The 56,671-nt window shown below is 63.6% G+C and carries 48 protein-coding genes (1 of these 48 cut by a window edge); 18 read left to right on the top strand and 30 right to left on the bottom strand.

What is annotated here, in order from left to right; genetic code table 11:
• The 5 genes from PARACOCCUSGL_RS0100240 to PARACOCCUSGL_RS0100220 all read right to left on the bottom strand — a co-directional run.
• Positions 1–741, bottom strand: the 5' portion of a protein-coding gene (locus tag PARACOCCUSGL_RS0100240; RefSeq protein WP_050804141.1) for a flagellar basal body P-ring protein FlgI. Its footprint begins 303 nt before the window's first position; 741 of the gene's 1,044 nt are visible here — the first part of the coding sequence; its start codon is at positions 739–741; its stop codon lies off the left edge, out of view.
• Between the two features lie 53 nt (positions 742–794).
• Entirely contained in the window at positions 795–1,814 is a 1,020-nt protein-coding gene (locus tag PARACOCCUSGL_RS0100235; protein ID WP_010391868.1) for a flagellin, read from the bottom strand.
• Positions 1,811–3,268, bottom strand: a complete 1,458-nt coding sequence (gene flgK, locus PARACOCCUSGL_RS0100230; protein ID WP_010391864.1) for a flagellar hook-associated protein FlgK — start codon at positions 3,266–3,268, stop codon at positions 1,811–1,813. Before flgK ends, PARACOCCUSGL_RS0100235 begins: the two co-directional genes overlap by 4 nt.
• Positions 3,269–3,324: 56 nt before the next feature.
• Positions 3,325–4,668, bottom strand: coding sequence for a flagellar hook protein FlgE (locus PARACOCCUSGL_RS0100225; protein WP_010391862.1), 1,344 nt, complete (start codon positions 4,666–4,668; stop codon positions 3,325–3,327).
• Positions 4,669–4,755: 87 nt separating this feature from the next.
• The gene (locus PARACOCCUSGL_RS0100220) at positions 4,756–5,556 is read right to left on the bottom strand and encodes a flagellar motor protein MotB (RefSeq protein ID WP_010391860.1); all 801 of its coding nucleotides are present in this window, start codon (positions 5,554–5,556) and stop codon (positions 4,756–4,758) included.
• A gap of 271 nt (positions 5,557–5,827) precedes the next feature.
• Here PARACOCCUSGL_RS0100220 and PARACOCCUSGL_RS0100215 point away from each other — a divergent pair, with 271 nt between their 5' ends.
• The 5 genes from PARACOCCUSGL_RS0100215 to PARACOCCUSGL_RS20130 all read left to right on the top strand — a co-directional run bounded on the left by PARACOCCUSGL_RS0100215 (position 5,828) and on the right by PARACOCCUSGL_RS20130 (position 10,447).
• Entirely contained in the window at positions 5,828–6,508 is a 681-nt protein-coding gene (locus tag PARACOCCUSGL_RS0100215) for a paraquat-inducible protein A (RefSeq protein ID WP_010391859.1), read from the top strand.
• On the top strand, positions 6,505–7,152 hold the full coding sequence (locus tag PARACOCCUSGL_RS0100210) for a paraquat-inducible protein A (RefSeq protein ID WP_010391857.1): 648 nt from the start codon (positions 6,505–6,507) through the stop codon (positions 7,150–7,152). Before PARACOCCUSGL_RS0100215 ends, PARACOCCUSGL_RS0100210 begins: the two co-directional genes overlap by 4 nt.
• 2 nt (positions 7,153–7,154) lie before the next feature.
• Positions 7,155–9,227 carry an intermembrane transport protein PqiB gene (locus tag PARACOCCUSGL_RS0100205; RefSeq protein ID WP_010391854.1) on the top strand — a complete coding sequence of 691 codons (2,073 nt, stop codon included), beginning with the start codon at positions 7,155–7,157 and terminating at the stop codon, positions 9,225–9,227.
• A gap of 1 nt (position 9,228) precedes the next feature.
• Positions 9,229–9,879, top strand: coding sequence for a membrane integrity-associated transporter subunit PqiC (locus PARACOCCUSGL_RS0100200; protein WP_010391852.1), 651 nt, complete (start codon positions 9,229–9,231; stop codon positions 9,877–9,879).
• Between the two features lie 232 nt (positions 9,880–10,111).
• Positions 10,112–10,447, top strand: coding sequence for a DUF2867 domain-containing protein (locus PARACOCCUSGL_RS20130; RefSeq protein ID WP_083825799.1), 336 nt, complete (start codon positions 10,112–10,114; stop codon positions 10,445–10,447).
• Here PARACOCCUSGL_RS20130 and PARACOCCUSGL_RS0100190 read toward each other — a convergent pair.
• The 4 genes from PARACOCCUSGL_RS0100190 to PARACOCCUSGL_RS0100175 form a co-directional block, all read right to left on the bottom strand.
• On the bottom strand, positions 10,444–10,989 hold the full coding sequence (locus PARACOCCUSGL_RS0100190; RefSeq protein WP_010391848.1) for a flavin reductase family protein: 546 nt from the start codon (positions 10,987–10,989) through the stop codon (positions 10,444–10,446). The genes PARACOCCUSGL_RS20130 and PARACOCCUSGL_RS0100190 overlap by 4 nt on opposite strands.
• A 57-nt stretch (positions 10,990–11,046) precedes the next feature.
• Positions 11,047–11,868, bottom strand: a complete 822-nt coding sequence (locus PARACOCCUSGL_RS0100185) for a 3'(2'),5'-bisphosphate nucleotidase CysQ (RefSeq protein WP_010391846.1) — start codon at positions 11,866–11,868, stop codon at positions 11,047–11,049.
• Positions 11,855–13,207, bottom strand: a complete 1,353-nt coding sequence (locus tag PARACOCCUSGL_RS0100180; protein WP_010391844.1) for a TldD/PmbA family protein — start codon at positions 13,205–13,207, stop codon at positions 11,855–11,857. The genes PARACOCCUSGL_RS0100185 and PARACOCCUSGL_RS0100180 overlap by 14 nt, the downstream gene beginning before the upstream one ends.
• A gap of 95 nt (positions 13,208–13,302) precedes the next feature.
• Positions 13,303–14,841, bottom strand: coding sequence for a DUF2125 domain-containing protein (locus PARACOCCUSGL_RS0100175; RefSeq protein WP_010391842.1), 1,539 nt, complete (start codon positions 14,839–14,841; stop codon positions 13,303–13,305).
• 82 nt (positions 14,842–14,923) lie between these two features.
• Between PARACOCCUSGL_RS0100175 and PARACOCCUSGL_RS0100170 the strand changes: the two genes are divergently transcribed.
• Positions 14,924–15,544: an enoyl-CoA hydratase/isomerase family protein gene (locus PARACOCCUSGL_RS0100170; protein WP_010391839.1), complete on the top strand. Its 621-nt coding sequence runs from the start codon at positions 14,924–14,926 to the stop codon at positions 15,542–15,544.
• 84 nt (positions 15,545–15,628) lie between these two features.
• Here PARACOCCUSGL_RS0100170 and PARACOCCUSGL_RS0100165 read toward each other — a convergent pair whose 3' ends face one another.
• The 3 genes from PARACOCCUSGL_RS0100165 to ahcY form a co-directional block, all read right to left on the bottom strand.
• Positions 15,629–15,970 (bottom strand): DUF2853 family protein, encoded by a 342-nt coding sequence (locus PARACOCCUSGL_RS0100165; protein ID WP_010391836.1) that lies wholly within the window; start codon positions 15,968–15,970, stop codon positions 15,629–15,631.
• Between the two features lie 87 nt (positions 15,971–16,057).
• Complete coding sequence (locus PARACOCCUSGL_RS0100160) at positions 16,058–16,492, bottom strand: HIT family protein (protein WP_010391835.1); 435 nt, start codon at positions 16,490–16,492, stop codon at positions 16,058–16,060.
• A gap of 70 nt (positions 16,493–16,562) precedes the next feature.
• Positions 16,563–17,954 (bottom strand): adenosylhomocysteinase, encoded by a 1,392-nt coding sequence (gene ahcY / locus PARACOCCUSGL_RS0100155; protein ID WP_010391833.1) that lies wholly within the window; start codon positions 17,952–17,954, stop codon positions 16,563–16,565.
• Positions 17,955–18,132: 178 nt separating this feature from the next.
• On the opposite strand from ahcY, the gene PARACOCCUSGL_RS0100150 reads away from it, so the two are divergent.
• The 7 genes from PARACOCCUSGL_RS0100150 (at position 18,133) to PARACOCCUSGL_RS0100120 (ending at position 29,808) form a co-directional block, all read left to right on the top strand.
• Positions 18,133–19,056, top strand: coding sequence for a glucokinase (locus tag PARACOCCUSGL_RS0100150; protein WP_040601608.1), 924 nt, complete (start codon positions 18,133–18,135; stop codon positions 19,054–19,056).
• A gap of 89 nt (positions 19,057–19,145) precedes the next feature.
• Complete coding sequence (locus PARACOCCUSGL_RS0100145) at positions 19,146–21,026, top strand: autotransporter assembly complex family protein (protein WP_010391830.1); 1,881 nt, start codon at positions 19,146–19,148, stop codon at positions 21,024–21,026.
• Positions 21,026–25,531 (top strand): translocation/assembly module TamB domain-containing protein, encoded by a 4,506-nt coding sequence (locus PARACOCCUSGL_RS0100140; protein WP_010391827.1) that lies wholly within the window; start codon positions 21,026–21,028, stop codon positions 25,529–25,531. Before PARACOCCUSGL_RS0100145 ends, PARACOCCUSGL_RS0100140 begins: the two co-directional genes overlap by 1 nt.
• Positions 25,532–25,628: 97 nt before the next feature.
• Entirely contained in the window at positions 25,629–26,060 is a 432-nt protein-coding gene (locus tag PARACOCCUSGL_RS0100135; RefSeq protein ID WP_010391826.1) for a MarR family winged helix-turn-helix transcriptional regulator, read from the top strand.
• A complete protein-coding gene (locus PARACOCCUSGL_RS0100130) occupies positions 26,057–27,730 on the top strand; it encodes an MFS transporter (RefSeq protein ID WP_010391824.1) in 1,674 nt (557 codons plus the stop codon). Before PARACOCCUSGL_RS0100135 ends, PARACOCCUSGL_RS0100130 begins: the two co-directional genes overlap by 4 nt.
• A complete protein-coding gene (locus PARACOCCUSGL_RS0100125; protein WP_010391822.1) occupies positions 27,727–28,815 on the top strand; it encodes an HlyD family secretion protein in 1,089 nt (362 codons plus the stop codon). The genes PARACOCCUSGL_RS0100130 and PARACOCCUSGL_RS0100125 overlap by 4 nt, the downstream gene beginning before the upstream one ends.
• A 90-nt stretch (positions 28,816–28,905) precedes the next feature.
• Positions 28,906–29,808 carry an alpha/beta hydrolase gene (locus PARACOCCUSGL_RS0100120; RefSeq protein WP_010391819.1) on the top strand — a complete coding sequence of 301 codons (903 nt, stop codon included), beginning with the start codon at positions 28,906–28,908 and terminating at the stop codon, positions 29,806–29,808.
• A gap of 51 nt (positions 29,809–29,859) precedes the next feature.
• On the opposite strand, the gene PARACOCCUSGL_RS0100115 is transcribed toward PARACOCCUSGL_RS0100120, so the two are convergent.
• The 3 genes from PARACOCCUSGL_RS0100115 to PARACOCCUSGL_RS0100105 form a co-directional block, all read right to left on the bottom strand.
• The gene (locus PARACOCCUSGL_RS0100115) at positions 29,860–32,517 is read right to left on the bottom strand and encodes a DNA translocase FtsK (RefSeq protein WP_010391817.1); all 2,658 of its coding nucleotides are present in this window, start codon (positions 32,515–32,517) and stop codon (positions 29,860–29,862) included.
• A gap of 3 nt (positions 32,518–32,520) precedes the next feature.
• The gene (locus PARACOCCUSGL_RS0100110; protein WP_010391815.1) at positions 32,521–33,714 is read right to left on the bottom strand and encodes an aminotransferase class I/II-fold pyridoxal phosphate-dependent enzyme; all 1,194 of its coding nucleotides are present in this window, start codon (positions 33,712–33,714) and stop codon (positions 32,521–32,523) included.
• Positions 33,715–33,842: 128 nt separating this feature from the next.
• Positions 33,843–35,168 carry an amidase gene (locus tag PARACOCCUSGL_RS0100105; protein WP_010391813.1) on the bottom strand — a complete coding sequence of 442 codons (1,326 nt, stop codon included), beginning with the start codon at positions 35,166–35,168 and terminating at the stop codon, positions 33,843–33,845.
• Between the two features lie 129 nt (positions 35,169–35,297).
• Between PARACOCCUSGL_RS0100105 and PARACOCCUSGL_RS0100100 the strand changes: the two genes are divergently transcribed.
• Positions 35,298–36,521 carry a UbiH/UbiF/VisC/COQ6 family ubiquinone biosynthesis hydroxylase gene (locus PARACOCCUSGL_RS0100100; RefSeq protein WP_029371191.1) on the top strand — a complete coding sequence of 408 codons (1,224 nt, stop codon included), beginning with the start codon at positions 35,298–35,300 and terminating at the stop codon, positions 36,519–36,521.
• 89 nt (positions 36,522–36,610) lie between these two features.
• Positions 36,611–37,207 carry an outer membrane lipoprotein carrier protein LolA gene (locus PARACOCCUSGL_RS0100095; protein WP_010391809.1) on the top strand — a complete coding sequence of 199 codons (597 nt, stop codon included), beginning with the start codon at positions 36,611–36,613 and terminating at the stop codon, positions 37,205–37,207.
• Positions 37,208–37,224: 17 nt separating this feature from the next.
• On the opposite strand, the gene PARACOCCUSGL_RS0100090 is transcribed toward PARACOCCUSGL_RS0100095, so the two are convergent.
• The 5 genes from PARACOCCUSGL_RS0100090 to PARACOCCUSGL_RS0100070 all read right to left on the bottom strand — a co-directional run bounded on the left by PARACOCCUSGL_RS0100090 (position 37,225) and on the right by PARACOCCUSGL_RS0100070 (position 40,776).
• Positions 37,225–37,803 (bottom strand): lytic transglycosylase, encoded by a 579-nt coding sequence (locus PARACOCCUSGL_RS0100090; protein ID WP_010391807.1) that lies wholly within the window; start codon positions 37,801–37,803, stop codon positions 37,225–37,227.
• 78 nt (positions 37,804–37,881) lie between these two features.
• A complete protein-coding gene (gene modC, locus PARACOCCUSGL_RS0100085) occupies positions 37,882–38,925 on the bottom strand; it encodes a molybdenum ABC transporter ATP-binding protein (RefSeq protein ID WP_010391806.1) in 1,044 nt (347 codons plus the stop codon).
• Positions 38,925–39,617, bottom strand: a complete 693-nt coding sequence (modB, locus tag PARACOCCUSGL_RS0100080) for a molybdate ABC transporter permease subunit (RefSeq protein WP_010391805.1) — start codon at positions 39,615–39,617, stop codon at positions 38,925–38,927. The genes modC and modB overlap by 1 nt, the downstream gene beginning before the upstream one ends.
• Positions 39,614–40,354 carry a molybdate ABC transporter substrate-binding protein gene (modA, locus tag PARACOCCUSGL_RS0100075; protein ID WP_010391804.1) on the bottom strand — a complete coding sequence of 247 codons (741 nt, stop codon included), beginning with the start codon at positions 40,352–40,354 and terminating at the stop codon, positions 39,614–39,616. Before modA ends, modB begins: the two co-directional genes overlap by 4 nt.
• 65 nt (positions 40,355–40,419) lie before the next feature.
• Entirely contained in the window at positions 40,420–40,776 is a 357-nt protein-coding gene (locus PARACOCCUSGL_RS0100070) for a winged helix-turn-helix domain-containing protein (RefSeq protein WP_010391803.1), read from the bottom strand.
• A 106-nt stretch (positions 40,777–40,882) separates the two neighbouring features.
• Between PARACOCCUSGL_RS0100070 and PARACOCCUSGL_RS0100065 the strand changes: the two genes are divergently transcribed.
• A complete protein-coding gene (locus tag PARACOCCUSGL_RS0100065; protein WP_010391802.1) occupies positions 40,883–42,064 on the top strand; it encodes an acetyl-CoA C-acyltransferase family protein in 1,182 nt (393 codons plus the stop codon).
• A 339-nt stretch (positions 42,065–42,403) separates the two neighbouring features.
• Here PARACOCCUSGL_RS0100065 and PARACOCCUSGL_RS0100060 read toward each other — a convergent pair whose 3' ends face one another.
• The 6 genes from PARACOCCUSGL_RS0100060 to PARACOCCUSGL_RS0100035 form a co-directional block, all read right to left on the bottom strand.
• On the bottom strand, positions 42,404–43,018 hold the full coding sequence (locus PARACOCCUSGL_RS0100060; protein ID WP_010391800.1) for a VUT family protein: 615 nt from the start codon (positions 43,016–43,018) through the stop codon (positions 42,404–42,406).
• Positions 43,019–43,117: 99 nt separating this feature from the next.
• Complete coding sequence (locus PARACOCCUSGL_RS0100055; RefSeq protein ID WP_010391797.1) at positions 43,118–44,251, bottom strand: serine hydrolase; 1,134 nt, start codon at positions 44,249–44,251, stop codon at positions 43,118–43,120.
• Positions 44,248–45,213 carry an esterase-like activity of phytase family protein gene (locus PARACOCCUSGL_RS0100050; protein WP_010391795.1) on the bottom strand — a complete coding sequence of 322 codons (966 nt, stop codon included), beginning with the start codon at positions 45,211–45,213 and terminating at the stop codon, positions 44,248–44,250. The genes PARACOCCUSGL_RS0100055 and PARACOCCUSGL_RS0100050 overlap by 4 nt, the downstream gene beginning before the upstream one ends.
• On the bottom strand, positions 45,186–46,058 hold the full coding sequence (gene mepA, locus PARACOCCUSGL_RS0100045) for a penicillin-insensitive murein endopeptidase (protein WP_010391793.1): 873 nt from the start codon (positions 46,056–46,058) through the stop codon (positions 45,186–45,188). Before mepA ends, PARACOCCUSGL_RS0100050 begins: the two co-directional genes overlap by 28 nt.
• Positions 46,055–47,413, bottom strand: coding sequence for an MFS transporter (locus PARACOCCUSGL_RS0100040; RefSeq protein WP_010391791.1), 1,359 nt, complete (start codon positions 47,411–47,413; stop codon positions 46,055–46,057). Before PARACOCCUSGL_RS0100040 ends, mepA begins: the two co-directional genes overlap by 4 nt.
• 64 nt (positions 47,414–47,477) lie before the next feature.
• Positions 47,478–48,050 carry an acyl-CoA thioesterase gene (locus PARACOCCUSGL_RS0100035; RefSeq protein ID WP_010391790.1) on the bottom strand — a complete coding sequence of 191 codons (573 nt, stop codon included), beginning with the start codon at positions 48,048–48,050 and terminating at the stop codon, positions 47,478–47,480.
• A 141-nt stretch (positions 48,051–48,191) separates the two neighbouring features.
• Here PARACOCCUSGL_RS0100035 and PARACOCCUSGL_RS0100030 point away from each other — a divergent pair, with 141 nt between their 5' ends.
• Positions 48,192–48,485 carry a YggT family protein gene (locus PARACOCCUSGL_RS0100030; RefSeq protein ID WP_010391789.1) on the top strand — a complete coding sequence of 98 codons (294 nt, stop codon included), beginning with the start codon at positions 48,192–48,194 and terminating at the stop codon, positions 48,483–48,485.
• A gap of 3 nt (positions 48,486–48,488) precedes the next feature.
• On the top strand, positions 48,489–50,525 hold the full coding sequence (gene recQ / locus PARACOCCUSGL_RS0100025) for a DNA helicase RecQ (protein WP_010391787.1): 2,037 nt from the start codon (positions 48,489–48,491) through the stop codon (positions 50,523–50,525).
• Between the two features lie 69 nt (positions 50,526–50,594).
• Here recQ and PARACOCCUSGL_RS0100020 read toward each other — a convergent pair whose 3' ends face one another.
• The 4 genes from PARACOCCUSGL_RS0100020 to fliP all read right to left on the bottom strand — a co-directional run.
• Positions 50,595–53,690 (bottom strand): efflux RND transporter permease subunit, encoded by a 3,096-nt coding sequence (locus PARACOCCUSGL_RS0100020; protein ID WP_010391785.1) that lies wholly within the window; start codon positions 53,688–53,690, stop codon positions 50,595–50,597.
• Positions 53,687–54,793, bottom strand: a complete 1,107-nt coding sequence (locus tag PARACOCCUSGL_RS0100015; RefSeq protein ID WP_010391784.1) for an efflux RND transporter periplasmic adaptor subunit — start codon at positions 54,791–54,793, stop codon at positions 53,687–53,689. The genes PARACOCCUSGL_RS0100020 and PARACOCCUSGL_RS0100015 overlap by 4 nt, the downstream gene beginning before the upstream one ends.
• The gene (locus PARACOCCUSGL_RS0100010) at positions 54,790–55,854 is read right to left on the bottom strand and encodes an efflux RND transporter periplasmic adaptor subunit (RefSeq protein ID WP_010391783.1); all 1,065 of its coding nucleotides are present in this window, start codon (positions 55,852–55,854) and stop codon (positions 54,790–54,792) included. Before PARACOCCUSGL_RS0100010 ends, PARACOCCUSGL_RS0100015 begins: the two co-directional genes overlap by 4 nt.
• A gap of 165 nt (positions 55,855–56,019) precedes the next feature.
• A partial coding sequence (gene fliP, locus PARACOCCUSGL_RS0100005) for a flagellar type III secretion system pore protein FliP (RefSeq protein WP_010391782.1) occupies positions 56,020–56,671 on the bottom strand: 652 nt, incomplete at its 5' end.

Below are 56,671 nucleotides of genomic sequence, written 5' to 3'. Positions count from 1 at the left end.
CCCCATGACGATGGTGCCGGACTTGTGATCTATGACCACCCGGGCAGCGGTTTCTGGTTCGACGACGATATTCTCGATCTGGCCCATCATGCGCGCCGGATTCAGACGGCCTTGGGATGTAAGGTCGATGGCAATAGTCCCTGAATCGATCATTTCAGCCAGGCCCCGGCCGAGCTTTTGGTTGATCGCCGCCTCCACCCTCGCTGCAGTGGTAAAATCGGGATTTCTTAGTGCCAGACGCAGATTGGTCATCTGTGAAAAGTCAAAGGCGACCTCTCTTTCGATTCTGGCGCCAGACGGGATCATGCCTGTCGTTGGCACGCCCTGCACGACGGAAGCGGCAGCACCCGAGGCCTCGACCCCGCCGGCTAGTACTGCGCCTTGTGCGACGGCATAGATTTCACCATCGGCGGCGTTCAGCGGTGTCATCACCAGAGTCCCGCCCAAAAGGCTTTTCGCGTCGCCGATCGCGGCCACATTCACATCAATCTGTGATCCGGTTCGGGCAAAAGGAGGCAGTGTGGCTGTCACGATCACTGCTGCAACGTTCTTTGGCCGAAATGCTTCGTCAGTTACGTTCACGCCGAGCCGTTCCAGAAGACCAGCCATGATTTCTTCGGTAAAGGGAGCGTTGCGCAGACTGTCGCCGGAGCCGTTGAGGCCGACGACGAGGCCATAGCCGACCAGATCATTGCCTCTGACGCCATCGACATTGGTCAGATCCTTGATGCGGACCGGCATGGCAAAGCTGGGATGGATGATGCCAAGCAGCAATAGAAGAAGGCAAAGAAACCTCACGACAGGTGCTCCGTCAGACTAAGGCGGGAAAGCCGGTTCGTGAGGATGTAGAGGCTTTCAATGCTTGCTTCGGTTTCTTTTAACGCTGTTGCGGCCTCAAAAGGATCTGCTCCGATCAGAGCGTTGCGCGCGATTGAGAATGCTGTCACTTCGGCAGCATTCCGGGCTTGCGCTTGTGTCACCCGCGCTTGCTGCTGACCTAATTCAGCTCGGGCACTGGTTAACCCGGTAGTTGCTTTGATGAGCAGGCCGCCGGCCTCGGTGAAGAGTTCTCGAAGGTTGGTCGCGTCAATGGTTTGGCCGGCCGAGGCAATGTAGGCCATGATCGCCATACCTTTTAATGCGTCCCGCAGTTCTGGAGAATTTGCAGTCAAACGGCTGCCGGTATGGTGTTCTGATGAGATAGGAACCTGCTGACCTTTAGCATCTGCACCTTGGTAGATCAGGTCGGTGAAGCCGCCCTCTCCGGCTGGGGCGTCGAACCAGGCGTCAATTTTTTTGGTGATATCAGCCGCAGTTGTCGCCCCCGCGACAGCAGTTTTCAGTTCGGACAGCATGGTTTCAAAGCCGCCGAGCGGTGCGCGATCATTTCGCGTACCCGAGAAAACATAGTGACCGCCTACATTACCGTTCAGTGCGTTGAACACCTGACGGAGGCTTTGTTCGACATCCTGAGCCCGCAAGATCAGGTCGCTGGGCTCAAGATTTTCTGCCTCGACAAGGAGCTTGGGACCAAGGTCGTCCGTCAGGGACTGGACTTGACCCAATGCCAACTGCATGGCCTCCAGCCGGATCCCGGCCTCTGAGGCATTCTGCTGAAGCGTGGTCAGTATTTTCAGGCGCGAATCAATATGCGAGATTTCCGATAGATCACCGCCGACGGCCTTGGCAATATCCGACTTGATGCCTGTGGTGACCTCCTGAGTCAGGCGGTTGAGCTTGGCCTTTAACGTATATTGACCCAGCCGGAGTTGATGCGGGCGGGTGAGATCGCCGATGGAGGAGAAAGAGCTCATGTCAACCTCAGGATAGCGTCAAGCATGTCATTAGCGGTCTGAAAGACCTTGGCATTAGCCGAATAGGCGCGCTCCAGGGCCAGCAGGCTTTCCATTTCCTTGTCGCTGTCTACGCCGTCAGCGAGAAGTGCTTCCTTGAGGCCGGACTGGCGCGAACGGTCTTGCAGCGCGGTTGCTTCCGAAGTCAGCCGGCTCGTCGCCGCTTTCGAGGAAAGCTCAGCGGAAAGCGTCTGCAAGCTGCGTTGTGTGTCAGAGAGGTTGGACGAAGCCGGGCTTTGGGTATCTGTTATTGCTTTCGCCAGACGGCTCAGAAGTTCGCTTTCCCCGGCGTCGCCCGGCCCATCGGCATTGATCCCAGCCCGAAGCCGCCACAATTGCCCACCTTGATCGGGGACAACCAAAGAGTTGAGGGCGATACGACTGGCGAAACCGGGCTCATTGTCGGGATCAAGCGCGTGTTGAGCATCTGTGAACAGCCCCGGATCATTTTCAGTCAGCGACGAAGCGAGGGCGGGATCGGAAAAGCGCGCATAAATCTCACGCGCGAAGGCGTCGATTTGCTGTTGGTAGGCGGGAGCGATTTGATCACGGATGGCAAAATTTGCGCTAAGGCTGCCCTTGCCCAACATTGCCTGCTGCGCGGCGGTGAGGGGGGTGCCGTCAAAGGTCAGAGCGGAAAGGTCGCCATTCTCGACCGACATCCCGGCACTGATGCCCGGGGCGGCGCTGAAACCAATTCGCACCGGCTTGGTGCCATCCAACAGCGCCATTCCACCTGGTGTGAACAGCGAGACCTGACCATTTTCACGCGGAACTTCGCGAAGCGGCAAGATGCCCGAAATTTCGTCAATCGCGGCCTGACGTGCGTCGACCAAGGAAGCGGTGTCCTTGCCTTGGGCGGCAAGGACGACGATCTGGCTGTTCAGCTTTGCCACCTGTTCGAGCGCATCGTTTACCCGTGTTACGTCCTGGCTGATGGTTTTGTCTGCCTTTGCGCGTTCCTTTTGGATCGACGCCGAAATGTCGTTGATCTTTTTAACCAGTGCTCCGGCTGCATCGACCACGCCCGACAGGCGCGCCTCGCTGTCCGGACGCGATGCGGCGCTGGTCAGCGCGGTTTCAAAATCGGTCAGGGCCTGAACCAGCGAGGTGCGCTCAGTTCCGGCCCCGAAGGTCTTTTCCATAGCGGCGTGAAAGGCGGCAGTGGTTTCCGAGGCACCCAAACTTGCCTTAGCCAACCGGTTATCGGCAAGCAGTCCTTTGTTGATCAGCCTGCTGACACCGCCGATGTGCACGCCGCCGCCCATTTGGGGGGAGCGGGTAGAAAGGTTCAGCTCCCGGCGTGCATAGCCGGGAGTCAATGCATTGGCGATGTTGGCAGAGACGACCTCGGTGCCCCGCGAAGCCGCGGTCAGGCCCGATACGGCGTTTGAGATAGCCGATGAAATACTCATAAACAAATCCTTGCTTTTCTATAATGCGGGATGGTCCGAGATCGTCCCGATCAGCGTCAGCGCTTGAGGTTTGTTGTTTCCTGCAACATCTCATCGACCGTCTGAATGATCTTGGCGTTGGAGGTATAGGCGCGCTGGGTTTGAATCAGATCGGTCATCTCTGCTGCGACATCGGTCGTTGATGTTTCGCGTGCATAGCCCACGACCGATCCGGTCGGGCCATCGCCTGCGTCCCAAAGGTAGAAGGCCCCTGATTCAGGTGAGATCTTGTAGGTCTGGTTGTCCATTGCGATCAGACCGTTTGGATTCGGAACGTCCACCAGCGGAACCTGATACAAGGTACGGGTGAAGCCGGTGTCATAGGTTGCCTGCAGAGAGCCATTCTCGTCGATTTCAAGCGCGGTCAGGCTGCCGACGGGCGAACCATTCTTGGTCACATTGGCGGATGTGAAATCCGTGCTGAGCTGGGTCAGGCCCTGACTGTCGCCATAGCGCCCAAGGTTGATGGTTATAGGGCCGTTCGCACCAGGAACCGTCAGTGTACCTTTTTCAGGATCATAGGCGCCTCCGGCGTCGGTAGTAACCTTCGACAAGGTGCCGCCGCCGCTTTGGCTATTGTCGAACTCCAGAGTGTAGACGCCGATCAGCGACTCATCATCCGGGGTGGACGGATCGTCGGTAATCGCCTTATCACGGATCTCCATTGTCCAGCGGTTCGTTCGTGCCCCCGCCGTGCCGGAGACATCCGGCTTGAAGGTGATCTCCATTTTTTCCGAATTGCCGAGGTTGCCGAAATATTCGACCTCGACCTTGCGTGCGGTGCCGGCCGCATCACCCACCGCCTCATCCGCGGGCAGGTTGACGCCCAGGTTGATTCGTGTGGTTGGCGCGGCGGCGGTCTGGCTTGCGTTGATCATGATTGGCTGCAACCCGCCAGCCGAATTGCGCGACTGCGCAGGGATGGTGCCGTCGCTATTTGCTGGCCAGCCGGTCAGGACCAGACCTGAATCGGTGCGCAGGTAGCCCTGTTCATCAATCCGGAATGCCCCGGTCGAGGTCATGAGCAGGTTGGATGATGTTGCACTTTCGCCTGCGCGTACCGACGACGCATCAAGTACCGGCAGCATGCCACGGCCCGCAATGGCGATGTCAAGCGGATGCGAGGTTGACACGAGGTTGCCGCGCTGATCAATCGCGCGGCTGCTGCTGGCGCGCACCCCGCCAGCGGTATAAAATCCGTCGCCCCGGGCCTGGTTGATCACCATGCTTTCAAAGCTGGTATTGACGCGCTTGTAGCCATAGGTGCCTGAGTTCGAGATGTTATCTGAAATATTCGCCAGGCGGGTAGAGTTTGCGGCCAGCCCCGAAACCCCGGCGCTGAGGGCAGATGAAATCGACATTCTGTTGTCACCCTGTATGAGTCGTTCTTGTAGGAAGTCTGCCCGTCTCGGGTTAACATGCTCCTAACGGCACCCGATCTGGCCGGGTCATCTTAATAAAATCACCTCTATCCGGTTGTTGTTCGGGTCCATTGGATTGACAGAGCGGTTGCGCCGATCAGCAAAAGCCGTGACGCGCTGAATACGCTTTTCGTCAAAGCCGGCCACTTCCAGCAGGTTGCGCAGCGTATGGGCGCGCGCGTCCGACAGTGCCCAGACCGGAGAGTGGATCAGCATTTCGGGATAGGCGCGCACATGGCCGTTGACCGCAACCTGATTTCGGACCCGGCCAAGAATGTCCGACAAAATCCGGGACAGCTCGATCATCGTTGGGGTGGGCTGGGCGCTGTCGCCGACAAAAAGAGGCTCGTCCACCAGGTCGGTCAGCTCGATCACCAACCCTTCGTCTGTCATGCGGGTTATGACATGGCGCAGCAGATTGACCTTTTGCAGGGATTCTGCCCCGCTGCCGGTCAGCTGGTTCTGGATATGGCGGGCTATCTTTTCGAACTCGGCCTCTTGCTCTTCAAGTGCGCGGGCAAGAAAGGTGTCGCGCGATGCGCCCGCACCCTGTCCCGAATTCGTTTCGGCATCCTGAATCTCACCGCCGAAGGGGCCGTCACGACCGCTTTGCACCGATTGGACGATGGTCGGGTTGAAATAATCCGCCAGCCCCTTGCGCTGCTTTTCAGTCGTGGCGTTCAGCAGCCACATAAGCAGAAAGAACGCCATCATGGCGGTCACGAAGTCCGCATAGGCAACTTTCCAGGCGCCGCCATGATGGCCGCCCGAATCTCCGCCTTTGACCCTTTTGATGATGATTGGCGCGCCGCCGCCGTTGCCGGCCATGAACTTTCCCTTTCTCTGCTCGCCGGGGAAGGTCTTTCGCAACGCGGTGAAAATCCAGTTAACGCTTCAAATACCATGTATTTCCTGCATGTGGGGTGATGAGGGCGCGTTCAAGTACATGATTTCTTTTAAATATCATGTCTGCCATGCCGTGTGATGTTATTGGGCCCTGCGCGGGTGGCCTGGTGCGCCAATGTCACCGGTGCCGAATCGCTTCTGTCACGCTTCTGTCGCGTCTTGCGCAGCGGCGGCGGCCCGATATTCTGACGGAATGCAGAGCGAAGGCACATATGATCTGACCACCGGCGCGGGGCTGATTGCCTGCCCGCGCTGCGACGCGCTGCATATCGAGCGCGAGCTTGAGCCGGGCGAAACTGCGCGCTGCATACGCTGCAATACCGTGCTGGCCAGTCCGCGCGCAGGTGCCTTTACCCGCATCATTGCGCTGTCCTTTACCTCGCTGGTGCTGATGGTCGGGGCGGTGTTCTTTCCGTTCCTGGAAATCTCGCGCATGGGGTTTGGCAACCAGACCTCGCTTTTCGGGGTGGCGCTGGCCTTTTCCCACGGCTGGCTGATGCCGCTGACGGTGGCGCTGCTTGGCTCGATCATCGGGCTTCCGGTGCTGCGGGCGGTGCTTTTGGTCTATACGCTTTGGCCCCTGTCACGCAGACGCCCGCCCTATGCCCATGCCGTCCCGGCCTTTCGCCTGTCCGAGGCGCTGAGGCCGTGGTCCATGGCCGAGATCTTTGTCATCGGCACGGCGCTTGCGCTGGTCAAGGTGGGCGGGCTGGCAAATATCAGTTTCGGCCCGGCCTTCTGGGCCTTTTGCGGGCTGATCGTGGTCAATGCGGCCAGCAACGCCTTTACCAGTGCTGCGACCATCTGGGACGCCATCGAGGACGCCGGTGTTGCCACGGACGGGCGCGAAATGACGCCCGAGATCCGCGCATGAGCACGCATGACGGGCCGATCCTGACCGCCCATCGCGCCGGGCTGGTTGGCTGCCGCAGCTGCGGCCGGGTCTGGCCGGAAGGCGAGGCGATCTGCCAGCGTTGCGGCGCAGAGCTGCTGCCGCCTGACCGGCGCTGTCTGAACGCGGTCTGGGCCTGGCTGGTGGCCGGGTTCATCTTTTACATTCCGGCGAACATGTTCCCGATGCTCAAGACCTCAACCTTGGGCGGGATCAAGGGCAGCAGCGAATCCACCATTCTGGGTGGGGTGGTCGATCTGATGCATTATGGCAACTATGGTGTTGCGGCGATTGTCTTTATCGCCTCGATCATCGTGCCGATCGCCAAATTTGTCTCCATCAGCTGGCTGGCGCTGGTCGCGGGGCGGCCGGCAACGGTAAGCGCGGCGCATAAGCGGTTGCATCTTTATGAGGTGGTCGAATTCATTGGCCGCTGGTCGATGATCGACGTCTTTGTCGTCGCGATCCTGTCGGCACTGGTGCAGCTTGGCTTTGTTGCCTCGATCCATCCGGGACCGGCAGCTGTCTCATTCGCGCTGTCAGTTGCCTTCACCATGCTTTCCGCGCAAAGTTTTGATCCAAGACTGATCTGGCGCGGCTTACCGCTGCGCAGCCGCAAGGACTAGGAATGACGGACAGGCCTTCGCCCACGCAAAGCGACAATACCCCGCTGAAACCTGCTGATCCTGCCCGCAAGCCCGCCGCTCGTCCGGTGCGACCCGGCCTGCCGCTGATCTGGCTGGTGCCCATTCTGGCGCTGATTGTCACGCTGGGCGTTGGCTGGAACATGATTGCCAGCCGCGGCACGTTGATCTCGGTCGCGTTCAAGGATGCAACCGGCATCACTCCTGGTGAGACGGCGCTGAAGTTCCGCGAGATCACCGTCGGCAAGGTCGAATCGGTGCGCTTTACCGACGATCTTCAGCAGGTTCTGGTCAATATGCGCGTGGACAAGGACCTTGCCCCTTTCATCGACAAAGAGGCACAGTTCTGGATCGTGCGGCCGCAGGTCTCGGCGCAGGGGATTTCGCGACTGGATACAGTGCTGACCGGTGCCTTTATCGAAGGGTTCTGGGATGACAAACCGGACGACCCGCAGACCCGGTTCCAGGGGCTCGACAAGCCGCCGCTGACCAGCTTTGGCGAGAAAGGCACCTGGATCGTGCTGTCGGCGGAACGTTCGCGCGGTATGACCGAGGGCGCGCCGGTGATGTTCCGTGGCCTGCCGGTCGGGCAGATGCAGAACCTGCGCCTGTCCGAAACTGATGAATCCGTTTTGGCCGATGTCTTTATCGCCGCACCCCATGACAAGCGGCTGACCACCAATACGGTGTTCTGGGATACCTCGGGCTTTTCCGTTTCGCTTGGGGCGCAGGGTCTGTCGCTGAATGTGAACTCGCTGGCGTCGGTGCTGCAAGGCGGGGCCGAGTTCGCCACCCTGACTTCGGGCGGGCGACCGGTCGAGGACGGGCATGTCTTTACCCTGCAAACCGATCAGGCCACCGCGCAGGCGAACAAGCTGGCCGAGGACGACTCAACCGCGCTGCGCGTTCTCATGCGTGTTGGTGAATCGGTCAAAGGGCTGGATAAGGGCGCGAATGTACAGTTCATGGGCCTGACGGTCGGCCATGTCAGCAATCTGGCGGCGCGGATCATTACCGACGATCAGGGCCGCGAACATGTCGAGCAAGAGGTGACGCTGGTCATCAACCCCACCCGTCTGGGCCTGTCCGAGGACGCGCCACATGAAGACGCGCTGGACTTCCTTGCCCGTCAGGTTCAGGCGGGGCTGCGTGCGCGGGTCGCCAGCGCCGGATTCTTTGGTACCTCGCTGCAGGTGGAACTGGTCTCGCTGTCCGAGGCCGCCCCGGCCGAGCTTGACCGCTCGGGCGAGCCCTATCCGATCATCCCTTCGGTGCCGGGCGATATTTCGGATTTCAGCGAGACTGCACAGGGCTTCCTTGCCCGGGTTGGCGATCTGCCGATCGAAGAGGCGCTGAAGTCCGCCACCGACATGATGAACAGCATCACCGCCATCGCCAGCAGCGAAGACACCCGCGCCATTCCTGCTGCTTTGCGCGGAACACTTGAGGATGCGCAGGCCGCTGCGGGCGAGATCCGTCAGGTCACCACCGAGTTGCGCGAATCCGGCGCGGTCGGTCAGGTGCGCCGCATGGTGGACGAAGCTGCCGCCGCCGCCGAGGCGGTCAAGCTGGCCGCTGCCGATGTGCCAGCGATGGTCGATCAGATAGACGCCGCCGCCGCCAAGATCGAGGCGGTGGACTTTGCCGCCATCGGCAACGAAGCCGAGGGTATTCTGCGCGATGTCCGTGCCCTGCTGGGGACCGAGGACGCCGAGCAACTGCCCAAGAACCTGTCCGAGACGCTGCAGGCGGCTTCGGGTCTGCTGAACGATCTGCGCGACGGCAATGCCGCGGGCAGTCTGAACACGGCGCTGGCCTCGGCCAGTACGGCAGCGCAGGATGTTTCGGACGCTGCCAAGCGCCTGCCGCAGCTTTCGGCCCGGCTTGAGGCCCTGGCCGCGCGGGCCGATGCCGTGATGGCCGCCTATGGCGAACGGTCAAGCTTCAATAACGAAACCATCAACCTGATGCGCGAGATGCGCCGCGCCGCCAATGCCTTTGGCAGTCTGGCGCGCACCATCGAACGCAATCCGCAAGCTTTCATCCTGGGACGATAAGATGCGCCTCATCCTTGCTTCTGCCGCCTGCCTCGCCCTGCTTGGTGCCTGCTCGAACGGTGAAAAGACAGCGCGCTACCTGATCGATCCGCCAAGCAGCGGCGCGCGCGTTCCTGACCGTCTGGGCACGGCCGAGCTTAAGGACGTGTCCCTGCCGCAATATGCCTCGGGCGATGAGGTTAGCTGGCAGACCGAAGACGGGGCGGTGCGTTCGAACACCAAACAGCTTTGGGCTGACACCCCGCAGCGCGCCTTTACGCAGACGCTGGCACGCAGCATCTCGGACCTGTCCGGCGCCACGGTGATCGCCGAGCCGTGGCCTTTGGCCGAGCCGCCCAAGCGCCGGCTTGAGGTGCGGGTCGAAAAGGCGCTGGCGCAGGCCGACGGCAACTATCGGCTCAGCGGGCGCTATTTCGTCTCGAACGAAGGGGCGGGCGGCGCGAACCATGCGCGCAGCTTTGACATATCGGTGCCGCTGACGAATGACGGGCCCGCCGCCATAGCTCGCGCCCAGTCGCAGGCCATTGCCCAGCTGGCCCGCCAGATCGCCACCTTGTCGGGGCCGGGCCGGGCGATTGCCACCTCATCGGCACCGGTGCCACGCATTGACGACATCTTTTCGCAGCCGCTGCCCCCGCTTGAGGGCAGCTAAGGCCCGGCTGCGGGGTTTGTCCGTTTTATGTGTCGACGGCGTCACCTGGGCTGGTGTCCGCAGCACAGTGACGGAGACGCGAGACATGGTGCAAGGCAGATCAGATCCACAACGTGCCGCTGGTGGCTGCACGCGAGCAGTTGAATTGCCGTAACCAGTAAAAGATGGGCGGCTTCAGCCACCGATCACGCTTGAAGCATGAAATTACATCTGCGGCCATCCTTTGCCGCTGATGAGGCTGACCTTTCGCATCCGCGATGCGGTCTCGGTGCGGTTCGGGGTCCGGCGTATCGGCGGGTCGGGCCGAGAGCCTGGCGACAACGCGCGTGTGGCTGAAAAGCTGGGTTCTTTTCTGGTCGAACAGTCCACACCCGACCTTTTGGTGCTGAACGAGCGGGACCGGCATCTGGATGTGATGACCTGCATTTCGACCCAAGGGGCAGAGCTGGCGATCACTTCATCTGTGGTGACGCATAACCGCTGTGGCCGGGCCTATATGGTGGTTGCAGGACCGGCGCATCGGCTGATCGTACGCACCCTCCTGCTGCGGCGGTTAAAGCGCGATTAGCCTGCGTCGGGCTGGAACTGGCCAAAACGTCCGGCGGCAAAGACCAGCGGGTGGTCGCCCGGTCCGGCCACGGTCACCCGCAGCACCCTGCCGATCAGCACCGAATGATCGCCAGCCTCATGCACGGCATGTGCGGCGCAGTCGAAACGCGCGGCAACACCGGGGATAACCGGGACGCCCTCGGCGGTTTCGGCGGTCTCCAGCCCTTCGAACTGGCGACCGCCGCGGGTAAAGCGCAGGCAGGTTTCCAGCTGTTCCGAGCCCAGAATATGGACCGACCATGCCTTGGCCCCGGCAAACGCGTCGTGCCGGGTCGAAGAGCGGGCCGGGCACCACAGGACCAGCGGCGGCTCAAGCGAGACACTGGAAAAACTGTTCACCGTCATCCCGATCCGGCCCTGCGGGTCGGCGGTGGTAACGACGGTGACGCCGGTGGCAAAGCGCCCCAGCGCCTCGCGCAGCAAGCGTGCTTCGGCCGTGGCCGGATGAAATGTGATCGCGTCGGCCAGCCGGTCGCGGGTCGCGGGGGGAAGACGGCTCATATTCGCGCCCTGTCGTCTGCGGGACTAGACCAGAGCGGCTCCGGCCTTTGGTCCTTTTTAGCTGCCGTGCGGCGGGGCATCAAGCTGGCTGCCTGAACGTCCTTTGCGTGGTGTCATGGCGGCCAGCAACTGATCGTGCAGCGCGGGTGCTGCCACAACCAGCCCGTCGGTCAGCGGGCGCGCAGCGTTGAAATGCATCGGGGTGCCGGACAATTCGCTGACCGTACAGCCGGCACGGGCGGCGACAAGGCTGCCCGCCGCCACATCCCACTCCCAGGCCGGGCGGGTCGACAGCGCCGCGTCGAACTGTCCTTCCGCCACCAGGCACAGCCGCCAGGCCAGCGATGGTCGGAAACCACGCTTGAGCGGGGGCGTTACGCCGCGCCAATGCACCGGGTCCAGGCTGGGCTTGCCGGTCAGGACATGCGCGCCCTCGAAGCTGTGGGCCGAGGGCGCGATAGGCTGGCCGTTGCGCAGGGCCGGTCCCTCGGCCAAGGCGGTATAGGTGATGCCCATGGCTGGCAAATGGACCACGCCCGCCACCACCTGGTCGCCGCGTGCAAGTGCCAGCGCATTGGAAAACCCGGTCTGCCCGTCGATAAAGGCGCGGGTCCCGTCGATCGGGTCGATGATGAAACAGTACTCGGCCTCAAGCCTGGCCGGGTCGTCGGTGCTTTCTTCGCTAAGCCAACCGTAATCGGGGCGTGCGCTGCGCAGCAGTCGCTCAAGATGTTCATTGACGGCCAGATCGGCCTCGGTCACCGGACCTGCACCGCCGTCCTTGTCCCAAAAGCGCGGTTCGCGCCGCCAGTAGCGCAGCGCGATTTCGCCAGCTTCATGCGCGGCTTGCTCTAATAGTGCAAGGTCACTCGCCGGCAACGGTCATCCCTTCGACCAGCAGGCTGGGCACGCGCATCGACCGCCAGTCATGCAGGTCATTTGCCGCAATCAGGCGCAGCAGCATGTCGCGCAGGTTGCCGGCAATAGTGCATTCATTGACCGGATAGGCGATTTCGCCATTCTCGACCCAGAAACCGCCGGCCCCGCGCGAGTAATCGCCGGTGGTGCCGTTGATCGAGGCGCCAAGCATTGAGGTGACGATCAGGCCGCGCCCCATCTCGCGGATCAGCTCTTGCGCAGAGCGGTCACCGGGGGTCAGTTCCAGATTGGTCACGCCGGGCGAGGGCGGGCTACCCGCCCCGCGCATGGCGCTGGCGGTCGACTCCATTTCCAGTTTGCGGGCCGTTGCCAGATCCAGCGTCCACCCCTGCAGGACACCATCCGCAACGATCAGCCGGGGCGCGGTCGCCAGCCCTTCGGCGTCAAAGATGCGGGATGAGCCATAGCGCGGCCGGTGGGGATCTTCGCGCAGGTCAAAGCCCTTGGGCAGCACCTGTTCGCCAAGCGCATCGCGCAACCAGCTTGCCCCACGTGCTACCGCAGCGCCATTCACCGCCGAGACCAGATGCCCGATCAGCCCCGACGCCACCCGTTCATCATACAGGATAGGAAAGGCTCCGGTCGGCGGTTTCTTTGCGCCGCGCCGGGCGACGGTGCGTTCAGCGGCCAGCCGGCCGATTTCCTCGGGCGAGGGCATGTCGGCGGCATGAACACGGCTTTCCCCGGCCCAGTCCCGCTCCATCGCCAGCCCTTCGCCGGTGATTGCAACTGTGGACAGGCTGTGGCCGCTGCGCCCATAGCCAGCCGAGAAACCGTTGGTCGCGGCCAGCCACATCCGGCGCTGCGAGTGGCTGGCGCCAGAGGATTCGATCTTGGAGATACCATCAACGGCAAGTGCTGCTGCCTCGGCGCGCAGCGCCAGTTCTTGCAGCTCTTCTGGTGTCGGCTCGCGGCCGTGATCAAAGAGGTCCAGCCCGCTGTTGTCGGTGTCGCGCGCCAGTTGCCCGGGTTCGGCAAGGCCCAGCGTATCGTCAACCGGAGCTTCGCGCGCCATGGCAACCGCCCGCGCGGCCATCTCTTCAATGGTGCGCTGTGAGCGGTCCGAGGCCGAAACGCAGGCCTGTCGCCCACCGATCAGCACGCGCAGGCCGATTTCGACCCCCTCAGCGCGTTCGGCATGTTCCAGATGCCCCCCCCGCACATCGACCGAGACGGCGGCAGCTTCAAGCGCCACGGCATCCGCCTGCTCGGCGCCCGCCTTGCGCGCCGCAGCCAGCAGCTGCTGCGTCAAAGTCTCGAGTCGGTCGAATTCTGACATGCGGTTCACCTTGTAAAATGAATGCGGGGGCGCGGACAATGCCCGACCCCCGCGAAAGCATCCCTCAGGGCGCGTCGGTGCCGCGCCGCGCGGGATTACTTGATTTGTTGGCCGTTGGCAAAGATCGAGCCGTCTTCCTTGAACTCAAGCTTGGTTTCCAGCTTGTCGTCGCCGACCGGCTTGGCAAACATGGCCATCATCATCCGCACGCTCATGGCCTGATCTTCGGGGATCAGCCCGATGGTGCTCAGCTTGTCGATCAGGCCGTTGACGCCTTCGTAGCTGGCGTTCAGTTCACCCACCGGGGTGGTCATGTCGCCGCTTTCGGGGGCTTTCAGCGCACCTTCGGCGTGGATCTTGGCGCCAAGCGCGTTCAGCGCGACCTGGTTGATGGTCAGGTCGATCGGTTCGAAGGGCGGCTCGTCCGAGGCCATATCGCCGGCACCCTCGTCGGAAGAGGTGTCTGCGTCAGCCATCGTGGCCGGATCGAACAGATCCTTGATGACCTTCATCGTGCCGGTCACGTCGATATCCAGCGTGGCCGGATCGCGCGGCAGTTGACCCTGGGCGTCGAACAGGTTCCAGATCGCATCGCCAAGCGTCAGCCCGGTCAGCGAATAGGTGAACTTGAAGGGCTGCGCCTCGTCCGACTTCATTGCGGGCAGCTGAACGTCGAAACTGCTGCTTTCAATGGCGTAGTTGATCGGGAAGGGCAGGTTGCTGCTGGCCAGCTCGAAGGTGTTCGCATCGGTGCCGGCCTGATAGCTGACGCCTTCCGAGGACAGCGAAAAGCTGAAATCAAGGCCCTTGCCGTCGTATTTGCCCGAACCGCTGGTGGGCTGGTCGTATTCATCGGTGCCCGAGAATTCAAAGCTGACCGCCAGCGCACCGGCTTTGGCCAGACCGTTCATGGCAAGACCGGCTTTCAGCGCGGCATTCATGTCTTTGCTGATGTCGGCGATGCCGTCGGCGGGGACGACCATGTCGCCCGAGGTTGCGACGCCTTCGATGCTGCCGTCGAATTTGACATTCACGTCATCTTCGGACGTGATGTCGCCCGTAAAGGTGACCTTGCCGGTCTTGACGTCATAGTCATACTTTGCGGGGGTACCTGCGACAAAGTGCATGGTGCCGACCGAATCCGCCAGGCCGATCTTAACGGGCAGTTTGGTTTCTTTATCTTCCGTCGTGATCGAGCTCAGGGTGATATCGATGGTCGGATAGTTGAGCTCATGCGTCATATCCTCGATCGCACCCGAGGTAACGGCGGTGTTGCCGGGCAGGTCGATGGTAAAGGGCAGAGCGTATTCCGTGCCCTCGGGGTTAACGCCATGCACCTGGCCGGTCATCTGATCGGCATAGACGGTGCGGACCTTGCCATCGCCGATATCGCTCAGCACGATCTGGGGAATGGTGAGGTCAACCCGTCCTTCCGGAGTGCCACCTTTGACGGTGATTTCGGATACGGTCAGCGTATCGCCAGCCGCCTCGCGCTTGCCTTCGGACACGCTATAGCCAACCGACTGATAATACTCGACCCAAGACTGCCAGACCTGTTCCGGGGTTACATCAGCAAAAGCCGGAGCAGTCATGGCGGCCAGTGCCAGGGCGGAGCTTGTCAGTCGCAGGTTCATTTCTTAACACCTTTCAGGGCGAGAACAGATAAATAACGCCACCCGGCTTCTGCCACAACCAGCGCCCGGGGCCAAGGAGGGAATGATGGTTATCAGTGAATTCATTGACGGAATTGGTCGCATCATCATTTCGCGCCCAGCTAAAGCCAACTCTTTGACCGGCACGATGCTGGCCGAGCTGACGGCTTCATTCGATGCGCTTGCTGCCCGGCCCGACCTGCGCGCGGTGATCCTGACCGGCGAAGGCAAGGTCTTTTCCGCCGGTGCCGATCTGGATGAGGCGCGCACAGGCCTTGCCCTTTCCCCCGAGTGGGAGCGCCTGTCGTCCCGTGTCGCCTCGATGCCATGTCTGACCATCGCGGCGCTGAATGGAACGGCGGCGGGCGGTTCGCTGGGCATGGTGCTGGCCTGCGATCTGCGGCTGGCGGTGCCTGAGGCAAAGTTCTTTTACCCCGTGATGCGTCTGGGCTTTTTGCCGCAGCCAAGCGATCCGCAGCGGTTGCGGGCGCTGGTCGGGCCGTCCCGGGCCAGGATGATCCTGATGGCCGGGCAAAAGATCCCCGCCCCGGAGGCCCTGGCCTGGGGGCTGGTGGATCGGCTGGTCCCGCCCGAGTCTTTGCTGGACGAGGCCGCGGCGCTTGCAGCCGATGTTCGCGCCGCCAGTGCCGAGCAGGTGGTCGCGATCAAGCGTATGCTTGATTAAGGTGCCAGGTCGGCGCCCTTTGGGTCGCGCAAGGGCGGGCGGCCCTGCCCTTGCGGTTGCCGGCTTCTGACCCGTCAGGCGGGTTCAGGCATAGACCGACTGTTTGCCGAAATGCGTGCAGAGCATGTAATAGACGACCGCACGATATTTGTTGCGGTTCGAGCTGCCGTATTTCGCGATGACCTCGTCGATGGCTGAGGAAAGCTCGGGGCCATCGGGCAAGCCCAGCTTGTTGATCAGGTAGTTGTTCCTGATCCGCTCAAGCTCGGTCTTGTCCGAAGCAGCCACGGTTTCCGCATCCGCGTTATAGATCGACGGCCCGCAGCCGATGACCACCTTGGTCAACAGATCCATGTCGGGCGTAATGCCCAGCTTGTCCTTGAGATCGGCGGCATATTTGGCGATCAGATCGTCGCGCTTGCTCATGATTGTCCCCCTGGGGTTTGGTCCGTCCCAAGAGAAAGCCTAGCGCCGGTCCGACGAATATCAACAGAAACCGCGCGTTCGCGGCGATTAGCCGCCAAAGGCTGCCGCCAGCGCATCCGAAATTGCCGCGCCCTCATCGGCGGCAAGCTGCGGAACGATCGCAAAATCCAGCACTCCGTCGCGCAGATAGGCCTGTGATGAGACGTCGTGTTCGTGGTGCATCGGCACGACATGGGCATGTGCATGGGCGACATGGATGCCGGTATAGAACAGCGCCACGCGCCTGACCGGGTAAAGCACCTTCATATGCCTGGCAAGGCGTTGCGCGCAGGTGGTGATGCGGGTGGCAAGCGCCTCGGGCAGATCCTCGAAGAAGGGGTGATGCTCTTTCGGGATGATCAGGCAATGGCCGGGGCGGATCGGGTGCAGGTCCAGAAAGGCAAGGATCTGGTCGTCCTCATACACGCGATGGGCGGGCAGATCGCCGCGTGCGATGCGGCAGAACAGGCAAGCGTCGGACATGCGGGCGGCCCCTCCTCATCCTCCCCGGCATTTGCGGGGCACGGCCCCTTTCAGGGCCGTGCCGGCAGTATCAGTAGCGGTAGTGATCCGATTTGAACGGACCTTCGGGCGTCACGCCGATGTAATCGGCCTGTTCCTTGCTAAGCTTGGTCAGCTTGACGCCGATCTTGTCCAGATGCAGGCGGGCAACCTTTTCGTCCAGCGCCTTGGGCAGGATATAGACGCCCGGAGCATATTCGCCGTGCTTGGTCCACAGTTCGATCTGTGCCAGTACCTGATTGGTAAAGCTGGCCGACATCACAAAGCTGGGGTGGCCGGTGGCATTGCCGAGGTTGAGCAGCCGCCCCTCGGACAGCAGGATGATGCGATTGCCCGAGGGCATCTCGATCATGTCCACCTGATCCTTGATGTTGGTCCATTTGTGGTTGCGCAGTGCCGCGACCTGAATCTCATTGTCGAAATGGCCGATGTTGCCGACGATGGCCATATCCTTCATCCCGCGCATGTGCTCGATGCGGATGACGTCGCGGTTGCCGGTCGTGGTAATGAAGATATCAGCGGTCGAGACGACATCCTCAAGCAACACCACCTCGAACCCGTCCATCGCGGCCTGCAGGGCGCAGATCGGATCGACCTCGGTCACCTTCACCCGTGCGCCTGCGCCACGCAGCGAGGCGGCCGAGCCTTTGCCCACGTCGCCATAGCCGCAGACCACCGCGACCTTGCCCGCCATCATCACATCGGTGGCGCGGCGGATGCCGTCGACAAGGCTTTCTTTGCAGCCGTATTTATTGTCGAATTTCGACTTGGTGACGCTGTCGTTCACATTGATGGCAGGGAAGGGCAGCAGTCCTTTCTTGTGCAGGTCATAAAGACGATGCACGCCGGTCGTGGTTTCTTCGCTGACGCCGCGAATGGCCTCGCGCTGGCTGGTAAACCAGCCGGGAGAGGCGGCCAGCCGCTTGCGGATCTGGGCAAAAAGCGCCTCTTCTTCTTCGCTGGTCGGCGTGGCGATCAGGTCAGTCTCGCCCGCCTCGACCCGTGCGCCCAGCAGCACATACATGGTCGCATCGCCGCCATCGTCGAGGATCATGTTGGCGGTGCCTTCGGCGAACTGAAAGATCTGGTCGGTATAGGACCAGTATTCCGGCAGCGTCTCGCCCTTGACGGCAAAGACCGGGACGCCAGCCTTGGCGATTGCCGCTGCAGCGTGGTCCTGGGTCGAAAAGATGTTGCACGACGCCCAACGCACCTCGGCACCCAGCGCCACCAGCGTTTCGATCAGCACGGCGGTTTGTATGGTCATATGCAGGCTGCCCGCGATCCGGGCGCCTTTCAGCGGCTTTGCTTCGCCGTATTCGGCGCGCAGGGCCATCAGGCCCGGCATCTCGGTTTCTGCGATATCCAACTCTTTGCGACCGAAATCGGCCAGGGCGATGTCTCGGATGATGTAATCGGTCATGGTGGCCTCGCGCATCTGCTGTTGGCGCGCCATAACATTCCCGGGCTTTGCCTGCAAACCGAAGCCGCGCGGCAGGGGATGAAAGCAGGTCGCCCGATAGAGGTGTGAGCGCTAGCAGCCTGGCGCGGAATAGCCTAGAAGGCCCGCAGCAGACTGCGGCTAATGTATGGGGGCAGGCATGGCGATCCTGTTGGCGGATGTGGGTGGCACCAATGCGCGTATGGCGCTGGCGCGGGATGGGGCGCTGGATACGGGCGCGATCACGCGGTTTCGCGGCGATGACCATGCGACCTTTGACGACGTAGTTGTGAAATATCTTGCCCAGCAGGGCAGTCCCCGGATCGAGGCAGTCTGCGTTGCCGTCGCCGGGCCGGTCTGGGGCGATGAGGCGCGGCTGACCAACCGCGACTGGACCTTTTCCGAGGCGCGGCTGCGGGCTTTGTCGGGCGCACCGCGTGCCCGGCTGATCAACGACCTGATCGCGCTGGGCTATGCCACTCCGGCACTGGATGGCGAGGCGGCGGGCTTTCTGCGCGCCGCGCCAAAGGGTGCACTGTCGAACGGTCAGCGGCTGGTGGTGAACGCGGGCACCGGGTTCAATGTCTGCGCGGTCAAGGTACTGCCCGAAGGCGGCATCGCCTGCCTTGAATCCGAAGAGGGCCACACCCGACTGCCGCAATCGGTGGCTGAGCCGCTGATCGCCGCCTTGGGCGAGGCGGGCCGCGCCATTGATTCGGTCGAGGAGCTGTTCGCGGGCCGCGGTCTTGCCCGGCTGCACAGTATGCGCGTGGGCCAGCCTCAGGGCCGGGCCGAGGCGGTGGTTGAGGCCGCCGCCCGGGGCGATGACATGGCCGAGGCGACGCTTGCCCTTTATGCGCGGCTGTTTGGCCTGTTCTGCCGCGAACTTGCCTTGCGGTTCATGCCGATGGACGGGCTGTTTCTGGCTGGCAGCGTGGCGCGTTCCTGCACAGACAGGTTCGGGATATTCGAGTGTGCTTTCCTGTCCGATCCGCTGATGGCGCGCATTCCGCAGGCCGTGCCCGTCGGGGTAATACGTGACGACATGGCCGCATTGCATGGCTGTCTGGCCGCAATCCGCTGAAATTTACCCTGAACGGGGCTGCTGCGCTGGATTTTGCCTCCACTCCCTGCGATGCTCTGGCAAAACGCCAGAAACAGGGCAGTCAGGCAATGAAAAGCTGGATCAGGGCAGGTGCAGTTGCCGCGGTCGCATTGAGCGCCGGCGCGGGGGTGGTCTGGGCGCAGTCCTCGGCCTCATCCTCGCCGTTTTCGGGCTGGTTCGGGCGCGGCGACAGGAACGCTTCCTCTCCGGTTCAGCTGGATATCAAGGTTAGTGGCGGCGACGACGATCTGCTTGCGGCGATCAGGCAGACCTCATTGCTGGTCAGCGCCCAGGACGAAGGCCGGGTGGCCGGACAGGATATGCTGGCGGCGGCGCGGGGGGATTATGCCCGCATCCTGGGGGTGCTTTACGATCAGGGCTATTACTCGGGCGTCATCGACATCAGGCTGGACGGGGTAGAGGCGGCAAGTATTGCACCGCTCGATGCGCCCAAGGCGGTGCGGCAGGTGGTTGTCTCGGTCCAGCCGGGGCCGCGTTTCCGCTATAGCCGGGCCGAGATTGCGCCGGTAGCACCCGGGACGGATCTGCCACGCGACTATCGCCGGGGTGAGATCGCCCGCACCGGCGATATGAAGAATGCCGCGCTGGCCGGGGTCGAGGGCTGGCGCAATGTCGGCCACGCCAAGGCGGCCGTCGCCGAGACCGAGATCATCGCCGATCACGTCGCCAATCAGGTGGACAGCCGCATCCATCTGGCGCCCGGCCCGCAACTGCGCTTTGGCAAGCTGACGATCCGGGGCGAGAAACGTATGGACCCCCGCCGTCTGCGCAAGATCGCAGGCTTTCCCGAAGGTGAGCGTTTCGACCCCGAAAAGCTGGAGGATGTGCGCAAGCGCCTGCGTCGCTCGGGCGTATTCTCGGCCATCACCCTGACCGAATCGGATTACATCGGTCCCGGAAATACGCTGGATGTCGACCTGCTGGTGACCGAGCAAAAACTGCGCCGTCTGGGCGCGGGTTTCGAATATTCCAACACCGACGGCCTGTCGCTGACTGGCTACTGGATCAACCGCAACCTTTTCCGCGGCGGCGAGCGGCTGCGCGTCGATGCCAGCATATCGGATATCGGGGGGGATACCGGGCGGGATTACAGCCTTGGGCTGCGCATTGACCGGCCCGCGACCATCACCGCCGATACGACCGGCTATCTGATTGCCAAGGTCGATAGCCTTGAGGAAGAGGATTACGATCTTGAATCCGGCACCTTCGGTCTGGGCTTCACCTGGATTCCCAGCGATGAGCTGACAGCCGATATCGCCCTGCAATACCGCGCCCTTAAGGTCGATGACGACAGTGGGCGCACGAATTTCCGGCTGCTTGCGCTGCCCGCCTCGGTCACCTGGGACAAGCGGGACGATACAACCGATGCCAAGCGCGGCTACTGGCTGTCGGGCGGGATCACCCCCTTTGTCGGTCTGCGGGATGGGACCGGCTCGGGCGCGCAGGTCGTTGCCGAAGGCCGCACCTATTACAGCTTTGGCACCGATGACCGCTTTACGCTGGCAGGGCGCGTGCGGCTTGGCACCGTCGTCGGCCCCGAGATCGAAGAGACACCGCGCGACTATCTGTTCTGGTCTGGCGGCGGCGGCACGGTACGCGGCCATTCCTATGAATCGCTTGGCGTCGAGGTGATCGAGGGGCCCGAGGGCACCGTCAAGACCGGAGGCATGTCCATCGTCACCCTGACCGCCGAGACGCGTATCCAGATCCGCGAACGCATCGGTCTTGCCGTCTTTGCCGACGCTGGCCGGGTGTGGGAGGACAGCGCCTGGTCCGGTGCCAGCGGCTGGCAGGCGGGCGCGGGCGCGGGCATTCGCTATCGCACTCCGGTCGGGCCGCTGCGCTTTGACATCGCTACACCCGTCGGCGGCGGCGATGGCGATGACGGCGGGGTGCAGGTTTATATCGGTCTGGGGCAGGCGTTCTGATGCGTGATCTGGTTTATCGTCTTGCGTTCGCGCTTTGTCTGGCGCTGACCGCCCCGCTGGCTGCCTTGGCGCAGGACAGCGCCGCCGAGATCTCGCAGCAGGTCGAGGACGACAAGGGCTTTATCACCCGGTTTCTTGAGGAGAAACTGTCCGGTGCCGGGCGGCAGGTGGTGATAGACGGTTTCCGGGGTGCCCTGTCCTCGCGCGCGACCTTTGACCGCATGACCATTACCGATGACGACGGCGCGTGGATCACGCTGGAAAACGGCGCGATGCAATGGACCCGCTCGGCGCTGCTGGCTGGCCGGGTCGAGATCGACGAGCTTTCGGCCGAGCGGGTGATCCTGCCGCGCCTGCCCGGCGGCGGCGAAAGCGCGCCCCGGGCAGAGGCGCGCGAATTCTCTTTGCCCCAGCTGCCGGTGGGCGTGAATATCGACCGCATCGCCATCAGCCGGGTCGAGCTTGGTCAGCCGGTGATCGGGCAAGAGGCGGTGATCGCCATAGACGGTTCGATGAACCTGTCGGGCGGCGAGGGTGAGACGAAACTAACCATCAATCGCGTGGACGGGCCGCGCGGCGAATTCGCGTTGGATGCAGCCTTTTCCAACGAAACCCGGGTTCTGCGCCTTGACCTGAAACTGGACGAGGACCGCGACGGTCTGTTCGTCAACGCGGTTCAGCTGCACGATCGTCCTGCTGTCGCTGCCGAGATCGCGGGCGAAGGGCCGTTGGCGGATTTCAACGCCAGCATCAAGCTGGCAACTGACGGCCAGCCGCGTGTGACCGGCACTGTCTCGGTCGATTCGGTCGAGCAGAGCGGTGCGCCCGGCACCGCCTTCCGGGCCGAGCTTGGCGGCGATGTCGCTGCGCTGGTTCCGCCCCAGCACCGCGCCTTTTTCGGCAGCCAGTCCAAACTGTTGGCCGAGGGCTGGCTTGGTCAGGATGGCCGGCTGGTCATTCCTTCGCTGCAAGTGGCGACCGATGCTTTGCGCGTGGACGGAAACCTCGCCACCACCAGCCGGGGTGCACCTGAAAGCGCGCATCTGACACTGCTTTTAGGACAGGACGCAGGTGCGGCCAAGTTGCCGGTGCTGTTGCCCTGGGCCGACAAGCCGACAACGGTGCGTTCGGGCAACCTGCGGCTGGATTACGACGCAACGCAGGGCTCGGGCTGGGTGCTTAAGGGCGTGGTGGGCGATATCGCCCGTGACGATGTCTCGCTGTCCGAACTGCGCGTGGACGGTCGTGGCCGCGTCACCCTGACGGCCGAGCAGGCGCTTGAAGAGGTGCGGGGCTGGGTCGCCTTTGGCATGGACGACCTGACCCATTCCGACCCCGGTCTGGCGCAGGCGATGGGTGATACGCTGAACGGCGGTCTGAACTTTGCCTTTACCCCCGGCAATGCGCTGCGGCTCTGGGGCATGAACATCAACGGCGCGGATTTCGGCTTCAAGGGCGAGGCGACGGTTTCGGGTCTGCGCACCGGCATTACCTTGTCGGGCGACATTACCGCACAGCACCGCAATATCGGGCGCTTTTCGACCCTGGCCGGGCGCGAGGTTGGCGGCACGGCTGACGCACATATCAAGGGAAGCTATGCCCTGCTTGGCAAAGGTTTTGATGTCGAGGCGCAGGTCCTGGGCAACAATATCAGCGTTGGACAGGAACATGCCGACCGGATGCTTTCAGGTCAGTCGCGGATCGGGCTTAGCGCGCGGCGTGACACTTCGGGCATCAACCTGCGCAAGCTGACGGTGAACGCACAGAACCTGACGGCCGAGGCGCAAGGGCGGCTGGACAGCTATTCAAGCACGCTGACCGCGACCATCGACATGCCGGATCTGTCGGTTGCCGATCCGAACTTTGCCGGCAGCGTCAGGACCGAGGCTCGTGTGACCGGAGCATCGGGTGCACGCAAGATTACCCTGACCGGCAAGGGGCAGGATCTGGTCACCGGCATGGCCGAGCTTGACGGCGCCCTGAAGGGTGAAACCGACCTTCTGGTCGAGGCGGTTGAAAAGGGCGGGAATTTTGAGGTTCAGACCCTGCGGCTGAGCAACCCCCAGCTTGACGCGCAGGGGCGCGGCAATTTCGCGCCGGGGACGATGGATGCGACGCTGAACTTCTCGGTTCCTGATCTTGCGGTGCTGGGCAACGGCCTGTCTGGTGGGCTGACGGCCGAGGCCACGGCGGTCGAACAGGACGGCGCCCGCCGGATCGAGCTGACCGGGCGCGGTACCGACCTGCGTCTTGGCCAGAAGGATGTCGAAGGTGCGCTGACCGGCGTGACCGATCTGCGCCTCTCGGCTGAGCAGCGCGGGGATGAGATTACTGTCCACGATTTCAACCTGACGAATGAACAGATGCTTGCTTCGGCGCGCGGGCGCATTGCGCCCAGCGGCACTGACATGACCGGGCAGGTCGATGTGAAATCCCTGGCAAGTCTTGGCCGGGGCTGGCGTGGTGCGCTGACCGCGCAGGGCAGCTTTAAGGATGACGGGACCGGCGCGCGGTTGCTGGACGTGACGGGCACCGGAACCAACCTGTCCTTTGGTCAGACGCAGGTCGATGGCGCGCTGGCGGGCGAGACAAGGCTGGTTCTGCGTGGTGTCGAGCGCGGCGGCGTTCTGGCGATCGAGACGGCGACGGTCGAGAACCCGCGCCTGCATGTCGGCGCCGAAGGCCAGCTGGGCAAGGGCGCGACCGATCTGACTGCGACCCTGCGCGCCGATGACCTGCGGTTCCTGGGCCGCGGTTTCCGTGGTGCGGTGAATGCCACAAGCCATGTTGTGGACAAGCAGGGCGGCGGGCGGCAGATCACCGCGAATGGTTCGGCCCGGGGGCTGGGCGTTGGTAATCCGCAGGCCGATGCCGTCCTTGCCGGCGAGACCCGCTTTGATCTGGCCGCCGCACAACGCCCGGATGGCAGCCTGACTGTCAGCCGGCTGCGCGCTGGCAACGGCCAGTTCAGCGTCACCGGTGACGGCAACCCGACCGCGGGGCTTAATCTGGATGCCAGGCTGAACAATCTTGCGCTGCTGGTGCCCGGGTTCCCCGGCCCGCTGACTGTGGCCGGGCGTATCCAGAACACCGGTCGCGCCTATGATGTGAACCTGACGGCGACGGGACCGGGCAATACGCAGGCGCGGATAACCGGTTCGGCGGCGACGGACCTGTCCACTGCCGATATTACAGTCAATGGCAATACCAATGCTGCTGCTGCGAACCCCTTCCTGCGTACCCGCTCGGTCGAGGGGCCGTTGAATTTCGACCTCCGCCTGAACGGGCGGCCGGGACTTGAGTCCCTGTCGGGCCGGGTGGCGCTGACCAATGGCCGACTGGCCGAGCCGCGCTTTGGGCTGGCGGTGGCTGGCCTGAATGCGAATGCTGATTTCAACGGCGGCCGGATCGACGTGAATGTGCAGGGCGCGGTCGAGGCGGGCGGGACGATCACCGTGACCGGCCCAGTCAATCTGACTGGCAATCGCCAGATGAATCTGGATGTACGGCTGGCGAATGTCGTGTTGCGCGACCCGAACCTTTACGAGACACGGGTGAATGGCACGATCAACGTCGCGGGCATGCTGGGACAGGGGCCGATGGTTTCGGGCCGGATCGACGTCGGCACGACCGAGCTGCGCATCCCCTCGACCGGGCTTGGTGGGGCCAAGGCTATCCCGGATATCATCCACCGTTCGGAACGCCCGCCGCAACGTCAGACCCGCGCCAAGGCCGGGCTGCTTGAATTCCCCAGCGAAGCCTCGCGCGAGGCGGGGATGGCCGCGCCTCCGGCAACGCCCCCGGCGCATCCGGCACAGTTCGATCTGCTGATCTCGGCTCCTGATGAGGTGTTTGTCCGCGGTCGCGGCGTCGATGCAGAGCTGGGGGGCGAGATCCGCCTGACCGGCAACGCCCGCCAGCCCATCCCCATCGGCGAACTGGAGCTGATCCGTGGCCGCGTCGACCTGCTGGGTAAGCGTTTTGACATGACCGAGGGTCTGATCGAACTGCAGGGCAGCCTGATCCCGGTCATCCGGCTGGTTGCCCAGACACAGCAAGACGATATCACCACCCGCATCATCATAGATGGTGAGGCGCAGGACCCCGAGATCACCTTTGAATCCTCGCCCGAGATGCCGCAGGAAGAGGTGCTGTCGCAGCTTTTGTTCGGCCGTGGCCTCGACAACATAAGCGCCTTGCAAGCCGCGCAACTGGCAAGTGCCGTGGCAACGCTGGCCGGGCGTGGCGGTGAAGGGATCGTCGGGCGGCTGCGCGCCTCGACCGGTCTCGACGATCTGGACCTGACGACGGATGATCAGGGCAAGGTCTCGGTCAGGGCGGGCAAATACCTGTCCGAGAACCTTTATACCGATGTGCAGGTCGACGGTGACGGCAAGACCAAGCTGAACCTGAATCTTGATGTCTCCAAGACGCTGACCGCGCGTGGTTCGGTGGATAGCGAGGGCGATAGCGCCATCGGCCTGTTCTACGAACGCGACTACTGATCCCATCCCTTTCGTCATTGTGGCGAGGGGGACTTGAAACTCGCGATCTATTTAATTAGCTGGCTAATGAAATTGTTTCAGCCAGCCCTATGACGCCATGAAAGACCAATCCTCGACCTTGTTTGAGACGCTGATCGGACTGACCAGAACGATTCGTTCGGCCTTTGAGCACCGCGTTGAACATTACGGGCTGACTTTTGCCCGCGCCCGGCTGCTGATCATCATCGGCCGCAACGAAGGCGCAAGCCAGGCGGAACTGGCCGAGGAAATGGGGATTGAGACCCCAACGCTGAAGCGCCTTTTGGATGCGCTGGAGTCGCTGGGTCTGGCCGTGCGCCGCCCGACTTTCGGGGACGCACGCAAACATGCTGTTTATCTGACCGACACCGCCCGGATTGAGCCTCTGCTGGGCTTTCGCGCCGAGGCAGACGCCAAGCTGGCCGAGGATATCCCGCCCGAGGATCTGGAGGTGACGCGCCGTACTCTGAAGCAGATGGCCAAAAATGCCGAGAAGCTGAGGAAAGCATGACTGCCACTGCGGCCACATCAGAAGGGGCCGCACCGACGCCCACGCCCCCACCTGCCACCCCGGCGGCGGCGTCATTTGTTACAAAACCCTGGCCGGTGGCCTTGGGTTATATTGGTGCCTCGATCATCATCGGCCTGACGCAGGGGCTGGCGCAGGGCTTTGTCAGTACCAACATCCCGCAGGTTGCTGGTGATCTGGGCATCACCACCACGCAGGCGACATGGCTGATGGCGGCCTTTATGATCCCGCGCGCCTCGATGCCGCTGTTGCTGATCAAGATCCGCACCCAATTCGGTCTGCGCCGCTTTGCCGAGGTCGCAATCTTTGTCTATCTGGCCGTTTCGCTGGCGGCCTTTGCCATTTCGGACCTGCGTTCGGCGGTACTGGTGCAGTTCTGCGCCGGGATGGCCTCGGCCCCGCTTTCGACGCTGGCCTTCATGTATATGCTCGAGCCTTTGCCGCCCCAGTGGAAGATGCGCTTCGGCCTGCCCATGGTGCTGGCCGTGGTCGCGACCGGGCCGATGCTGGCGCGGGTGATCTCGCCTGCGCTGATGGGTGATAACGGCTGGGACGGGCTGCATTACATGGCGCTGGGGATGGCAGCAGTGTCACTGGCGCTGGTCTATGCGCTGCCGCTGACCTCGCAGCCGCGCGTCAAGGTGCTTGCTGCTGCTGATCTGCTTAGCTGGTTGCTGATCGCTATCGGTTTTGGCGGGCTGACGGTCAGCTTTGTCATGGGGTCGATCCATTGGTGGACCGACACCGAATGGCTGGGCTGGACGCTGGCGCTGTCGATCGTGGCGCTGACCGTTGCCGTGGTGATCGAGCTGCATCGCAAGGCGCCGCTGCTTGATATCCGCTGGCTTGCCAGTCCGGCGATGCTGCACCTGACCGTGACGCTGTTGATCTTTCGGCTGGTGCTGTCCGAACAAAGCTCGGGCGCGCCGCGCATGTTTCAGGTGCTGGGGATCACGCAGGACCAACTGGTGGGACTGTTCGGGGTGATCTCGGTTGCTTCGATCCTGGGGGGGCTTGCGCTTGTTCCCTTCATGAAGGCTGAGCGCGTGCCGCTGTTTCACATCATCGCACTGGTGCTGATCGCCGCCGGGGCCTTTATGGACAGCCATGCCACGCAGGACACCCGTCCGGCGCAGATGATGCTTAGTCAGGCGATGATCGCCTTTGCCGGGGCGTTCTTTCTCGCGCCGGCAATGATGCGGGGGCTGCTTGCGGCGCTGGCGCGGGGACCGAATTACATCCTGTCCTTTGTCATCGTGTTTCTGTCCACGCAGTCGCTGGGCGGGGCGATGGGCTCGGGCCTGTTCTCGACGCTTATCAACCACCGTCAGGCCCTGCATCTGCAAGTCCTGCGCGAAGAGCTGACCGCCGCCGACCCGCTGACCACGGCCGAGATCGCGCAGCGCAGCGCCGCCCTTGCCCCGCAGATCGCCGATGCGGCGCTGCGGCGTGCGCAGGCGGTGGCGCAGATCGCACAGGACGCCAGCGCCCAGGCCTATGTCATGGCCTATAACGACGCTTACTTTCTTACCTTTCTGGTGGCGGTGGCAGCACTGGCCGCGCTGCTGCTGCATCTGTTCCGCGACTGGCTGGCAGAACGGATGAAGCCCCTTTTCGCTGCCGCCCGACCCCATCCCGAGTCCGATATATGACCAAGAACCATCTTATCCCGACCCTGATCGCCTTGATTGCCGGTATCGCCGGCCTGCTGATCGTGCTGTACGCTTGGCATCTGCCGCCGTTTCGTCCGGCCCATCCGCAGACCGAGAACGCCTATATCCGGGGCCAGCTCACCTCGATCTCTCCGCAGCTGTCGGGCTATGTCGCCACGGTCGAGGTGCAGGATTTTCAGGCCGTCAGAGAGGGACAGGTCATAGCCCGGATCGACGACCGCCAATATCGCCAGAAGCTTGCGCAGGCTCAGGCCGCCTTGCAGGGGGCGCAGGCCGCGCTTGAGATTCAGCGCCAAAGCGTTCACTCGGCCCGCGCCAGCCTGCAATCGGCCGAGGCGGCTTTGCGTTCGGCCGAGGCGGCAAGGGATACGGCGAAATCGAACTGGGATCGTGCGCAGGCGCTGCAATCGCGCGGCGTGACGGCGCAAAGCTCGGCCGATCAAAGTGAGCTTGCGCTGCGTCAGGCCGAAGCTGCCGTGACCCAGGCCGAAAGCGCCATCGCGGTTGCGCGTGAAAACGTTGCCGGGGCCGAGGTCGGGTTGGCCTCGAAACGCGCCGGTATCGCCTCGGCCAGGGCCGAGGTCGAGTTGGCGCGGATCGACCTGGATAATACGGTGATCCGCGCACCCGCAGACGGGCGGCTGGGACAGGTAGGCGTGCGCGTGGGCCAATATGTGACCGCGGGGACGGTGCTTGTCAGCCATGTCGGTCCCGATGTCTGGGTCATCGCCAACTTCAAAGAGACCGAACTGCACGGGATGCGCCTTGGCGACCGTGCCAGCTTTACCGTCGATGCCATGCGACACCGCGCCTTTACTGGCCGGATCGAAGCCTTTTCGCCCGCTACGGCGTCCGAGTTCAGCCTGCTGTCCTCGTCGAATGCCACCGGGAACTTTACCAAGGTCGCTCAGCGCCTGCCGGTACGCATCGCCATCGATCCGGGGCAAGAGATGGCGGAATACCTTGAGCCGGGCCTGTCGGTGGTCGTGACGGTGGACGAAGGCTCGGGGCAGCGTGATCGCTCGGCCAGCCTCGCGCCGCTGGTCATGGGGCATGAGGGTTAAGCCGCTTGCGCGGATGACCGGTGCCGGCTAACCCATCGCCTGCAAGGGCAAGCCCGTTCACCACCGGCCCGCAGGCAGACCGAGGTGCGGATGAAGACCCCCATTTCCCGACGTAACCTTCTGGCGGCTTCGCTGATCGCCATGGCTGCATCGGCCCACGCGCAAGAGCGCAGGCCGCGCGGCATGGAGCCGGCTGAGCGTATCGACGATCCCCGCGCCAGCTATTTCGACATTGGTCCGGCACAGAAACCCTGGCGCATCTTTATGGGCCTGCCCGCTGCGCCGCCCCCCGCGCAGGGTTATTCGGCCATTGTCGCGCTGGACGGCAACGCGACCTTTCCGATCCTGTGGCATCTGCGCGAAGAGATTGCGCCCAACGCGCCGGTGGCGGTGGTCGGTATCGGTTACCCGGTGAAGACCCGTTTTGATCCGCTGCGGCGCTGGTACGATCTGACCTCGCCCGGCAAAAAGCCGGTTCCGCCACAGCCTGACCTGCGCGGTCCGGGCGAACGCCCGACCGGAGGGCAGGACGCCTTTCTCGACATGATCGAAACCACGCTGTTGCCCGAACTGGCCCTGCGCGAACTGATCAATCCGCAGGATCTGACGCTGTTCGGCCACTCGCTGGGCGGGCTTTTCGTGTTACATGCGCTTTTTACCCGGCCGCGCCTTTTCGCCCGGCATGTCGCCGCTGATCCTTCGACCTGGTGGAACGCGGGCGAGCCCCTGCGTGAGGCGCGGGCGTTTCGCGGCGGCATATTGGCGGCGGGCGGGCGTCTGGATCCGCCGGCCCCGGTTCTGATCGCCAATTCCGGCAGACAGCCCGAAACACCTTCGCAGCCGCCCGCGATCCTTGCTGCGTTGTCCGGTATTCCCGGGCTGAACCTGATTCACCGGCCTTATCCTGATGAAAGCCATGGGTCGCTGATCCGCCCCGCCGCGCGCGACGCGCTGCTTTTACATCTGGGTCGGCCTCAGGAGCAGGGCGAATAAAGAAAAGGCCGGGCTAAGCGGCCCGGCCCAAGTGGCATATGCGTGCGGTTTTCAGACCTCTGGCACCAGAACTTCGCGCTTGCCGACGTGGTTGGCGGGGCTGACGATGCCCTGCTCTTCCATCTGTTCGACCAGTCGCGCCGCCTTGTTATATCCGATCGCCAGTTTGCGCTGGATGTAAGAGGTCGAGCACTTGCGGTCCTTGGCGACGATGGCAACGGCCAGGTCGTAAAGCTCGGCATCGCCCCCCTCGCCCGAGGACAGGCCAAGCACCTGATCTATCGACTCGGCACGCTCTTCGTCCGGACCCTCGACGACGCCAGCCATATATGAGGGCGGGCCAAAGGATTTCAGATGGTTCACGACCTCTTCGACCTCTTCGTCGGACACAAAGGGGCCATGGACGCGGGTGATGCGCGAGCCACCGGCCATATAAAGCATATCGCCCTGACCCAGCAGCTGTTCGGCCCCCTGTTCACCAAGGATAGTGCGGCTGTCGATCTTGGAGGTCACCTGGAAGCTGATCCGCGTCGGGAAGTTTGCCTTGATCGTGCCGGTGATGACGTCGACCGAGGGGCGCTGGGTCGCCATGATCAGGTGGATGCCCGAGGCACGCGCCATCTGCGCCAGACGCTGGATACAGGCCTCGATCTCTTTGCCGGCGACCATCATCAGGTCGGCCATTTCGTCGACGATGACGACGATATAGGGAAAGGTCTCGGGCTGGAACTCTTCGGTCTCAAAGACCGGTTCGCCGGTGTCCTCGTCAAAGCCGGTCTGCACGGTGCGCTTGAACATCTCGCCCTTGTCCAGAGCTTCGCGCACGCGGCCGTTATAGCCCTCGATATTGCGCACGCCCATCTTGGACATCTTGCGATAGCGCTCTTCCATCTCGCCCACGACCCATTTCAGGGCGACGACGGCTTTCTTGGGATCGGTCACCACGGGCGAAAGCAGATGCGGAATGCCGTCATAGACCGACAGTTCCAGCATCTTGGGGTCGATCATGATCAACCGGCATTCTTCGGGCGTCAGCTTGTAGAGCAGCGACAGGATCATGGTGTTGATCGCCACCGACTTGCCCGAGCCGGTGGTCCCGGCGATCAGCAGGTGGGGCATCTTGGCAAGGTTTGCCACCACCGGCCCGCCGCCGATGTCCTTGCCCAGGGCAAGGGGCAGGGGCTGGGAGCCGTCGCCATAGGCCTTGGAGGCCAGGATTTCGCGCAGCACCACCTTTTCGCGCCGGGCATTCGGCAGCTCGATCCCGATGACCGTGCGGCCGGGCACGGTCGACACCCGCGCCGACAGCGCCGACATGCTGCGTGCGATATCATCGGCAAGCCCGATCACCCGGCTGGCCTTAAGGCCCGGGGCCGGTTCAAGCTCGTAAAGCGTGACCACCGGACCGGGGCGGACCTCGGTGATCTGGCCTTTGACGCCGTAATCGTCCAGCACCGCCTCAAGCATGCGGGCGTTTTCCATCAGCGCCTCTTGCGACAGCTGATGGCGCTCGACGGTCGAGGGGGCAGACAGAAGCGACAGCGGAGGCCGTTCGTAATTGTTTGCCGCATCGTCAAAGCGCAGCGCGGGCTGGGCCTCGGATTGCGCCTGGCGTGAGGGGGCGGGCTTTTTCGGCGGCACCACCACGCGCGGGGTTTCGGCACCAAAGGGTGCGGCGGTGACGGGTTCGGGAAAGTGATCCTCGTCGTCGTCCCCGGCCCGCAGCGGAGGCTCATTGCGTGCCGGGGCCGAACGGGCTCCGGTCAGGCGTGCGGTCACCGCCGACAAAAGCCCTTTGCCTTCCGAGCGGGTGCGGATCGCATCGGTGATCCGGGCGCTGATTGCGGCATCCGATGGCGGCTCATCATCCTCGGCGTAATGCGTTTCGGGATCGACAAGCTCAGGCTCGGGCGCGAAATCGCGATCCTCGGCCAAAGGCGCGGGGGCAGGGCGCAGGCCGGGCAGGGCACTGCGACGCGCTTGCGTGGTCTGGCCCTCTCCACGTTCGCGCCGGGTCTCGCCCCGGTTTTTTATGCGCTGTGCCATGCCCGAGGACAGGCGTGCACCACGATCCACGCCGCGCAACGCCAGCAGCCGGGCGGTTGCCAGCCCCTCGCGCAGAAAGCGGGTGATAGCCGTCAGTTCCTTGCGGTCAAAGCCCAGCACGAATGCCAGCAGCGCAACGGCGCCGATGGCGGTCAGCAGCGCAAGGATCTTGATCGCGACCGAGGCCCGCAGAGGCATCGCCGACAGCATGCCCCCCATCAGCATATCGCCCAGATGCCCGCCAAGACCAAAGCTTTGCGTCCAGTCAGCGGGCGGGGCAAGCGAGGTGGCATAGACCGACACCAGCACCATGGCGAGCGGCAGAAAGATGCCGCGCATGATGCGTTCTTCGCCCCGGTGCAGCATCAGCCGCAGGCCCCAGACGACGGCGCCGACCACCAGAACCCAGGTGCCAAAGCCGGTAATCATGAACAGCGCCGAGGCGACATAGGCACCAAAGCGGCCCAGATAGTTCTGCGCCGGCTGGTCGGTTGCGGAAAGGAAACTGGGGTCATCGGGCGAATAGCTGACCAGCATCATCGCGATCAGTACGCCCAGGATGACCAGGCCTGCACCCAGCAGCTCTTTGCCGCGCCGTTCCAGCGCAGCCTGCGTGCTTTGGTCAAACAGCGGATCGCGGTGTTTCGCCTGCCAACTCGCCATGCGTCAACCCCCTTGATACAAACAGTTTTTCAGGCGGTTCAGCGCCGCCTCGGTCTGGTCAGCCGGTGCGACCAGCGCAACGCGGATGAAATTCCGCCCCGGATTTCCGGCGGCGGTGTCGCGCGCCAGATAGGCGCCGGGCAGCACCTGAATGCCGGCCTCGGCCCATAGTTTCTTTGCCGCGGCCTCGCCGTCCCCGACGCTTTCGGGGACCGGCAGCCACAGGAAAAAGCCACCCTGCACGGGTTGATAGCCCGGCACATTGCCAAGCACCCGGTCTGCGATCGCATATTTCTGCTGGTAAAGCGCGCGGCTGGTGTCGACATGGGCCTCGTCCGCCCAGGCGCGGGCGCTGATACGCTGAACCGGCAGCGGCAAAGGCGCGCCTGCATAGCTGCGCAACCGCCGCATCTGGGCGATCTGTGCCGCGCCACCCGCTGCAAAGCCCGAGCGCAGGCCCGGCAGGTTCGAGCGTTTCGACAGTGAATTGAACATCACCACCCGGTCGGCCAGCCCCATGCGCGTCGCCACGGCCAGCGCGCCGGGCGGGGGCGCATCGCGCCAGATTTCGGAATAGCATTCGTCGGAAAAGACCAGGAAATCATGCCGGTCGGCCAGCGCGATCAGCTCTTCCAGATAATCCTCGGATGCGATGCTGCCCTGCGGGTTTGCGGGTGAGCAAAGATAGGCCACGGTAGTGCGGTCCAGCACATCGGCGGGCAGATCGGCAAAGCGGGGCAGGTGACCCGTTTCAACGGTGGCCGGGACGAAGACCGCCTCGGCACCTATGGCCGAAGCTGCCACGGCATAGACCTGATAGAACGGGTTCGGCACAAGGATCGCCGGTTTCTGGCCGTTCTTTTGCTCGGGTGCGAGCGCGAGGGCGGCGTTGAACAGCCCCTCACGCGTGCCGTTCAGGGCCATGATCCGCTCGGGGCCGATCTGCAGCCCGTGGCGGCGTTCAAGCCAGTCCGAAATCGCCGCCAAAAGCTCGGCCGTCCCTTCGTTCGAGGGGTACTTGCCAAATTCCGCGATGCTTTCGGCCATGACCGGACCGACGAAATCCGGCAGCGCGTGGCGCGGTTCGCCAATGGTCAGGATCAGCGGATCGCCCCCGGGCTCGATCCCCGCGAGCAGGTTCCGCAGGCGCGGGAATGCGTAATCCGGCAGGTTCGAGAACCGCTCGGGAATTGCCATGACTGCCTCTCAGTCGGGGTCGTTGCGCCCCGTTTTGTCGCAAGATTACCGGCAATCCCCCCATGCGTCCAGAGTTTCACGGGCTGTTTGCGCCCCTTGGGCCGCGTTTTTCCCTGAAAATGACTGGTTCAACGCAGGGCAGCCTCGGCCGCGGCGGCGGCGGTAAGCAGGGCGCGGTCGTCGCCTGCCCGCCCCATCAGCATGATACCGCAGGCCGGATGGCCGGTTGGCAGGCTGATTGCGGGCAGACCAAGAAGGTTTGCGATACGGGTATTACGCAGCGTCAGCAGGTTTTCGCGGGTAAAGAATGCCTCGTCATTCAAAAGCCGCTCTACCGGGGGCGGCATGATCGGCACTGTGGGCAGGATCACCGCGTCAAAGCCCGCGACAAGCTCGCGCCAGATCTCGCGCAGGCGGTCAAGCTCGGTCCAGGCGGCGACGTAATCAGCGGCGAGCACATTCTGGCCGCCGCGGAACCGTTCAAGGATCGGGGGGTGCATCAGCTCGGGCGCGGCCTCGATCTGCGCGCGCCAGATGCCATAGGCCTCGGGCGAGAACAGCAATCCGGCAAGCGCCATCGCCTCGGCCACGCAGGGCGGTGCGGCATGGGTGATGCGGGCGCCGGCGCGGGCAAGGCGGCTGACCGCATCTTCGAAAGCGGCGACCGGTTCGGCGCGCGCCTCGTCAAAGGGCACGCCGTCCAGCACCATCAGCCGCAATCCGCGCGTATCCATTCCCGCCAGATCGGCAGCAGGTTCGCTGCGCAGAACGGCGAAAAGTTCGGCGCAGTCCTCGACGGTACGGGCGATGGGGCCGGCGACGTCAAAGCGGGGGCACAGCGGCACGACGCCTTTGCCATTGATCGCGCCGGTCGTCGGCTTGAAGCCCACGACCCCGTTCCAGGCCGCAGGCACCCGCAGCGAACCGCCGGTGTCCGTGCCGATGGCTGCCGCGGCCAGTCCCGTGGCGACCGAAACCGCCGCGCCCGAACTGGACCCGCCAGGTGCGAGGTCCTGATCAATGCTGTTCGGGGGCGTGGCCGTCATCGGGTTTACGCCAAGGCCGGAAAAGGCCAGTTCGGTCATATGGGTCTTGCCAAGGCAGACGAGCCCGTGCAGCACCGCCGCGCTCAGGATCGGCGCGTCGCTTTGCGGGGTGCGGCCTTGCAGCAGGCGCGATCCGGCCTCGGTCGGGATGGCGGCGGTGTCGATATTGTCTTTCCAACTGATCGCTACCCCGTCAAGCAAGCCGCGCCGCAGCCCGGCCCGCGCACGGTCATGGGCGGCGACGGCCTCGGCCCGTGCGCGCGAAGGGGTCAGGCGGGCATAGATCCGCTCGCCATAGGGATGGCGCGTGGCGGCATCCAGATAGGCCTCGGCCTGTTCAAGCGGGCTGATCAACCCTGCCAGAATGGCACGTCCCTGTTCCGCCGCTGATGCCTTGAGCCAATCCATGCGCTTCCCCCGAGCCAATATCTTTATGGTGATGATGCGCAGGCTATCCCGGCGCGGGAAGCCCTGCAATGAGCACGGTGGCAACCATGACACATGGACATTTCGCCGCTGAAAGTCATAGTGCGCCGCATGAGGACCGATTTCGACATCCTGATCGCGGGCGGTGGGCTGAATGGTCCGGCGCTGGCTTTGGCGCTGGCTGACGCGGGCCTGTCGGTGGCCGTGGTGGATACCCGCCCGGCCGATGCCCGCGCCTCTGACGTCTTTGACGGCCGTGCCTATGCGCTGGCGCTGGCCTCGCAACGGCTGCTTGCAGCACTTGGGCTATGGGCCGAGCTGGCCCCACATGCGCAAGAGATCCGCAAGGTCGAGGCGACGCAGGGCCTGCCGGGCGAGGGCGCGGGTCCCTTTGGCCTGCATTTCGACGGTGCCGAGCTGGAAGAGGGCCGTCTGGGCTATATGCTTGAGGACAGGTTCCTTTATCGTGCGCTGCTGGCCGCGATGGGGGGGCGGGTCACGCATCTGCCGGGCCTTTCAGTCATCGGGCAAGAGCTTGAGGGCCCTGCCATCCGCGTCACCCTGTCGGACGGGTGCAGTTTCAGCGCCAGTCTGCTGATCGGTGCGGACGGGCGGCAATCGGGCGTGGCGTCGCGGGCGGGGATCCGGCGCGTCGGTCACGATTATGGCCAGATCGCGCTGGTCGCGGCGGTCGATCACGAATTGCCGCATAACGGCACGGCGCATCAGTATTTCATGCCGACCGGGCCGCTGGCGATCCTGCCGCTGCCGGGTAATCGCAGCTCGATCGTCTGGTCCGAGGCCGAGGCCGAGGCCCGCGCCATCATGGCCCTGCCGGACGCTGACTTTCTGGCGGTGTTGCGCCCCCGCTTTGGCGATTTTCTGGGTGGGATCAGCCTGACCGGGCCGCGATTCTCATACCCGCTGAATCTCACGCTGGCCGAGCGTTACGTTGCCCCCCGCGTGGCCCTGGTCGGGGACGCCGCCCATGGCGTGCATCCCGTCGCCGGGCAGGGGCTGAACCTTGGCCTGCGCGACGTGGCGGCTTTGGCAGAGGTGATCGTTGCGGCCCGCCGTCGCGGCGAAGATATCGGCGCCGATCTGGTGCTGGCGCGCTATCAGGGCTGGCGCCGCCCGGATGCCACGGCACTGGCCATGGGTATGGACGGGGTCAATACGCTGTTTTCCAACAAAAACCCTTTGTTGCGTGCGGCGCGGGAAATCGGCATGGGGCTGGTTGATGCCATCCCACCCCTGCGGCGCGGGTTCATGCGGCAGGCGGCGGGCCTTAGCCTTGACCCCATGCCGCGCCTGTTGACCGGGCGCCGGCTGTAAGGAACGCTCACGGCCCTGTCAGCGTTAAGCACGCGCGCATCCAGTGAACGTGATGTGCAAGTCTTTGGAGGTCCGGTATCATTCCGCTCATGAAACTGAAAACGCTCGCCCTTGCGCCCGTCCTTTGCCTTGCCATGGCTTTTCCCGCCTTGGCAGAAAAGATCCCGCTGAATGAGATCTCGCGCTATCTCAACGGCCTCAAGACCGCCAGGGCGGATTTCACCCAGGTGAACGCCGATGGCTCGATCTCGACCGGAGTGGTCTATATCCACCGTCCGAACCGGGTCCGGTTTGAATACAAGGGTGACCGGACGCTGGTTCTGGCCTCGGCAGGACAGGTCGCGGTCTTTGATGGCAAGACGCGCGGCACTCCGCAGCAATATCCGCTGTCAAAGACCCCGCTGTCGCTGATCCTTGCGCCCAATATCAACCTTGGGCAGGCGCGCATGGTCACTGGCTATGCCGAGAAAAAGAATACCACGGTGGTCACGGCTCAGGACCCCCAGCACCCCGAATACGGCAATATCCAGATGGTTTTCAGCGCCAACCCGACGCAGTTGCGCCAATGGGTGGTGACTGATGACACCGGCAAGCGCACGACGGTGATTCTGGGTGAAATGCGGACCGGGCTTAGCTTTCCGCCCTCGACCTTTACCATCGAAAACGAGATCGCCCGCCGCAAATAGGCGGGCGAACCGGCCCCTTAGCGGCACGAGGCGAGCTGTGCCCGGTAAAGCTCGGACCGCTGCTGAACCCTGCCCGCCACATTAAGCAGCCACGGCTTGGAATTGTGCGAACCCCGGGCAAAGCCGTTGCGACCTTCGTGATAGGCAAGATACTGCGCGCCGGCATCCCATTTCGAGATACCAAGTATCCGCGCCGAATCGTTCATGTACCAGCCCATGAAGTCGGTGGCGTCGCGGATGTTGTCGCGGCGCGCGCGGCGGTTGCCGGTCTTTTTGCGGTATTCCTCCCACGTGTCGTCCAAAGCCTGGCTATAGCCATAGGCCGAGCTTTGGCGCCCCATGGGAATGATTCCCAGCGCATAGCGGTGCGGGGTGCGGGCATCGCCGATGAACTTTGATTCCTGATGGATGGTTGCCATCTGGACATGAACCGGTATGCCCCAGCGCCGTTCAGTCGTCTTCATCGCCCGCATATAGGCGGGCCTTTCCGCTGCAAGGGCGCAGGCGTTGTCCAGACTGCGCGGCGCCTTATAGTTTCCGCCGCCCCCGCAAGAGGCCACCAGCCCGACAATGGCGAGCTTGAGAAACCTGTTCATACTGCCCTCATGTCTTTTTTGCGGGGCAGAATAAGCAAATTCCCCGGCCGGGCGCAAATGACAATGGCTCGACCCGGTTTAACTGGGCAGGACCGAGACCGATTTTACGATGGCGTGACACTGGGTTCCGGGCAGCAATTCCAGCGCTTTGACCGAGCGTGGCGTGACTTGCGCAAGCATCCGCTCATTGCCAAAAGAGAGCTGGATCAGCCCGCCATCGACCCGCGCCACAGTAACCGGCAGGACGTTCAGCGCCGAAAGCCCCTGCGGTGCCTCACGGGCAAGGATGACCTCATGGGCGAGGATTCGCAGCCGCAGCGCCTGGCCCCGGGGCAGGTCCAGATCGGGCAACAGCATTGGCCCGCCAGCGGTAGCGACCCGGATCATGCCGTCGGCCTCGCGCCCTTCGACCGTGGCGCTGATCAGGGCCCCTGCCTCGCGCGCGCCAAGCTGGGGCGCAAGTTCGGGATCGGCAAGGATGCGGGTCAGCGGGCCGGAATGCAGCACCCGCCCCTGACGCATCAGAACCACCGTTGTCGCCAGTCGCAGGACCTCGGCCACGGAATGGCTGACATATAGGATCGGTAGCCGGATCTCGTCCCGCAGCCGTTCAAGCCAGGGCATAATCTCGGCCTTGCGGGCCTCATCAAGCGCCGCCAAAGGCTCGTCCATCACCAGCAGCGCCGGGTCCGACAAAAGCGCGCGGCCGATGGCAGCACGCTGACGTTCGCCCCCTGATAAAGTGTCGGGGCGGCGCTGTAGCAAAGGTTCAAGCGCCAGCATTCCGATGATGCGATCAAAGTCCCGCGCCGCGCCGCGCCGCCAGCGCGAGGGGTAACGCAGGTTGGCCTCGACCGTCATGTGAGGAAACAGCCGGGCATCCTGAAAAACACAGCCGATGCGGCGCGCCTGTGGGGTAAGGTTGGTGCGGTCGGCAAACAACACCCTGCCATCCAGCGCGATCCGTCCCTGATCAGGTCGCAAAAGCCCGGCAATGGCATTGATCGCCGTGCTTTTGCCGCAGCCCGAGGGACCGAACAACGCCGTTACCCCCGAAGGTGCCTCGAATGCGACATCCAGTGCCAGCCCGGGAAAGCGGTGACGAAAGGCAACCTCAAGCATCAGCCTCGTCCCTTCATCCGCCGTGCCAGCCACTCCGAGACCAGCACCGCTCCCATGGCGATCACCACCGAAACCGCGACCAGTCGCAACGCCGCGCTTTCGCCCGACGGTGTCTGTAACAGCGCATAGATCGCCGAAGGCAGGGTCTGGGTCTGGCCGGGAATGTTCGAGACAAAGGTGATGGTTGCGCCGAACTCTCCCATCGCCTTGGCAAAGCCCAGGGTTGCCCCGGCAAGGATCGCGGGCAGGATCAGTGGCAGCGTCACGGTCAGGAATATCCATGGCCGGGGCGCGCCAAGGGTGGCTGCGGCCTGTTCCAGCCTGGGGTCGACCGCCTCGAACCCCAGCCGGATCGCGCGCACCATCAGCGGAAAGCCCATGATCCCGCAGGCGAGCGCCGCGCCTGTCCAACGGAAGGCAAAGACGATGCCCAGCGGTTTGAGCATACTTCCGACCGGCCCTTGGGTCCCAAATGTGACGAGCAGCAGATAGCCGGTGACGACCGGCGGCAGGATCAGCGGCAGGTGGACGATACCGCTGAGCAGCCCGTGCCCGGGAAAGCGCCGTCGTGCCAGCAGCCACGCCACCCCGATGGCAAAGGGCAGGCTGACAAGCGTTGCCACCCCGGCCACCCGCAGGGACAGGCGCACGGCCTGCCATTCCTGAGGGCCAAGCCAGTCGGTTGGGATCATGGCGCGACGGTAAATCCTTGTGATTCAAGGATGGACCTTGCCGGCTCTTGCGTCAGGCTGTCAAGAAAGGCGGCTGCTTGCGGCGTATCGGCGGCGCGGGTCACGGCCGCCGGATAGGTGATCGGCGCGTGACTGTCCTGAGGGAAGGTCGCGATCACGCCGACACCCGGCTCGGCCACCGCATCGCTGCCATAGACGATGCCCAAGGGGGCCTCTGCGGTCGAAACGAGCTTTAGCGCGGCGCGAACGTTGTCGGCCTGGGCGACCTGCCCCTCGACCTTTTCCCACAGGCCAAGAGTGGTCAGCGCCTCTTTGCCATATTGTCCGGCGGGTACGGAATCGACCAGCGCCATGGCCAGTTTGCCATCACCCAATAGCACGGGCAGATCAGCGATATCCGCGCTGGCCGGCTTGCCGGTCCCGACCAGCACCAGCGTGTTGCCCAAGAGGTCGCGGCGTGTGCCGGGGTCGATATCGTCCGACTTTTGCACCGCATCCATCCATGCCGTCGAGGCCGAGATGAACAGATCAGCCGGTGCCCCCTGCTGGATCTGTTTTGCCAGCTGCGAACTGCCTGCATAGGAAATCACCAGCGTATCGCCATGGGTTTTCTGCCATTCGGCAGCGATCGCATCCAGCGCATCCTTAAGACTGGCCGCAGCGAAAATAGTGACTTCATCGGCCCGCGCGGCGGGGGCCAAGGCCAGTAAGGCGGCAGCAATCAGGGACAAGCGCATGAGAGGGTCCATTCGTTATGTCTGATTGGACATAACCAGACCGCGACAAGCCTGGCAACCGTTATTTACGTTGAAACATATCGCTGCCCTGCGCGAAGACGGGCCAGATGCTCGGCCCCCTGCTCGCGCAAAAGTGTCTCAAGCGCGCGGTAATCGGCCAGCACCTGCCGGCCCAGATCAGTCAGCTGCGCGCCGCCTCCACGTGCGCCTCCGCGGCTGCTGTCCACCAGTGGCGAGGTGAAATGCGCGTTCATCTCTTCGACCAAAGACCAGGCGCGGCGATAGCTCATCCCCATGCGTCGCCCGGCGGCCGAGATCGAGCCCTCTTCCTCGATCCCTTGCAACAGGTCGGCCTTGCCGCGCCCGAAGGTCAGGCCAGAGTCGAAATGCAGGCGCAGGCTTAGCCGTGGGTCGCTGGTCATGCAGGTATCTTGCGTGGATTCCGTAACGTTGCAAGGGGCCGGGGCTTTCCCGGTCACTGCGGCGCGGCTACGACTAATTGGATTTCAGCATGATCGGGGGGGAATCATGGCCCAGAACGATATCGTCATCCTGTCCGGGGCTCGCACAGCCATCGGCACTTTCGGAGGCAGCCTTGCGGATGTGCCGCCGATCCAGCTGGCCGCGACTGTGACCCGCGCCGCGATCGAGCGCGCAGGCATTGCCCCCGAACGTATCGGGACCGTGGTTTTTGGCCATGTGCTGAACACTGAACCACGCGACATGTACCTGTCCCGCGTGGCAATGCTTGAGGCGGGCGTGCCGCATACCACCCCGGCGATGAACGTGAACCGGCTGTGCGGTTCGGGCGCGCAGGCGATCGTTTCGGCTGTGCAGGCACTGACGCTGGGGGATGCCGATTTCGCCGTCGCTGGCGGGGCCGAGACGATGAGCCGCGCGCCCTATGCCGTGCCTTCGGCGCGCTTTGGCGCCCGGATGGGCGATGTAAAGATGCTCGACATGATGGTTGGCGCACTGACCTGCCCGATGGGTACCGGTCATATGGGCGTCACGGCCGAGAACGTCGCGCGCGAGCATGATATCTCGCGCCAGGCGCAGGACGAATTCGCACTGGAAAGCCAGAAACGCGCCGCCGCCGCCATTGCGGAGGGCCGCTTTAAGGAACAGATCGTCCCGGTCGAGATCAAGACCCGCAAGGGCGTGGTCAGTTTCGATACCGACGAGCATCCGAAAGCGACAGATCTGGACAAGCTCGCCGCGTTGAAGCCGGTGTTCCAAAAGGACGGTACCGTCACTGCGGGCAATGCTTCGGGCATCAATGACGGAGCGGGGGCGCTGGTACTGGCGCGGGCCGATGCGGCGCAGGCGGCGGGGACAAAGCCGCTGTTTCGCGTCATCGGCCATGCCGTCGCCGGTGTGCGTCCCGAGGTCATGGGCATCGGTCCGGTTCCGGCGGTTCAGGCGCTGTTGCAGCGCACCGGACTGAAGGCAGCCGATTTCGACGTGATCGAGTCGAACGAGGCCTTTGCCGCCCAGGCACTGGCGGTGAACAAAGAGCTGGGCCTTGATCCGGCGCGGGTGAACCCGAACGGCGGCGCCATCGCCCTTGGCCATCCCGTTGGCGCGACCGGTGCCATCATCACCGTCAAGACCATGTATGAGCTGATGCGCACCGGTGGCCGCAAGGGGCTGATCACCATGTGCATTGGCGGCGGTCAGGGGATCGCGCTGGCGATCGAGCGTATCTGACCCGCCCGGCGCCCCGGTTTGGCCGGGGTGCTTTCCTGCCGGGATCGCGATTTTTCCAGGCGGCAAAGTTCAGGTGCCGCGTGAAATCGGGCTGCGAAGAAATAGCAGAAAAACTGAACGGGCCGCTCTGTAAAAGAACGGCCCGCGAGTTCTTCGGAGATGGTCCGGTTAGGGTTGGTGCCTACCGTCCCAGCCAGGGTTTACAACCCTTGGGGCTGCCCTTAGGCCACGGCTCCCCTGACTGTCCCGACACCTCTCTCCAACATCACTCTCGACACTGGACCACCTCCTTTCAATAAGTTGCCGTATGAATCCAGCCTGCCACAGAACCATTGACAGTCAATGAATTTGCGCGCGGCGGCGGATCAAATTTCCTACAACGATACGGAAAGGGACAAGCGCCAGCACGGCCTGCGCCAGTTTCACGCCACAATCGGCGATGGCCAGAGACACCCAAAGAGGCTGAACCGGACCGTGACCCAGCAATGCAACGGGCTCATTTGCCCAGGAAACATCGTCGCCAGGAAAGAGTGGGGCCATCTGATCGGCAAAAGCGATGCTGAAAAAGACGGCCGTATCCAGGATCGAACCCGCGACGCTGGCCGCAAGCGGTGGGAGCCACCAGTTGTATTTTCGCAACTGGTTGAAGACCGAGATGTCCATCAGCTGCGCTGAAAGGAACGCCGCACCCGAGGCGACGGCGATGCGCAGCGTGGTCTTGTCCATGCCGGCCGCCACGACCGAACACAGCACTCCGGTCACGAAACCGGCATAGACCACCTTACGCGCAGCGGCGGGGCCATAGATCCGGTTCATGATATCGGTGACAAGAAAGGCGACGGGATAGGTCAGCGCCCCCCAGGTCAGCCAGTCGCCCAGCAGGTGCTGGACCAGAATGTTCGAGGCCACCACGACGGCGGCCATGGCGATGACGCCAGGAAGAATACGGGGCATGTCTGCTTTTCCGTTTTGGCAAGGTAGCGGAGACTCGGCCCCGACCGGGGCAAGGCCGGATACGGCCCTGCGGGGATCGTGTCAACGATGTCGCAGGAATTATAGCGCGGCAGCGGCGGCGATTTCCACTGCGAAGGCGCCGTTCATACCTTCAAGCGCGGTATTCGTCATCGCGATCACGCAGCGGCGGTTGAGAGGGTCGATGATCCAGTTGTGGCCATAGATACCACCCCAGCTGAGGCAACCTTGCGGCAGGCCGATCCCCGCTGCCGCTGCATCGGTGATCACAGCGCCAGCCCAGGCGTGGCCCCAGCCCGGTCCGCGCAGCGGGTGGCGCTGGTGGATACGGTTGCGATGCGCCTCGGTCCGCAGATCCTGACCAAGGAACGAACCCGTGCGCAGGGTTTCAAGCAAGGTCAGTGCAGCCTCAGCCGTGCCGGCCATGCCGCCTCCGCCCGAAGGATATGCCTGTGGATCGCGGATACGCTCGGGCAGATAGGAATAGCTGTGTTCGGGTTGCAGCGGATTGGGGATGCGGGTCAGACCCTGCATCCGTACTGGTTCGGGCCGGGCAGCGGCGTAGTTTGCGGCCAGCTCAACTGCCTCGGGGGCGTGGAAAGTGGCCTCGACGCCCAGGGGTTCGGTAACCAGCCGGGCCATGGCATCGGGCAGGGGCATGTCGGCCGCCGCCTCGATCACCGCACCCAGCACATCGGTTGCGATCGAATAGCGCCAGCGCGTGCCCGGCAGCCGGTCGAGCGGGACCGAGGTGATACGGCGCAGGTTCTCGGCCATAGAGATTCCACTGTCAGAGATCCCGTCCGACACCCCGGCCTGTGCATAGGGTCCGTCCTTGGGCTGGTTAAAGCCGTAATCAAGCCCGGCCAGATGCGACATCAGGTGATCGACAGTGATCAGCGGCTGGCGCCCGTCGGGCATCGCTGGGGTAAAACCCGGCAGCCAGCGCGTCACCGGATCATCGGGCGCAAGCCGTCCCTCTTGCATCAGCCGCAGCGCCGCGACGGTGGTGAAGGGTTTCGAGATCGAGGCATAGCGCAGCCAGGTCGATTGCTGCATCGGCTGGCCCGCTTCGCGGTCGGCAAGCCCGGCTGCACGGGCATGAGCCAGCCGCCCGTCTTCGGCCACCAGCACGACACAGCCGACGATGCGACGCCCGGCCAGCGCGCTGTCGATGGCGCGATCCACGGCGGTGACGCAATCGGCAATGCTCATTCCGTGACCCGATACTCGACCAGCTCGGTTCGTTGCAGCCATCCGAAATTATCGTCTGAAATCATGGTGATACGGATACCCTGTCCGTCATGCCAGACCGAGATACCCTCAAGGTTGTCATATTGCAGCGGCCGGGTCTCAAGCAGCACCCTTTCGTTCGAGATGGCGTTTTCGCCAAGATCAAAGCGGCGCACGCGCGAGCGAAAGCCAAGAAGACCTTTGAAGTCCCGTTCCAGCAGATAGAACCGTCCGTCGGGCCCGATATCTGCGCTGACAGCCAGCCAGTCGCCCGTGCGTGGGATCGAGAAGGGCTGGTCCCATTTCCCATTCCTCCAGCGCCAGACCGGAAACGGCCGGGTCAGCACGCCAGAGCGTTCGGGCAGGGTCAGCAGGGTTCCGTCAGGCAGGACCGCCAGCGCCTCAAGCGACGAGTTGCGCTGCATTTCCTTGAACTCGGGCGGACGGGGCAGGGGCTGGGCGGGGCTGTCGGGGGTGTCATAGCGGGCAACGCGCGTCAGCCCTTCAAAGCTGACCCAGATCGTGCCGTCAGCTGAGATGGCAAGCCCCTCGCTGTCGCCCTGCCAGCCAGGTTTCAGCGGCTTGCCGCTGCTGTCACGCAGACGTGCCCGACCAGCCAGATCCAGTCCGCGAATCCGGCCCTGAGTGTCACGCTCTATGCTGCCCCAGCGGATGGTGGCGCGGTCGGACAGTGCGGTGAAGCGTCCGCCATCGGCGCTGATTTCGATGCCCGAGAAGCCGCCGAAATCCTCATCCTCCATCCGCCAGACATAGGTTGCGACGTAATCGACCTTGGGCGTTCCCGAAGGTGTCGGGTCCGCGGCGCAGGCTGCAGAGGCAGAAAGCAACAGTGCCAGCGCAAGCCCCGGCAGGCGGCGGGGCCGCCCTGCCGCGCCGCCTGCCGGACCACCGCGCCTTAGCGGGCGGTGGCGACGACCTGACATTGACGGGGCATTTCGCTAAGCCGGTAGCTGCGGGGGTGACGATAATTGGGGTCGGGCGGAACCGGCTTGACCCGGCTGGGGTCGATGCGGTCCTTGATCCACTCAGCGGCCTCGGCGCAACCGTCGCCGGGCGGGGGCGGGTCCTGCTGCTGACAGACCGAGCCTGCCGGGCAGGACAGGCGCACGTGGAAGTGGTAATCATGCCCGCCCAACGGACGGATCTTGCGCAGATAGCTGCGGTCCCCGGTTTCGGTCTGGCACATTGCAACCTTGGCGACCGGATCGACAAAGATACGTTCGACGCGCGGATCGCGGGCAGCGGCGCGGATGATCGCCATATGGCTGCCACTCCACAGTGCCGAGGGCGCGGTCCCGGCCTTGTTCACCACCGATTGGGACGAAATCTTTTCGCGCTGCGCGACGGTCAGCTTCAGGCTTTGGGGCGGCAGCATCCAGATGTCGGCGTCAAGGCCGGACTGGTGGCTGGCATGGCCCGAGGTCATTGGTCCACCACGGGCCTGTCCCATGTCGCCGATGTAAAGCCCCTGCCAGCCGGCCTGGCGGGCGGCTTGCGACAGGCCAATCAGAAAGCTGACCAGCTCGGGATGGCCCCAGTGGCGGTTGCGCGACAGGCGCATCGCCTGCCATGTCGGACCGGTTTCCGGCAGCTGCGCGGCGCCCGAGATACAGCCCTTGGAATAGAAACCAATCGAGACGGGCTTGCCCCCGGTCGGGCCGGGCGCGGCGCCAAAGACACTGCGGGCCAGCGGGTCGGCTGCCGCGGGCTGGACCAGGCCAAACCCGGTCAGCGCCAGCACGGCGGCGGTCAGGAATTTACGGATCACTGCGCGGCCTCTCCTTTTGCTTTGACCCAGATTAGCAGAACCAGCGCCAGAATGAACATCACGATGAGCGGAGAGATGCCCAGCCGTTGGTTTCCGGTCACATCGGTCACCGTGGCGATCAGCAGCGGCGCCAGGAATGCCGTCGCCTTGCCCGACAGCGCGTACAGCCCAAAGGCCTCGGTCGCACGCTCGGGCGTGGTGTGGCGCACCATCATTGTCCGGCTGGCCGATTGCAGCGCCCCGCCTGCGCCGCCGATCAGCGCCCCGCAAAGGAAAAACAGCGCATCGGGCAGGTGCGAGCCCTCGGGCAGGGGCAGGCCCATGATCTGCTGGCGGCTCATGCCAGTGATGAGGATGCAGACCCCGATCAGGACCAGCGTACAGATGATGATCACCGGCTTGGGACCCCAGCGCCGGTCCGCGCGTCCTCCGATCCAGCTGATCACCGCGGCCGAGACCGCGCTGACCACGCCAAAGACACCGGCAAGAAACACCGGCCAGCCCAGCACCGTACCGGCATAGACGCCACCAAAGGCGTAAAGCGCATTCAGCGCATCGCGTGAGAACATGGACGAGGCAAGCCATGCTGCCAGCGACCTGCGCCACCGCAGGCTGGCAAGCAGGCGCCAAAGCTCGGTCATGGCGGTGCCAAGCTGCAGCTTTCGGCGCGGTCCCGGGGTCTCGGGCACCCAGAGGGCAAAGGGGATCATGAAGGCCAGGTACCACAGCGCCGTGAACGGCCCGACCGCCCGCGTGCCCTCGCGCAGCGCCGGATCAAGGCCCAGCACCGGTGCGATCCCCAGCATGGTGCGGCCGGTCTGGGCGTTCTCGGCCAGAAAAAGCAGCACCACAGCCAAAGAGATCACGCCGCCAAGATAACCGAAAGCAAAGCCTGAACCCGAGACGCGGCCGATATCGTCATGCGGGGCCAGCCCCGGCAGCAGGGCGTTGGTAAAGATGGTGGCGAACTCCATCCCGATCAGGCCGATCCCAAAGGACAGAACCGCCAGATGCAGGTGCGGCTGGTCGGGCATCAGGAACCACAGGCTCCATGAACCCGCCATATAGAATGCCGAAAAGATCCACACCCAGATCAGGCGCCGTCCGGTATTGTCGGCGATGGCGCCAAGCACTGGTGCAAGAACGGCGATGATGATGCCGCAGATGCCAAGCCCGTAACCCCAGAGCGACTGCGCCGCCGCCCCCGCCGCCTCGGGGGTCATGCCTTGTGCTGTGTAATGCTGGCGGGCGATCTCGGCGTAATAGACCGGAAAAATGAAGGTCATCAGCAGCGTTGAAAACGGCTGGCTGGCCCAGTCAAAGAACCACCAGCCCCAGATGCGTCTGCGCTCCATGCCGCCCCCCTTGCTCATGGGTGGCCTGTGCCGCGCCGCCCGGGCGCATAAGGCCCCAGCCGGTTCAGGCTGGCAAGTCCGGATTACGCGCGGCCTCGGGGATCGGGGGCAGGATCGGGGGCCATGGCCGCTGCGCATCCGCCGCAATCCAGGCGTGTACCCAATCCGGCAGTTCGGGACTGACGGGGTCGCGGCCCGCAGCCTCCATCAGCTTTGCCGGCGACACGATGCCCTGAGGCGAGGTGATGGCGCCGCGCAAAAGCATGTGGTTGCAGCATTCGCCCTGCCGCCACATCGTCTGTTCCATATAAAGAAAGCGCGCGTCCCAGCCGATCGTGCGTGAAACCATGGTAAAGCGGTCGAATGCCCGGATACGGCGGCGATAACGGACCGAGTTTCCGGCGACGGTGATCCCCCAGCCATTGCGGCGCATCGTGTCGATTATGCCGGTACGGATCGCCATCGGAATGCGGCCCAGATCGTAAAGCGTCAGGGTGCGGCCGTTGTTCAGCTCGATCCACGGGTCCAGATCCCAGGGCCAGCAGCGATGGGTCGAGACATGCGGGTCCAGCACCCCGATGCGGGGGCTGTTGCGGAACTTCAGCGCCTCTTTGGCAAAGCGGAGGATGGGATACATGGGCGTCTTTCTTGCCTTGCGACAGCCCGGGGCTAGCCGTGCCGCCCGGGGGCGTCAACCGGAACGCTGCGGCCATGCTTGCGCCTTGCGCAACGCGGATGCCTGCCTTACCTGTCCGGGGAACAGCCGGAAGGGGATGAAATGGGCACGCTCTACGAAGCCTTGATGCTGATACTCGACGTCGTCTGGTTCGTGATGATCGTCCACATCATCATGTCCTGGCTTATCAACTTTCAGGTGCTGAACCTGCGCCAGCCGCTGGTCTGGCAGATCTGGAGCGGCCTCAACCGCCTGCTTGAGCCGATCTATGGACCGGTGCGCGCGATCCTGCCGAACACGGGCGGGCTGGATCTTGCGCCACTGGTGGTCTTTATCGCCATCATCATCCTGCAACGCGCTCTCGCCAACAACGCTGGCTGGTTCTACGGGTTCTAGGCCATGTCGGCTGCGCCCCTGCTGCGTCAGGTCTTCGGCTTCGATTCCTTTCGGCCGGGGCAGGAAGAGATCGTCAATGCCGTGGCCTCGGGCCGCGATGTACTGGCCATCATGCCGACCGGAGGTGGCAAGTCGCTGTGCTATCAGCTTCCGGCGCTGATGCGCGACGGGCTGACGGTAGTGATCTCACCCCTGATTGCGCTGATGCGTGACCAGGTGCACGCGCTGACCGAGGCGGGGGTTGCTGCTGCTGCGCTGACCAGCGGCAATTCCGACGAAGAGAATTCCGAGGTTCTGCGTGCCATGGCCGCGCGTGAATTGCGGCTGCTTTACATGGCGCCCGAACGGCTGGCCTCGGGCGCGACGGTGCCGATGCTGCGCCGCGCAGGTGTACAGGCCATCGCGGTGGATGAGGCGCATTGTGTCAGCCAGTGGGGCCATGATTTCCGCCCCGATTATCTGCGCGTGGGCGAGCTGCGCCGCGTGCTTTCGGTGCCTTTGGCCGCCTTTACCGCCACTGCCGATGCAGAAACCCGGGACGAAATCGTCCAGCGCCTCTTTGACGGTGCGCAGCCCCAGACCTTTCTGCGCGGCTTTGACCGGCCAAATATTCATCTGGCCTTTCAGCCCAAGGACGGGCCGCGCCGCCAGATCCTTGATTTTGCCGCCGCGCGGCGGGGACAGTCCGGCATCATCTATTGCGGCACCCGCGCCAAGACCGAGACACTTGCTGCCGCGCTGAACCAGTCGGGGCTTGCCGCCACCGCCTATCACGGCGGGATGGAGGCCGATGCCCGCCGCGAGGTCGAGGCGCGTTTCCAGCGCGAGGACGGGCTGATCGTCGTCGCCACCGTGGCCTTTGGCATGGGCATCGACAAACCGGATATCCGCTGGGTTGCCCATGCCGATCTGCCGAAGTCGATCGAGGCCTATTATCAAGAGATCGGCCGCGGTGGCCGTGACGGCGCCCCCGCAGAAACGCTGACGCTTTACGGTCCCGACGATATCCGTCTGCGCCGCGGCCAGATCGACGAAAGTCTGGCCCCGCCCGAGCGTAAGGCGGCCGACCATGCGCGGCTGAATGCGCTTTTAGGTCTGGCCGAGGCGACGGGCTGCCGCCGCATCGCCCTTTTGCGCTATTTCGGCGAAAAGGCTGTCGCGCCTTGCGGTAATTGCGATATTTGCGACGATCCGCCCGAATGTTTCGACGCGACCGAGGCCGCGCAAAAAGTGCTGTCGGCCATTCTGCGCACCGGTCAGACCTATGGTTCGGGTCATATCATCGACGTGCTGACCGGGACCATGACCGAACGGGTGCAGGCCCGCGGCCATGACCATTTGCCGACCTTTGGTGTCGGGCGCGACCTGTCAAAGCCGCAATGGCAGGCGGTGATCCGTCAGATGCTGGGTCTTGATCTGATCCGGCCCGACTCTGAACGCCATGGCGGCCTTGCCATCACCCTTGCTGCTCATCCGGTGCTGCGCGGAGAAGAGCGTATCACGCTTCGCCGCGACACTATGGCCCGCGCCCGCCCGGCAGTCGTGGTGCGCAGCCAGGTTGACCCCGAGGATGAGCCGCTGTTTTCGGCGCTCAAGGCCAAGCGTCGGGCGCTGGCCGAGGCGGCGCGTGTCCCCGCCTATGTCATCTTTCCCGACCGCACCCTGCAAGAAATGGCGCGCCTGCGCCCCGGCACGCTGGATGAGATGGCGCGGGTGAACGGCGTTGGCGCGAAAAAGCTGGAAAGCTATGGCGAGGAATTCTTGCAGGTCATTGCCAAGGATGTGCCGCCAATGCATCCCGCGCGCCGCGCGCTGGCCGGGCGTCCCTCGGGCCAGCTTTTTGATCGGCTGGCCCAGGCGCAGGTCCGGCTGATGCGGGGTGAGGACGGAACGGAAAAGCCGCTTTCGGTCGGAAATTCTGCCTTGCGCCGCATTGCCGAAGACCGGCCGCGCGACCTGTCGCGCTATCTGGATCCGGCGCGGCTGGATCGTTTCGGCGCTGCATTTGCCGCCGAGATCGCCGGCGACCCCGAGTGCTGATCACCGGCCTTGCGACGGGGTTTTCCCTTTCAGCCCGGCCCTGCTGATCGCTTGTGCGACTTCCTGCCGCTATTTATGCGCGGCGGCTCGGGCACGATCCCCGGCACTGGGCATCGGGTCACCATTGGGCGGGCGGACGCCAAAGACCGCGCAGTAAAGCGCCGGGACAAAGATCAGCGTCACCAGCGTCCCGGCGATGATACCGCCCATCATGGCAAAGGCCATCGGCCCCCAGAACACCTGACGCGAGATCGGGATCAGCGCCAGACTGGCCGCCGCCGCTGTCAGCAGAATTGGCCGGGCCCGGCTGTCCGAGGCCTCAAAGACCGCGTCCCATTTGGCGTGCCCCTTGGCAATCAGCTCCTGGATTTCATGGACAAGGATGACCGAGTTGCGGATCAGAATGCCGATCAGTGCCAGAATGCCCAGAATGGCAACAAAGCCCATCGGCACGCCAAAGGGCAACAGGGTTGCAACCACCCCGATCAACCCCAGCGGAGCGGCGGCAAACACGATCAGCGACAGCCGGAAGCTTTGCATCTGCACCATGACCAAGGTCGCCATCACCAGCAGCATGATTGGCACCACGGCTGCGATCGGTTCCTGGCTTTCGGCCGAGGTTTCGACCGTGCCGCCGACCACGACTTTGACGCCGGGGGGCAAGCTGGCCTGAAAGTGCGCGACTTTGTCGGCCATCGCCTCGACCAATGTCGCGGGCTGGTCTTTGCTGGCGATATCGGCCTTGACCGTCACTGTCGGCAGGCCGTCACGCTGCATGACCAGTGGCTGTTCGGTGGCATATTCCAGTTTGGCCAGAGAAACGAGCGGGATCGGCGTCCCTGTCGGTGTCGCAAGCTGGAGGTTCTGGATCGACTCCAGCGACTCGCGATCCGCCAGCGCGCCACGTGCGGTAACGTTGATCAGAAAGATTCCGTCGCGCAGCTGGGTGATCGTGCGGCCGTTAAAGGTCCCCGACAGCGCCCCCGCGATATCTTCATTGGTCAGGCCAAGGCGGCGCGCCTGATCCTGATTGACCCGCAGCCGTACCACCCGCGCCGGCTCATTCCAGTCAAGGGTGATGTCGCGCAGACGCGGTTCGGTCGCCAGAACCGCCGCCAGCTCGCGCGCTGCGTCGCGGGCCTGATCGAGGTCCGGGGACGAGACACGGTATTGCACCGGCTTGCCGACCGGCGGGCCGATCTCAAGGTTTTTGACATAAACATCGGTGCCGATCAGCTCGCGGCCCGCGAATTCGACCAGCCGCGCCTTTAGCCGGTCGCGTGCCGCCAGATCCGGGGTCTGGATCACGATCTGGCCCATATAGGGACCGGGCGTCGGCACATCCATCGACAGAACGAAACGCGGTGCGCCCCGACCGACATAGGTCGTCCAGAACAGGGCGTCTGACTCATCAGACAGCATCGCCTCGATTTTGGCCATGTCCTCATCGGTTTTCGCGATCGAGGCATTAGCACGTTCGGTCACGTCGACGATGATCTCAGTCCGGTCAGAGGTCGGAAAAAACTGCTGTTCGACAAAGCCCATCCCCACGACCGAGGCTATAAAGACCCCAAAGGTGATGGCGATGGTCAGCCATTTATAGCGCATCCCCCGGATCAGCAGCGCATGAAACTGACGACGAAGCCAGCTTGGCTGTCCGGAATGATGGGCCATGGTTGCGGGTAGCATCGTTACGCCCAGCAAAGGCGCAAACAACACCGCGACGATCCAGCTGATGATCAGCGAAACGGCGATCACCACGAAAAGCGAAAAGGTGAACTCGCCCGCTGCCGAGCTATTCAGTCCGATAGGGATAAAGCCCGCCACCGTGACCAGCGTGCCGGTCAGCATCGGAAAGGCGATCGAACTCCACGCATAGCTGGCGGCGCGGCCGAGGCTGTCGCCCACCTCAAGCCGCGAGATCATCGTTTCGATGGCGATCATCGCATCATCCACCAAAAGCCCCAGTGCGATGATCAGCGCACCCAGCGAGATACGCTGCAAGGTGATGCCGTAGATGTCCAGGATGACAAAGGTGATCGCCAGCACCAGCGGTATGGTCAGCGTCACCACGAAACCCGCGCGCAGACCAAGGCTGATAAAGCTGACCAACAGGACGATTGCCACCGCCTCGGCCAGTGCCTGAACGAAATGGCCGACGGCCTCGTCCACGACATGGGGTTGGTCGGCGAACTTGGCCATCTCGATGCCGATGGGCAGGTTGCGCGCGACCTCGTTCATCAGCCCGTCGACCTGCCGCCCGAATTCAAGAATATTGCCGCCGTCGCGCATGCCGATCTGCAGGCCGATAGCCGGCTTGCCATTATAGCGGAAAAGCGCGCTCGGGGGGTCCTCGTAACCGCGCTGGACCGTGGCGACATCGCCGATGTTAAAGAAACGGTCGCCGACCCGCAGGTTCACCGCAGCGATCGATCCGGCATCGTCGAACTGCCCGTCGATGCGCACCAGCACCTGTTCCGGTCCAGCCTGCACGATACCCGAGGGCGAGATTGCGTTCTGCACCGCCAGCGTCTGGACCACCTGATTGTGATTCAGCCCGAGGGCCGCCAGCCGTGCCGACGAAAACTCCAGATAGATCTGTTCCTTGCGCACACCCAAAAGTGCTGTCTTGCCGGCCATGGGCAGGGCCTGAACCTGTTTGCGGATATCCTCGACCCGGTCGCGCAGTTCGCGTTGGGTAAAGCCGTCTGTGGTAAAGGCGTAGATATTGCCGAAAACGTCGCCGAAATCGTCATTGAACTGGAAGCCCTGAAATTCCTTTGGAAAATCAGGCCGGATATCCGACATCATATTGCGAACACGTTTCCAGACCTCGGGGACCTCGGGGCCTCGGATCGTGGGGTCAAGCTCAAGATAGATCACCGACTGTCCGGGCATGGTGACCGAGTGGGTGAATTTCAGTTCATCAAGCTCTTCAAGCTTGGTCTCGATCCGCGTCGTGACCTGATTAAGCGTGTCCTCAATAGTCGCCCCGGGCAAAGAGGCGCTGATCACCATGACCTTGATGGTGAAATTCGGGTCCTCTTCGCGGCCAAGGCGCAGATAGCTCAGCGTTCCTGCCACCATCGAGATGATCAGCAGGAACCACACCAGCGAACGGTGATGCAGGGCCCAGTCGGAAAGGTTGAAGCGACGTTCTGTCATGGTGTCACGCTGCGGCCTACGGCCTGACCTTCGCTAAGGGATCGGATGCCGCGGATCACGACCTCTTCGCCCGGGGAAAGACCCGAGGCTACGGTGACATACCCGTTAAGCGGTGGGCCGACGGTCTTAATAGCGCGCAGCGAGACGGTGCCTTCCCCGGTATTATTCTGACGGGTGACGACCCAGACATGGCTGGCACCGTCCCGCTCCAGGATGGCCGTTTCGGGCAGGACAAGTCGCGAGGCACCCGCCCCGGCAGGACGCGCGCGGACCAAAGCGCCCAACCGCAGATCCGCATCCTCTTGCAGCTCCAGATGGATGCGCCGGGTCCGGGTTACAGCATCCGCGACCGGCTCAATCTGCTCGACCGTGGCGGTCAGGATGCGATCGGGTTCGCGTTCCGACCAGACCTCATAAGGATCGCCGGTCCGGATCCCGGAAAGAACGGCATCGGGCAGATCGATCATCGCCTCGATCCCGTCCTGCGTGGAAAGCCGCACCACAGGTTCACCCGCACTGACGACTGCGCCGGCATTGGCGAACACCTCACTGATCACCCCGTCGAAGGGCGCGCGCATCACGGTAAACCCTTCGGCATCGCGAGCCCGGATCAGCTCTGAACGTGTCTGTTGCCGGGCCGCCTGGGCCGTGGCAAGTGCACGCTCGGCCTGTTCAAGCTGCGCGGCCGTGGCGACATTGCGTTGCGCCAGCGCCCGTGTCCGCTCGGCTGTGGCCAAGGCGGTGCTCAACTCGACCTCGGCGGCTTCGGCGGCGGCTTCGGCGGCCCGGACATCCCCCTGAAGGTCGTCAGGATCAAGCGTGGCCAGCACTTGCCCCTGCTTAACAATATCGCCGATATCAACATTGCGCGCCGTCACCCGGCCAAGCGTCTGAAAGCCCAGCATCACCTCGATCCGGGCGGTGATGACCCCGGGGACCGAGTGGCCGGAGCCTTCGTCATCGCTGACAAGAATGCTTGCCACCGGGCGGGGCGCAGTATCGGGCTGGAGTTGCGTTTTCTGCCAGGGCAGGGAAAAAGCGGCCACTTCTCCGGCCAGTACGGCAAATGCCAAAAGCATCGGGATCAGGGTTCTTGGCATCATTCCGACTGCTCCGTAACAGATGCATCGGCGACCTCTCGCCCGGGATAGAGGATTTGCGAGCCGGCACCGACCACGGTCTGTCCCGGCTCGACCCCGCCGCTGAGGATGATGATACCATTAGCGAAACGCTCGATCTGAACCGGGGTCAAAGAGACCCGATTATCATCGCCCACCAGCCATACCGCGGGGCTGCCATCGGCAGCGGTCAGAGCGGTCCAGGGCACGGCAATGCCGGTGCCAGCCGGATAGTGCACTGCGCCCCGAACCGCAGCGCCCAGCAGCGCGACATTGGCCGGTGCATCATCGATTTCGGCCCGCACGGTGACCGAGCCGGTGGTCGGATCGACCAGCGGAGCAATTTCGCTGACCTTTGCCGTCATGCGCAGGTCAGGAAGGTCGATGCCATACAGGGTGACAGGTGCGCCGATCGCATCGCGCAGCAAGGGGGTATCAGGTGCCTGAAATACGGCCTCTCTGCCGGTTTCGGAAGCCAGTGAGATCACCGGCTGGGCCGTTCCGGCGATCTGTCCCGGTTCGGCCTGTCGCGCGGTCACGATGGCATCGGCCGGGGCATATATCACCGTATCCTCAAGCGCGCGTTTAGCCTGACCAAGAGCGGCGCGGGCCTGCTCCAGCCCGCCGCTTGCTGCTGACAGGGCCTGACTGGCCGCATCACGTCCGGCAAGTGTGCCGACCCCGCGGCTGAGCATCGCCTCGGCCCTTCCCAGCGCCTGGCGGGCCTGCGCCTCGGTTGCCTCGGCAGAAGCTACGGCCGCCTGTGCGACGCGCAGTGCCTGTTCCTGTTGCAAGGGGTCGGTTCGCGCGAGCGCCTGTCCCTTGATGACATGGTCGCCTTCATGCACCAGCACCTCGGTCACGCGCCCGCCCAGCCTGAAGCCAATATCGACGCTGTCGCTTGCGTGGATGGTGCCAGTGAGGGCTGCGTCAAAGGTCAGTTCGGTTCGTTCAACCTGAACGAATTCGACCCGCAGTGGCGCCTGGGCCCAGCCCGGCCCGGCGAGAAGCAGCAGCGCAAAGATCGGTATGGCCCGGTTCGGCATGACTGTCCCGTCGCTAGTTTCTGAATTGGTGCCTAAAACCTGAGGTGGTGAAAAGCCCCAGAATGAAATGACCTTACGGAGAAGCAGCCATAGCGTAGTCCTGATTGGTTAGGTTGATCCGGAATTGCGCTCTCCCGACGATAATCGCTGCGTCACATAGTGGTCCTATTGATAGCTGCGCACCAATGCGGCTGCGATCATGCCCCAGCCGTTCACGACGACAAAGAACGCCAGCTTGAAGGGCAGCGCAACAACCACCGGCGGCACCATCATCATGCCCATCGACATCAGCACGGCCGAAACCACCAGATCGATAATGAGGAAAGGCAAGGCGATCAGGAAGCCAATCTCGAAGGCGCGCTGAATCTCGCTAAGCATGAAGGCGGGGATCAGGACCGACAGACGATCTGGCGCAGCTTGTGGGTCAGGCGCAACCTCTGCCAGCGTTGCAAGCATTCCGGGGTCGGTCCGATGCTCCATAAAGCCGCGAAACGGAATGATGCCGCGTTCGAACGCCTGTTCGATGTTGATCTGGCCGTCGCGTAATGGGGCGCCGGCGACCTCCCATGCTTCGGTCAGCACCGGGTTCATCACAAACCAGGTCAGGAACATCGCCAGGCTGACGATCAGCATATTCGGTGGAGATTGCTGTAGCCCCAGTGACTGGCGCAGGATTGACAGCACCGTCACGATAAACGGAAAGCAGGTCACCATGATGGCGATGCCAGGTGCCAAAGATAGGGCCGTCATCACCGCCAGCAGGGTGATCGCATGGCGTCCGACGCCACCGGTGTTGATTTCCGTCGAGACGTGACCC

Origin of the sequence: Paracoccus sp. TRP, assembly GCF_000185925.1 — a bacterium.
Taxonomy (GTDB): domain Bacteria; phylum Pseudomonadota; class Alphaproteobacteria; order Rhodobacterales; family Rhodobacteraceae; genus Paracoccus; species Paracoccus kondratievae.
Note: the sequence above shows the minus strand (reverse complement) of the source record. Positions and strands in the feature narration are given on the sequence as shown.

Coding starts and splice junctions, on each gene's coding strand:
- PARACOCCUSGL_RS0100035 (WP_010391790.1), bottom strand. CDS start 48,050: ATGTATCCCATCCTCCGCTTTGCCAAAGAGGCGCTGAAGTTCCGCAAC.
- PARACOCCUSGL_RS0100200 (WP_010391852.1), top strand. CDS start 9,229: ATGCGCCTCATCCTTGCTTCTGCCGCCTGCCTCGCCCTGCTTGGTGCC.
- PARACOCCUSGL_RS0100225 (WP_010391862.1), bottom strand. CDS start 4,668: ATGTCGATTTCATCTGCCCTCAGCGCCGGGGTTTCGGGGCTGGCCGCA.
- PARACOCCUSGL_RS0100100 (WP_029371191.1), top strand. CDS start 35,298: ATGAGGACCGATTTCGACATCCTGATCGCGGGCGGTGGGCTGAATGGT.
- PARACOCCUSGL_RS0100030 (WP_010391789.1), top strand. CDS start 48,192: ATGGGCACGCTCTACGAAGCCTTGATGCTGATACTCGACGTCGTCTGG.
- PARACOCCUSGL_RS0100115 (WP_010391817.1), bottom strand. CDS start 32,517: ATGGCGAGTTGGCAGGCGAAACACCGCGATCCGCTGTTTGACCAAAGC.
- PARACOCCUSGL_RS0100145 (WP_010391830.1), top strand. CDS start 19,146: ATGAAAAGCTGGATCAGGGCAGGTGCAGTTGCCGCGGTCGCATTGAGC.
- PARACOCCUSGL_RS0100050 (WP_010391795.1), bottom strand. CDS start 45,213: ATGTCAGGTCGTCGCCACCGCCCGCTAAGGCGCGGTGGTCCGGCAGGC.
- PARACOCCUSGL_RS0100015 (WP_010391784.1), bottom strand. CDS start 54,793: ATGATGCCAAGAACCCTGATCCCGATGCTTTTGGCATTTGCCGTACTG.
- PARACOCCUSGL_RS0100105 (WP_010391813.1), bottom strand. CDS start 35,168: ATGGATTGGCTCAAGGCATCAGCGGCGGAACAGGGACGTGCCATTCTG.
- PARACOCCUSGL_RS0100140 (WP_010391827.1), top strand. CDS start 21,026: ATGCGTGATCTGGTTTATCGTCTTGCGTTCGCGCTTTGTCTGGCGCTG.
- PARACOCCUSGL_RS0100120 (WP_010391819.1), top strand. CDS start 28,906: ATGAAGACCCCCATTTCCCGACGTAACCTTCTGGCGGCTTCGCTGATC.
- PARACOCCUSGL_RS0100110 (WP_010391815.1), bottom strand. CDS start 33,714: ATGGCAATTCCCGAGCGGTTCTCGAACCTGCCGGATTACGCATTCCCG.
- PARACOCCUSGL_RS0100235 (WP_010391868.1), bottom strand. CDS start 1,814: ATGAGCTCTTTCTCCTCCATCGGCGATCTCACCCGCCCGCATCAACTC.
- PARACOCCUSGL_RS0100175 (WP_010391842.1), bottom strand. CDS start 14,841: ATGAACCTGCGACTGACAAGCTCCGCCCTGGCACTGGCCGCCATGACT.
- PARACOCCUSGL_RS0100040 (WP_010391791.1), bottom strand. CDS start 47,413: ATGGAGCGCAGACGCATCTGGGGCTGGTGGTTCTTTGACTGGGCCAGC.
- PARACOCCUSGL_RS0100210 (WP_010391857.1), top strand. CDS start 6,505: ATGAGCACGCATGACGGGCCGATCCTGACCGCCCATCGCGCCGGGCTG.
- PARACOCCUSGL_RS0100130 (WP_010391824.1), top strand. CDS start 26,057: ATGACTGCCACTGCGGCCACATCAGAAGGGGCCGCACCGACGCCCACG.
- PARACOCCUSGL_RS0100060 (WP_010391800.1), bottom strand. CDS start 43,018: ATGCCCCGTATTCTTCCTGGCGTCATCGCCATGGCCGCCGTCGTGGTG.
- PARACOCCUSGL_RS0100010 (WP_010391783.1), bottom strand. CDS start 55,854: ATGCCGAACCGGGCCATACCGATCTTTGCGCTGCTGCTTCTCGCCGGG.
- PARACOCCUSGL_RS0100220 (WP_010391860.1), bottom strand. CDS start 5,556: ATGGCCGGCAACGGCGGCGGCGCGCCAATCATCATCAAAAGGGTCAAA.
- recQ (WP_010391787.1), top strand. CDS start 48,489: ATGTCGGCTGCGCCCCTGCTGCGTCAGGTCTTCGGCTTCGATTCCTTT.
- PARACOCCUSGL_RS0100065 (WP_010391802.1), top strand. CDS start 40,883: ATGGCCCAGAACGATATCGTCATCCTGTCCGGGGCTCGCACAGCCATC.
- PARACOCCUSGL_RS0100125 (WP_010391822.1), top strand. CDS start 27,727: ATGACCAAGAACCATCTTATCCCGACCCTGATCGCCTTGATTGCCGGT.
- flgK (WP_010391864.1), bottom strand. CDS start 3,268: ATGAGTATTTCATCGGCTATCTCAAACGCCGTATCGGGCCTGACCGCG.
- PARACOCCUSGL_RS20130 (WP_083825799.1), top strand. CDS start 10,112: ATGAGGCTGACCTTTCGCATCCGCGATGCGGTCTCGGTGCGGTTCGGG.
- PARACOCCUSGL_RS0100215 (WP_010391859.1), top strand. CDS start 5,828: ATGCAGAGCGAAGGCACATATGATCTGACCACCGGCGCGGGGCTGATT.
- PARACOCCUSGL_RS0100090 (WP_010391807.1), bottom strand. CDS start 37,803: ATGAACAGGTTTCTCAAGCTCGCCATTGTCGGGCTGGTGGCCTCTTGC.
- PARACOCCUSGL_RS0100055 (WP_010391797.1), bottom strand. CDS start 44,251: ATGAGCATTGCCGATTGCGTCACCGCCGTGGATCGCGCCATCGACAGC.
- PARACOCCUSGL_RS0100165 (WP_010391836.1), bottom strand. CDS start 15,970: ATGAGCAAGCGCGACGATCTGATCGCCAAATATGCCGCCGATCTCAAG.
- ahcY (WP_010391833.1), bottom strand. CDS start 17,954: ATGACCGATTACATCATCCGAGACATCGCCCTGGCCGATTTCGGTCGC.
- PARACOCCUSGL_RS0100095 (WP_010391809.1), top strand. CDS start 36,611: ATGAAACTGAAAACGCTCGCCCTTGCGCCCGTCCTTTGCCTTGCCATG.
- PARACOCCUSGL_RS0100170 (WP_010391839.1), top strand. CDS start 14,924: ATGATGGTTATCAGTGAATTCATTGACGGAATTGGTCGCATCATCATT.
- modB (WP_010391805.1), bottom strand. CDS start 39,617: ATGATCCCAACCGACTGGCTTGGCCCTCAGGAATGGCAGGCCGTGCGC.
- PARACOCCUSGL_RS0100190 (WP_010391848.1), bottom strand. CDS start 10,989: ATGAGCCGTCTTCCCCCCGCGACCCGCGACCGGCTGGCCGACGCGATC.
- PARACOCCUSGL_RS0100020 (WP_010391785.1), bottom strand. CDS start 53,690: ATGACAGAACGTCGCTTCAACCTTTCCGACTGGGCCCTGCATCACCGT.
- PARACOCCUSGL_RS0100070 (WP_010391803.1), bottom strand. CDS start 40,776: ATGACCAGCGACCCACGGCTAAGCCTGCGCCTGCATTTCGACTCTGGC.
- modA (WP_010391804.1), bottom strand. CDS start 40,354: ATGCGCTTGTCCCTGATTGCTGCCGCCTTACTGGCCTTGGCCCCCGCC.
- modC (WP_010391806.1), bottom strand. CDS start 38,925: ATGCTTGAGGTTGCCTTTCGTCACCGCTTTCCCGGGCTGGCACTGGAT.
- PARACOCCUSGL_RS0100205 (WP_010391854.1), top strand. CDS start 7,155: ATGACGGACAGGCCTTCGCCCACGCAAAGCGACAATACCCCGCTGAAA.
- PARACOCCUSGL_RS0100160 (WP_010391835.1), bottom strand. CDS start 16,492: ATGTCCGACGCTTGCCTGTTCTGCCGCATCGCACGCGGCGATCTGCCC.
- PARACOCCUSGL_RS0100180 (WP_010391844.1), bottom strand. CDS start 13,207: ATGTCAGAATTCGACCGACTCGAGACTTTGACGCAGCAGCTGCTGGCT.
- PARACOCCUSGL_RS0100135 (WP_010391826.1), top strand. CDS start 25,629: ATGAAAGACCAATCCTCGACCTTGTTTGAGACGCTGATCGGACTGACC.
- PARACOCCUSGL_RS0100150 (WP_040601608.1), top strand. CDS start 18,133: ATGGCGATCCTGTTGGCGGATGTGGGTGGCACCAATGCGCGTATGGCG.